Source organism: Variovorax sp. Varisp53, from assembly GCF_059491555.1.
The window spans coordinates 2,863,072-2,919,787 of the sequence record NZ_CP168512.1 but is presented as its reverse complement, the minus strand read 5'-3'; the positions used below and the strand labels follow the sequence as shown (position 1 = coordinate 2,919,787).

The window sequence follows — 56,716 nt, the reverse complement described above, 5'->3', positions numbered from 1 at the left end:
CCTTCGGCATCGCCGGTCGCGGTCTTGACGCCAAGACGGGCCGTGGCCTCGTAGGTCTTGTCGGCATCAAGGTGAAGTTGGCTGAATTTGGTGGCCGCGCCAAAGCACAGCGGCAGGACTCCCGTGGCAAGCGGATCGAGCGTGCCGGTATGGCCCGCCTTTTCGGCACGCAGCAACCACTTGGCCTTCTGCAAGGCCTGGTTGCTGGAGAGTCCCAGCGGCTTGTCGAGCAACAACACCCCATGCACAGGGCGCCGCTGCACCCGTGTGCGTGGCGCGTTCATGGCTAGTCGTCTTTCGAACGCGAAGCGACGGCCTGCGCGATGAGCGCGTTCATGTCGGCCGCACGCTCGGTGGTGCGGTCGAACAGGAAGTGCAGCGTGGGCACGGTGTGGATATGCAGGCGCTTGAACAGGCCGTTGCGCAGGAATCCCGCGGCCTGGTTCAGCGCTTCGGTGGTCTCGTCCACGTCGCCCGTGAGCAGGCTGAAGAAGACCTTCGCATGCGCATAGTCCGGCGTGACCTCGACCGCCTGGATCGTGACCATGCCCACGCGCGGGTCCTTCAACTCGCGCGCGATCAGCTCCGTCAGATCGCGCTGGATCTGGTCGGCGACCTTGAAGGCGCGGTTGGGAGTGGCTGCTTTTCTTTTGGGCATTTGATCAATCACTAGCGTCGCGAGATCGAACTCAGTGCAAGGCGCGCCGTCGCAGACAGTACTTCAGTACGGCAAGACGGCTGCAACGCGGCAATGAGTTCGATATCGTGGCGCGCGTTACAACGTACGCGCGATCTCCTTGATTTCGAAGAATTCGAGCTGATCGCCCTCTTTGATGTCGTTGTAGTTCTTGAGCTTGATACCGCACTCAAAACCTTCGCGGACTTCGCGGACGTCGTCCTTCATGCGCTTGATCGAGTCGACTTCGCCGGTGTAGATCACCACGTTGTCGCGCAGCAGGCGGAAATGCGCACTGCGGTTGACCGAGCCCGAGGTGATGTACGAACCCGCGACCGTACCGATCTTCGAGGCCACGAACACCGTGCGGATCTCAGCCGAGCCGATGATTTCCTCGCGGCGCTCCGGCGCCAGCATGCCCGACATCGCGACCTTGATCTCGTCCACGGCGTCGTAAATGATGCTGTAGTAGTTCAGCTGCACGCCGTTGCCTTCGGCCAGCTTGCGCGCACCGGCATCGGCACGCACGTTGAAGCCGATCACGATCGCCTTGGAGGCGATGGCGAGGTTGATGTCGCTTTCGCTGATACCACCCACGCCCGCGTACACCACCTGCACCTTGACCTCGTCCGTCGCCAGCTTGAGCAGCGATTGCGCCAGCGCTTCCTGCGAGCCCTGCACGTCGGCCTTGATGATGATGCGCAGCGTCTGCACTTCGCCGGCCGACAGGTCGGTGAACATGTTCTGCAGGTTCGCGGCTTGCGCCTTCGCCAGCTTGGTGTTGCGGAACTTGCCGGCACGGTAGGTGGCGATTTCGCGCGCACGGCGCTCGTCGCTCATCACCATGAACTCGTCGCCAGCCTGTGGCACTTCGGTCAGGCCCTGGATTTCGACCGGGATCGACGGGCCCGCGGCCTTGGTCGACTTGCCGTCTTCGTCCAGCATGGCGCGCACGCGGCCATAGGTCGAGCCAGCCAGCACCACGTCGCCGGTCTTGAGCGTGCCGGACTGAACCAGCACGGTGGCGACCGGGCCGCGGCCCTTGTCGAGCTGGGCCTCGATGACCAGGCCCTTGGCGGCGGCATCCACCGGCGCCTTGAGTTCCAGCACTTCGGCCTGCAGCAGCACCTGCTCGAGCAGGTCGTCGATGCCCTGGCCCGTCTTGGCGGACACCGGCACGAACGGCACGTCGCCGCCGTACTCTTCGGGCACGACTTCTTCGGCCACCAGTTCCTGCTTCACGCGGTCCGGGCTGGCATCGGGCTTGTCGATCTTGTTGATCGCAACCACGATCGGCACACCTGCCGCCTTTGCGTGCTTGATGGCTTCCTTGGTCTGGGGCATGACGCCGTCGTCGGCCGCCACCACCAGGATCACGATGTCGGTGGCCTGCGCACCGCGGGCACGCATGGCCGTGAAGGCCTCGTGACCTGGGGTGTCGAGGAAGGACACCATGCCGCGTTCGGTTTGCACGTGGTACGCGCCGATGTGCTGCGTGATGCCGCCGGCTTCGCCCGCTGCAACCTTGGCGCGGCGGATGTAGTCGAGCAGCGAGGTCTTGCCGTGGTCGACGTGGCCCATGACGGTCACGACCGGTGCGCGCGGCAGGGCTTCGGCGGTTTGCGCCGACACGTCCTCGTCGGTGAAGGCTTCCGGATCGTCCAGCGCGGCAACCACGGCGTTGTGACCCATGTCCTCCACGATGATCATCGCGGTGTCCTGGTCGAGCGACTGGTTGATGGTCGCCATCATGCCGAGCTTCATCAGCTGCTTGATGACTTCCTGCGCCTTGACGGCCATCTTGTGCGCGAGCTCGGCCACGGTGATGGTTTCGGGCACGTGCACTTCGAGCACGCGTGCCTCGACCGGTGCGGCCGGTACGTGCTGCTCGTCATGACCGCCACGGTCGTTGCCGCGACGCCCACGCGGGCCTCCGCGCCAATTGCCGCGACCGACACCGCCGCTGGCATCGCCGCGGGTCTTGATTTCCTTCTTCTTGGCGGGATCGCCAGCCCAGCTCGACGAGAGCTTCGCGGACTTGACTTCCTTGCCGGCACCGGCGGCACCGGGTGCTGCTGCGGCGCCGGGCGCGGCAGGCGCGCCGGGGCGCGCTGCAGGCGCAGCCGGCTTGTGCAGCGTGCCCTTGACCGCGGCCTTCTCGGGCTGCGGCTTCTCGGGCGCCTTGTGCGGCACCAGCACGCGGGCCGGTGCGTTCATCATGGCGCGGATGGCTTCAGCTTCGGCGAGGGCCTTGCGGCGCCGCTCGTCGAGGTCCTTGGCGCGCGCAGCTTCCTCGTCGGCACGGGCCTTCGATTCGGCCGCAGCCTTGGCCTTCGCGTCTTCCTTGGCCTGCATCGCAGCGGTCTGCGCGGCGAGCTTGGTGTCGGCAGCCTGCTGCGCCGCGGCGGCGGCAGCAACATCAGCCGCTGTCGCTGCGGGCGCTGGCGCCACGGCCGGCGCGGCGGCCGACCTGGCGGCGGCGTTCACTGCTGCAGCTTCCGCGATGGCGGCAGCCTTCTTTTCGGCGGCGATGCGTGCGGCTTCCTGCTCGGCTTGTTCGGCGCGTTCGGCTTTTTCAGCCTGTTCGCGTTCACGCGCTTCGGTTTCTTCACGCAGGCGGCGCTTTTCGGCCAGCTCTTCTTCCTGGCGGCGGATCAGCTCGGCCTGGCGGCGCGCTTCTTCCTCGCGGCGGGCCAGTTCGGCTTCATCGACGCGGGGTGCGGCCGGCGGGGCTGCCGGGGCTTCGGCAGCTTGCTGCGCGTGTTCGGGGGTGGCCGGATGACCATCCTCGCGCTGGATGAAGGTGCGCTTCTTGCGCACCTCCACCTGGATGGTGCGGGCGCGGCCGGTGGCGTCGGCCTGCTTAATCTCGCTGGTCGACTTCTTGGTCAGCGTGATCTTCTTGCGCTCGGGCTCGACGGTGCCGTGGCTGGCCTTCAGATGGCCGAGCAGGCGCTGCTTGTCAGCCTCGGTGAGTGCATCGGTGGCGGCCGCTTTGGGCACGCCTGCGCTCTTGAGCTGGTCAAGCAAGGTTTCGGGAGTCTTCTTGAGCTCGTTCGCGAACTCGGCGACAGTGGTACTGGACATATTGGTTTCGTGCCTCCATGACCGTCACTCTTGGCCAGCGAACCAGTGTTCGCGGGCTTTCAAGATGAGGGCTTTGGCGTCATCGGCGCTCTGGCCGGTGATCTCGGTGAGTTCATCGACCGCGAGGTCGGCAAGGTCGTCACGGGTGTTCACACCCGCTTCGGTCAGCTTGGGAATCAGCTCGGGGTCCAGGCCTTCGAGATCGTGCAGGTCTTGCGACACTGCCGATTGGGGCTCGACACCCTCTTCCTTGGCGATTTCCATGGTCAGCAGCGCATCCTTGGCACGCGAGCGCAGCTCATTGATGGTGTCTTCGTCGAAGGCCTCGATCTCCAGCATTTCGGAGATCGGCACGTAGGCCACCTCTTCGAGGCTGTTGAAGCCTTCGGAAATGAGGATGTCGGCAATTTCTTCGTCGACGTCGAGCTTTTCCATGAAGAGCTTGCGGCTGGCGTCGGTTTCGCTTGCCTGCTTCTGGGCCGACTCGTTGGCGTCCATGATGTTGATCTTCCAACCGGTGAGGTCGGAAGCCAGGCGCACGTTCTGGCCACCGCGGCCGATGGCGATCGCGAGGTTTTCCTCGTCGACCACCACGTCCATGGCGTGCTTTTCTTCGTCCACCACGATGGACGACACGTTGGCCGGGGCCAGCGCACCGATCACGAACTGGGCCGGATCTTCGCTCCACAGCACGATGTCCACGCGCTCGCCGGCGAGCTCGTTGGTCACGGCGTTGACGCGCGTGCCGCGCACACCGACGCAGGTGCCGATCGGGTCGACACGCTTGTCGTGCGAGAGCACGGCGATCTTGGCGCGCGAACCGGGGTCGCGGGCACAGCTCTTGATTTCGAGCAGGCCTTGTTCGATCTCGGGCACTTCCTGGCGGAACAGCTCGATCATGAACTCGGGAGCCGAGCGCGAAAGAATGATGGGCGCGCCGCGCAGCGTCAGGTCGACTTCCATGATCATGGCGCGCACGCGGTCGCCATTGCGCAGGTTTTCCTTGGCGATCATCTCGCTGCGGCGCAGGCGGCCTTCGACGCGGCCGGCCTCGACGATGATGTCGCCCTTGTCCAGGCGCTTGACGGTGCCCACGAAGATCTTGTCGCCGCGCGACATGAAGTCGTTGAGCAGCATCTCGCGCTCGGCGTCGCGGATCTTCTGCAGGATGACCTGCTTGGCGGCCATGGCGCCGATGCGGCCGATCGGCACCGAGTCCACCGCTTCCTCGATGTACTCGCCGACTTCGATGTCCGACATTTCTTCCTTGGCTTCGAACAGGAGGATTTCCTGGTCGGGCAGCTGCAGGCCGGCCTCGTCGGGCACGACATGCCAACGGCGGAAGGTCTCGTAGTCGCCGCTGTCGCGATCGACCGCGACGCGGATGTCCACGTCGCCCTGATGGAGCTTCTTGGTGGCTTGCGCCAGTGCGGATTCGACCGCGCCGAAGACGACGTCACGTTCGACGTTCTTCTCGCGCGAGATCGCATCCACCAACATCAACATTTCGCGATTCATGCCACCACTCCTCTGGTCAGTCCGGAACCTGCGTTCCGTCGTCAATATCCGAAAAACCCGGTTGGGTTTTGGCCTTGCGGCCCTTGAAATCCACAATGGGCGCGAGCCGCGCGTCGCGCAGCTCGTCCAGCACGAAGCCCAGCGCCTGCAGCGTTGCGGGCGCGCGCTTCTTGCTCACTTTTTGACCTGGCTTGGGCTCCGGCGCATCGCTCCAGACGATTTGCCAGCCCTGGGCGCCAGCGGCACCCTCTACCTGTGCGATCCGCTCCAGCGTGCCGCGAAACTTCTTGCGGTTGGCCGACACCTGGCCCGCCGCTGCCGCGCCCATGGGCGCCTTGAGCGTGATGTCGATCACCTCGCCCACGAAACGCTCGAAATCCTGCTCATTGCGCAGCGGACGGTCAATACCCGGCGAGGACACCTCGAGCCGCTTGTAATCGACACCATCGACCTCAAGCGCGAATTGCAATTGGCGCGTCACCTTCTCGCAGTCCTCGACCGTCACGAAGGGCTCGGGCACACCGGCAGCCACAGCTTCGGAGGTGGGGGCCGTCCAGGGCAAATCAATCGTCACGCGCAGCAATCCCCCGGCCGAGCGCTCGATCTCGACCAGGTCATAGCCGAGACCGGCCACAGTTTGTTCCACTATTTGCTGCAATGCCACGTGTTCGAATGCGCCTTTTGAATAACTGGGTTCATGCCACCCGCCCGCCACGGATGCCAAATCGCCATGAGCTCAGCCATGAATGCTCAGCCCAGAATGCATAGACCAAAAAAAACGGGCGGTTGGTACCCGCCCGTTTGGTCGTGAGCCTCGAATTATATGCTATTTGTGCAATATATGAAGGGGCTTTGCCCCTCAATCGGCTATTGCGCGACGCGATTTAGACCAAACCAACGCAAACAGGACCGCACCGAGTGCCAGTGCCGCCGCCGCGACGAGCAGCGGCAGCTGAAAAGACCCCGTCCGCTGGGCCAGCGGCGCCGCAAACAGCGGCCCGATGATCTGCCCCACCCCATAGGAAGCCGTTGCGTAGCCGATCAACCCGGCCGCCGCATTGCCTCGCAGACGACGGGCATCCCGCATGGCGAAAAGCGTGATGGCGGTGAACGGCATGCCCAACAGCAGGCTGCCGAGCGCGAACCCGGCGATGCTCGGCCACGCCACCGACAGAACGACACCCAGCGCCTGCAGCGCGTAGGCGCCAGCCAGCAGCAACCGGTTGTCCCAATGCGTTGGCGCGCGGGCTCCGATCAACGCCCCCGGAATGATGGCCAGCCCGAACAGCGGCCAGAAGAAATCGGGCCAGGGCGACCCCGGCAGCGCCTGCCGGGCGATCACCGGCAGGAAGGTGGCGGTGATGATGTAGCCAAAACCGGCCAGGCCATAGAGCGCGACCAGCCAGATCGCGTCGCTGCGGTTGGCCGCCGATCCGGCTGCGCGGGCCGCGGCAGCAGGTGCCGGTGCGCCCCCGCCGCCGACCGGCGTCCGCTCGCCGTCGTCGAAAACCCGCCAGATCACCGCGACCAGCACGATTGCCAGGACGCCCAGGCCGATCCACCCCGCCTCGGAACCCCAGCGCCCCAGCGCCCCGCCGAGCAGGCCGGTCATGGCGATGCCGATGCCCGGCCCGGTGTAGATCACCCCGGCCAGCGTTGGCGCGTTCGTTTCCGACAGGCGGCGCAACCCCCAGCCCGAGGCAAAGACAAAAACCCAGGCGCTCATCACGCCCGCCGCTGTCCGCAGCACGCCCCAGCTCGTGAAACTGTGAAGCAACCCCATGCCGATCAGCAGGGCCGCCGTGGCCGCCAACCCGCCGCGCACCATGCTCGAAGCCTTGATGCCGATGGCTGCGCAGCTCAGCGCGCCGAGGAAGTAGCCCAGGTAGTTGAGCGACGCCAGCACCCCGCCCGCCGCCAGCTCCAGCTTTCCCTCGTGCAGCATGATGGGCAGCATGGGCGTGAAGGCGAAGCGCCCCAGGCCCATCGCCACCGCAAGGGTGACCATGCAGGCCAGCGCCGCGCGCCAGGCGCCGCGCCGGTCGCGTCCGGTTTCCGACATTTACTGCAATCTCCGTTTATTCCAGCAGCGCGGCGGCTACCAGCTTTTTTGTGTACGGGTGATCGGGCGCGTCGAGCACTCGCTCGACCGGCCCGGTTTCGAGAATGGCACCGTCCTTCATCACGATGACGTGGTGCGCCATGGCACGGATTACCTCGACGTCGTGCGTGATCAGCAGGTAGCTCAGCCCGCGCTCGCGCTGCAGGCGCTGAAGCAGGCTCAGCACCTGCTTCTGGATCGTCACGTCGAGCGCGCTGGTCGGCTCGTCGAGCACCAGCAGTTGCGGATCGACGATCAGCGCACGGGCGATCGCGAGGCGCTGCCGTTGTCCGCCCGAGAACTCGTGCGGATAGCGATCGAGCAGCGAGGGGAACTGGGCCTCCGTCAGCCCGACGTCGGCCAGTGCGGCGAGCGCGCGGGCGCGGCGCGCTCCGACGTCGAGTTCGGGTGCATGCACGCGCAACCCCTCGCCCACGATCTGCTCCACCGTCATGCGCGGCGACAGCGACGAGAACGGGTCCTGGAACACCACCTGCATGACGCGGCGCAAGCCGAGATCGGAGGCGCGATCGACCGCCCAGCTCTTGCCCGCGACCTCCAGTGCACCCTGGTGCTTCAAAAGCCCCAGCGCCGCCAGCGCAAGCGTCGACTTGCCTGAACCCGATTCGCCCACCACGCCCAGCGTCTCGCCCGGCACGATGCGGAAATCCGCGCCCTGCACCGCCACGAACTCGCCCTTCCGGAACCAGCCGGCGATGCCGGGCCTCGGCACGGGGTAGATCACGCGCAAGGCCTTCGCCTCGATCACGGGCGATGCGTCGGCACGCGCGGCAACGGCCGCCACATTGCGCTGCGGATGGCTGTCGATCAGCTTGCGCGTATAGGGATGCTGCGGGGCATCGAACACCGGCGCCACGGCGCCATGCTCGACGACGTGGCCGTTTTCCATGACCACCACGCGGTCGGCGAAACGGCGCACCAGGTTCAGGTCGTGCGTGATGAGCAGCACGGCCATGCCGTACTTGCGCTGCAGGTCGGCCAGCAGCTCCAGGATCTGCGCGCGCACCGTGACGTCGAGCGCGGTGGTCGGTTCGTCGGCCAGCAGCAGGCGCGGCTTGCAGGCGAGCGCCATCGCGATCATCGCGCGCTGGCGCTGGCCGCCCGAGAGTTGGTGCGGAAACGCCCTCGCCCGCCGCGCCGGCTCGGGAATGCCGGTATCGGCCAGCAACTGGACGGCGGCCGCCTGCGCGGCGCGAGCCGACAGACCCTCATGCAGTTCGAGCACCTCCGCGATCTGGTCGCCGACGCTGTAGAGCGCATTCAGCGCGGTCATCGGCTCCTGGAAGATCATTGCGATCTCCTTGCCGCGGATGCTGCGCAGTTGGCGCTCCGGAATCGACAGCAGGTCACGCACGCCCTGCGGCGCTGCGCCACCGAAGAGCCTTGCGACGCCTGTGACATCGGCGTTCTGCACCAGCCGCAGCAGCGACAGCGCCGTGACCGTCTTGCCCGAGCCCGACTCGCCGACCAGCGCGAGCTTTTCGCCGGCGGCCATCTGGAAGTCGATGCCGTGCACGACCTCCTTGCCGCCGAACGCGACACGCAGGCCTTTCACGTCCAGCAGGGCCTGCTTGAGTTGCGGATCGTTCGTCATTTGTCGGCCTTGCGCGGATCGAGTGCGTCGCGCAGCGCGTCGCCCATGAATGTCAGCAGCATCAGGGTGACGACGAGCACGCCGAAGGTCGATATCGAGATCCACCAGGCATCGATGTTGGCCTTGCCCTGGCTGAGCAGCTCGCCGAGTGACGGCGTGCCCGGCGGTACGCCCAAGCCCAGGAAGTCGAGCGAGGTCAGCGCCAGGATGGCCGCGCTCATGCGAAACGGCAGGAAAGTGACGACCGGCACCATGCTGTTGGGCAGGATGTGGCGCCACATGATCTGCAGGTTGCCTACGCCAAGAGCGCGCGCGGCACGCACGTAGTCCATCTGGCGGTTGCGCAGGAACTCCGCGCGCACGTAGTCGGCCAAGCCCATCCAGCCGAACAGGCTCAGCAGGATGAGCAGCAGTGCCACGCTGGGAGCGAAGATCGCGCTGAAGATGATCAGCAGGTACAACTCCGGCATGGAGCCCCAGATTTCGATGAAGCGCTGGAACGCGAGGTCGGTCTTGCCGGCGAAGTAACCCTGCACGGCACCGGCGACCACGCCCAGCACCGTGCCGATGGCGGTGAGCGCCAGGCCGAACAGCACGCTCACGCGGAAACCATAGATGAGCTGCGCCAGCAAGTCGCGGCCACGGTCGTCGGTGCCGAGCAGATTGTCGACCGTCGGGGCGGCCGGGCTCGGCGACTTGGCGAAGTAGTTGAGCGTTTTGGGGCCGTAGGGATTGGGTGCGTAGATCGCCCAGTTGTCGCCCTTCGTGATGCGCTCGCGAATGAAGGGGTCAAGGTAGTCGGTTGGCGTTTCGAAGTCACCGCCGAAAGTCTTCTCGGAGTAGTCGCGCAGCACCGGGAAATATGTGTGCCCTTCATAGCGCAGGACAAGCGGCTTGTCCGTCGACAGCACCTCGGCGAACAGGCTCAGCACCACCAGCGTCACGAAGACCACCAAGCTCCAGAAGCCGAGGCGATCACGCTTGAAACGCATCCACGCACGACGACCAGGCGAGAGGTGGGCCGTTGTGGCCACCGGCGTTGCCTTCGTCTGCGTGCCACCGGCCGCACTCACGGGCACAACGCCCTCAGTCGAATTTGACACGCGGGTCCACCCAAACGTAGCAAAGATCGGAAATCAACTTGGTCACCAGGCCGATCAGCGTGAAGAGATAGAGGGTGCCGAGCACGACGGGATAGTCGCGTCGGATCACGCTCTCGTAGCCCAGCAAACCCAGGCCGTCTAGCGAGAACAGCGTCTCAATCAGCAGCGAGCCGGCGAAGAACGCACCGATGAACGCCGAAGGCAGCCCGGTGATGATCGGAATCAGCGCATTGCGGAACACATGCTTCCAGAGCACCTGCTTCTCGCCCAGCCCCTTGGCACGCGCCGTCAACACGTACTGCTTGCGGATCTCCTCGAGGAAGGCGTTCTTGGTGAGCATGGCCGTAACCGCGAAGCTGCCGAGCACCATCGCCGTGACAGGCAGCGTGATGTGCCAGAGATAGTCGACGATGCGCGCACCCCAACCCAGGTCGTCCCAGTTGGCCGAGGTCAGGCCTCGCAGCGGGAACCACTGCAGCTGCCCGCCGAACACCACCAGCAGCGCCACACCCAGCACGAAGCCCGGGATGGCGTAGCCGACGAGCACGATCAGCGTGCTGATCAGGTCGAAGCGCGTTCCCGCCTTTACCGCCTTCGCGACACCCAGTGGCACCGCCACGCCATAACTGATGAAGAAAGTCCAGAGACCCAGGCTGATCGAGACGGGCAGTTTCTCGAGGATCAGCGTCCAGACGTCCTTGTTCTGGAAGAAGCTCTTGCCCAGGTCGAAGCGCGCGAACTGGCCTAGCATCTGAAACAGCCGTTCGTGCGGCGGCTTGTCGAAGCCATACAGCGCCTTGATCTGCTCGAGCCGCTTCGGGTCGACGCCCTGGTTGCCGCGATAGCTGCTACCGCCGGACTCGAAGCCGCCGCCACCGCCGCCCCGCCCCACCGTCTTGGCTTCAGCCAGGTACTGTTCCACCGGGCCGCCGGGCACGAACTGGATCACGAGGAAAGTCACCAGCAGCACGCCGAGGAGGGTCGGGATGAACAGCAGCAGACGCTTGAGGACATAGGAGAGCACGGTCTGTTTCCTCTCTTCTATTTCTGGCGCGCCGGCTTGGCCCACCATGTGCCCATGACCCAGTCCTCGCCGTTGGCGTACGGCGGCATGGGCGATTTGAACGCAAGCCGCCAGTCGTCATAGACGATGCGGTGCGAGTTCAGCGTCCATTGGGGAATCAGGTAGTGGCTGTGCATGATCACGCGGTCGAGCGCACGGCAGGCGGGTATCAGGTCGGCCTTGGTGTCGGCATCGACGATGTCCTTGAGCAAGGCATCGACCGCCGGCGTCGACACGCCCATGTAGTTGCCCGAGCTCTCCGTCTTGGCCGCCTTGCTGCCGAAGATCTCGAGCAACTGCTGCCCGGGGTTGTTCGTGCCCGGGAAATTGATGGTCGTGATATCGAAGTCGAAGCGGTCGAGGCGCTCCTGGTAGAGAGCGAAGTCGACGGTCGCGAAGTTCAGGGTGATGCCGAGCTTCTCGAGGTTGCGGATCCAAGGCGACACGGTTCGCACGCCGCCTTCCTTGCTGTCGAGGTATTCCAACGTCATGGCCTCGCCCTTGGCGTTGCGCAAGGCGCCGTCGCGGTATTCCCAGCCGGCCTGCTTGAGCAGGTCGCGCGCGCGGCGCAGGTTGTTGCGCAGCGACTGGCCCTCGCCCTCGGTGATGGGCGGCGTGAACATTGGACCAAAGCTCGCGTCGGGGATTTTGCCGCGCCAACGTTCGAGCAGCGCCTTCTCCTCGGGCGACGGCAAGCCCTGCGCCTCGCAATCCGTATTTCCAAACAGGTCCTTCACGCGCGGATAGCCGTTGTAGAACATCTGCCGGTTCATCCACTCGTAGTCGAGCGCCAGGCCCAGCGCCTCGCGCACGCGCGGGTCACTCAGCCTGTCGCGGCGGCTGTTGAGCACGAAGCTCTGAAAACCCGCCGGTTTCTTGTGCGGGAACTCGTGCTTGACGAGCTCACCCGTGGTGAAGCGCTTGCCGTTCACCCGCCGCGCCCAGTCGCCGGCCGAGTAGAAACTCATCATGTCGAACTCGCCCGCCTTCAGGGCTTCGAGCCGGGCCGTGTTGTCCTTGTAGATCTTGACAGTGATCCGGTCGAAATTGTGCAAGCCACGGTTCACGGCCAGCTCGCGGCCCCAGTAGCCGGGGTCGCGCACGTAGGTGATGTCCTTGCCGAAGCGCACAGGGCCGATCTTGTAGGCGCCGCTACCGATGGGAATATCCATCACGACTTGATCGAAGGGCTTGGGCTTGCCGTTCTCTACACCCCAGGCACGGCTGAAGATGGGCAGGCTGCCCACGATCAGCGGCAACTCGCGGTTGACCGTCTTGAAGCGAAAACGGATGGTGCGCGCATCCAGCACGTCGGCACCGTCGACTTCCTGCAGCAGCGTCTTGTAGCCCGGCGAGGTGAAAGGGCCGATGAGCGTGTCGTAGCTGTGCTTCACGTCGGCCGCCTCGACCGGCATGCCATTGTGGAATTTCGCCTCGGGTCGCAGGCGGAAGGTGACGCTGCGGCGATCGGAGGCTACCGCGACGTCCTCGGCCAGCAGGCCGTAGCCCGACCCGGTTTCGTCCATCGAACCGGCCAACAGAGACTCGAACAGCATGCTGTCGAGGTAGGCCGGCGGCGCCCCCTTGATGGTGAAAGGGTTGTACTTGTCGAAAGTCGAGTAGCGCTGGTTGCTCACCAGCCGCAACTCGCCGCCTTTCGGGGCGTCCACGTTGACGTAGTCGAAGGCCTTGAAGCCTGGGGCGTACTTCAGGTCATCCCAGAGCGCATAACCATGCGCGGCCCACGCGGGAACCGCACACACCATCAACCACCAGACCCGGAGAAACCGCATGCGAGAATTCTGCCCAAGATTTTCACGAGGCAACTTCATGGGCTTTCTTTCCGGCAAAAAACTGTTGATCACCGGCGTGTTGAGCAATCGCTCCATTGCATATGGCATTGCCAAGGCCTGCCATGAGCAGGGCGCGGAGCTCGCCTTCAGCTATGTCGGCGAGCGATTCAAGGACCGTATCACCGAATATGCCGCAGACTTCGGCTCGAAGCTGATTTTCGATTGCGACGTGGGCGACGACGCGCAGATCGACAAGCTCTTCGCCGACCTCGCACAGGCCTGGCCGAAGTTCGACGGCTTCGTGCACAGCATCGGCTTCGCGCCGCGCGAGTCCATCGCGGGCGACTTCCTCGACGGGCTCTCGCGCGAAGGTTTCAAGATCGCGCACGACATCAGCGCCTACAGTTTCCCGGCCATGGCCAAGTCGGCCCTGCCCTACCTCAACGACAAGTCGTCCCTGCTCACGCTGACCTACCTGGGCGCCGAGCGCGCACTGCCAAACTACAACACCATGGGTTTGGCCAAGGCCTCGCTCGAAGCCTCGGTGCGCTACACGGCCGCCTCGCTCGGCCCGAAGGGCATGCGCGTCAACGGCATCAGCGCGGGCCCCATCAAGACGCTGGCGGCCAGCGGCATCAAGGGCTTCGGCAAGATGCTGGCGGCCGTGGCCGACGCCTCGCCGATCCGCCGCAACGTGACCATCGAGGAAGTCGGCAACGTGGCCGCCTTCCTCCTGAGCGACCTGGCCAGCGGCGTGACCGCCGAGATCACCTATGTGGACGGCGGCTTCAGCAACGTCGTCGGCGGGATGGCCGAATAGTCTTGCGCCAAACCCCGGCACGGCTGCCAAACGGCCGTGCTGCGCAACCCATTTCACACATCGTGCTGAATCGACGCTCCTTGCTGCTTGCCGCCTTCGGCGTGATCGCCGCGCCCTCCGCGTTCGCGCGCGAGGCAGCGCCCTCGCTGATGCTGGCCGACGTCTACCGCCCCGGCATGTCGCTGAACGACTACTGGGTCAGCGAGAAGTACGACGGCGTGCGCGGCTACTGGGACGGCAAGCAGCTCTGGACGCGCGGCGGCGAGCGGATCATGGCGCCGGCATGGTTCATCGCCCCGCTGCCCAGGCAGCCGCTCGACGGCGAGCTGTGGGCTGGACGCGGCCGCTTCGCCCATGCGGTGTCGACAGTGCGCAGCCAGACACCCAACGACGTCGCATGGCACGAGATGCGCTTCATGGTGTTCGACCTGCCCGCCCAGGGCGGCGACTTCACGACGCGGCTGGCCGCGCTGCGCAACCTGCTTCCCATCACCGACGCACCCTGGGTGGTGCCGGTGCCACAGCAGCGCGCGACCACACATGCAGAACTGCAGGCGCTGCTCGACAAGACGGTCAAGATGGGCGGAGAGGGGTTGATGCTCCACCGTGGCAGCTCCCAGTACCGCGGCGAGCGCAACAGCGACCTGCTGAAGGTCAAGCCCTACGAGGATGCCGAGGCCCGCGTGATCGAGCACCTCCCCGGCAAAGGCAAGCACAGCGCCCGGCTCGGCGCACTGGTGGTCGAGACGCCCGACGGCAAACGCTTCAGGCTCGGCACCGGACTGACCGATGCCGAACGGGAGAACCCACCCGCCATCGGCAGTTGGGTGACTTACCGCTACAACGGCACCACCGCCAAGGGCCTGCCCCGCTTCGCGCGCTTCATGCGCGTTCGCGAAGGCTGACCACCCTCGAACGGCTTCGGCAGCGGCCTACTTCGCTTCCTTGACGCAGTCCGCGTAGTAGCGCTTCTTGCCAGTCTCGTCGATGCGCGCCACGAGGCCGTGGATGTCGGTCTCGAAGCCCGGGCACTGCGTATTGAACTCGCGCGAGAACTTGAGGTAGTCGACGATCTTCTTGTTGAACACTTCGCCCGGAATCAGCAGCGGAATGCCCGGCGGGTACGGCGTGATCAGGCTGGTGGTGATGCGGCCTTCGAGCTCGTCGATCTCCACGCGCTCGGTCTTGCGGTGCGCGATGTGGGCGAAGGCGTCGCTGGGCTTCATGGCCGGCGTCAGGTCGCTCAGGTACATCTCGGTCGTGAGGCGCGCCACGTCGAAACGCGCGTACAGCTGGTGGATGTGCTGGCACAGGTCGCGCAGGCCGAGGCGTTCGTAGCCCGGGTGCTGCTGGCAGAACTCGGGCAGGATGCGCCACATCGGCTGGTTGCGCGCGTAGTCGTCCTTGAACTGCTGCAACGCCGTGAGCAATGTGTTCCAGCGGCCCTTGGTGATGCCGATGGTGAACATGATGAAGAAGCTGTAGAGGCCCGTCTTCTCCACGATCACACCGTGCTCGGCGAGGAACTTGGTCACCACGCTCGCGGGAATGCCGGTCTCGGCGAAGTTGCCTTCGAGGTCCAGGCCCGGCGTGACGATGGTCGACTTGATCGGGTCGAGCATGTTGAAGCCGTCGGCCAATTCGCCGAAGCCGTGCCAGTTGCGCGGCGACTTCTTGCTCTTGGGCTTGCCGTTCTTCTCGCCCTGCATGATCCAGTCCTCGGCGCGACCAATGCCCTCGTCGACGAGCTTCTCGGGGCCCCAGACCTTGAACCACCACTCGTCCTTGCCGAACTCTTCTTCCACCTTGCGCATGGCGCGGCGGAAGTCCAGCGCTTCGAGAATGCTCTCTTCCACCAGCGCAGTGCCGCCGGGCGGCTCCATCATGGCGGCGGCCACGTCGCAGCTCGCGATGATGGCGTATTGCGGGCTGGTCGACGAGTGCATCAGGTAGGCCTCGTTGAACAGGTCGCGGTCGAGCTGGCGGTTTTGCGAGTCCTGCACCAGCACGTGGCTGGCCTGGCTGATGCCGGCCAGCAGCTTGTGGGTGGACTGCGTGGCGAACACCAGCGATTCCTTCGGCCGCACGCGGCGCTTGCCCATCGCGTGGTAGGCGCCATAGAACGGGTGGAATGCGGCGTGCGGCAGCCACGCTTCGTCGAAGTGCAGCGTGTCGACGTAGCCATCGAGCATGTTCTTGATGGTCTCGGTGTTGTAGATCACACCGTCGTAGGTCGATTGCGTGAGCGTCATCACGCGCGGCTTGACCTTGTCGGCGTCCACGTCGGCCAGCAGCGGATTGGCCTTGATCTTGGCCTTGATGGCGCTCTGCTCGAACTCGCTCTTCGGAATGGGGCCGATGATGCCGAAGTGGTTGCGCGTAGGCTTCATGAACACCGGAATCGCGCCGGTCATGATGATCGCGTGCAGGATCGACTTGTGGCAGTTGCGGTCGACCACCACCACGTCGCCCGGGGCCACCGTGTGGTGCCACACCATCTTGTTGCTGGTGCTGGTGCCGTTGGTCACGAAGAAGCAGTGGTCGGCATTGAAGATGCGCGCCGCATTGCGCTCGCTGGCCGCTACCGGGCCGGTGTGGTCGAGCAGCTGGCCCAGTTCTTCCACCGCGTTGCAGACGTCGGCGCGCAGCATGTTCTCGCCGAAGAACTGGTGAAACATCTGGCCCACCGGGCTCTTCAGGAACGCCACGCCGCCCGAGTGGCCCGGGCAGTGCCACGAGTAAGAGCCGTCTTCCGCGTAGTCGATCAGTGCCTTGAAGAACGGCGGCTGCACGCTCTCGAGGTAGCTCTTGGCCTCGCGGATGATGTGGCGCGCCACGAATTCGGGCGTGTCCTCGAACATGTGGATGAAGCCGTGCAGCTCGCGCAGGATGTCGTTCGGGATGTGGCGCGATGTCTTGGTCTCGCCGTAGATGTAGATCGGCACGTCGGCGTTCTTGCGCCGCACTTCGCCGATGAAGTTGCGCAGGTTCAGCACGGCCGGATCGAGGTCGGGGCCGATGGTGAATTCCTCGTCGTCGATCGACAGGATGAAGGCGCTGGCCCGGCTTTGCTGCTGTGCGAACTGGCTCAGGTCGCCGTAGCTCGTGACGCCCAGCACCTCGAAGCCCTCCGTCTCGATGGCCTGCGCGAGCGCGCGGATGCCGAGGCCCGAGGTGTTCTCGGAGCGGAAGTCCTCGTCGATGATGACGATGGGAAAGCGGAATTTCATGAGCGGGGCTCCGGACAGGCAGACAGACAGGCAATGAGGCGAGGCGCGAAGTGTACGGAATTCGGATGACGGATCCGGTCAGCTTCCTGCAAGCCATTCGGGCCCGTCGGGCAAGGCCCATTTCTCCGGCTGCGGCGCAGTACCCCTACCCGAGGCAAGCGCTTGAGGCATATGCCTCAGAATGGCGCGCATCGAACAAGGAAAAGAGGAGTTGAAATGGCGAATTCCACCGTCTGGTGGCTGATTGCGGGGGCCGCCATCGTGGTCGAGTTGCTCTCGGGCACGGTCTACCTTTTGCTGCTGGCCGCAGGCTTTGCAGCCGCGGCGATCTCGGCGCACCTGGGCTTCGGCACGGTCACCCAGCTGATCGTAGCCTCGGTGATCGGCGTGGGGGCCGTGCTCACCTGGTACTCGATCCAGCGCAAGCGCCCTCCTGCCCCGCCCACCGAAGCCAACCGTGACGTGAACCTCGACATCGGCGAGAGCGTTCACGTCGATGCGTGGAACGCCGACGGCACGGCGACCGTGCGCTACCGGGGCGCGCAATGGACGGTAGTCCAGCGCGCGGGCCGCACGCCCTCGAGCGGCGAGCACCGCGTGGTCGAGGTGGTCGGCAGCCGGCTGGTCGTCGACAAGGTCTAGTCACAGTCCATAGAACTCAGAAAAAGGAAGCGCACCATGGAATTTTCGGTCCCTCTCATCATCCTGGTCATCGCGATCATCTTCATCAGCCAGTCGGTCAAGTTCGTGCCGCAGCAGAACGCCTGGGTGCGCGAGCGCCTGGGCAAGTACCACGGCACCATGACGCCCGGCCCGAACTTCTTGATCCCGTTCATCGACCGGGTGGCCTACAAGCACAGCCTGAAGGAAATTCCGCTCGACGTGCCGAGCCAGATCTGCATCACGCGCGACAACACGCAGCTGCAGGTCGACGGCATCCTGTACTTCCAGGTGACCGACCCGATGCGCGCGAGCTACGGCTCGTCGAACTACATCGTGGCCGTGACGCAGCTCGCACAGACTTCGCTGCGCAGCGTGATCGGCAAGCTGGAGCTCGACAAGACCTTCGAGGAGCGCGACGTGATCAACGCCCAGGTGGTGGCCGCGATCGACGAGGCCGCGCTCAACTGGGGCGTGAAAGTGCTGCGCTACGAAATCAAGGACCTGACGCCGCCGAAGGAAATCTTGCTGGCCATGCAGGCGCAGATCACCGCCGAGCGCGGCAAGCGCGCGCTGATTGCGGCCTCCGAAGGCCGCCGCCAGGAGCAGATCAACATCGCCACCGGCGAACGCGAGGCCTTCATCGCCCGCTCCGAAGGCGAAAAGCAGGCGCAGATCAACAACGCACAGGGTGAAGCCGCTGCCATCACCGCGGTGGCCACCGCAACGGCGGATGCCATCGAGCGCGTGGCGGCTGCCATCCGCCAGCCCGGCGGCGAGCAGGCCGTGCAGCTCAAGGTGGCCGAGCGCGCCGTCGACGCCTACGGCAAGGTGGCGGCCGATTCCAAGACCACGCTGATCGTGCCGAGCAACATGACCGAGACCGCCGCGCTCATCGCTTCGGCGATGCGCATGGTCCAGGCAGGCAAGCCGTCGAATCCGGTCTGAACTGACTGCTACAATCGTAGGCTCAGGAGCGGTGGATGAGCGGTTTAAGTCGCACGCCTGGAAAGCGTGTGAGGGTTAATAGCCCTCCGCGGGTTCGAATCCCGCCTGCTCCGCCAGAGATTGATTGTTCGTAACCGTTCGCGAACATCAGACAACGCAAGAAGCCCAAGTCGCCACAAGCACTTGGGCTTTTTTGTCGTCCGGCTTACCAAGCAGTGCGTTGCTTTGCAACAACTGGATATCACCTGCCGGATCCTTTCATCTGGCGCTACGATCCGAATGTTTTAGTTTCAAAGCCTGCAAAGGAGCCTCGATGGCTGGACAACGAAAAAACGCGCCGCGCGGCAGGACCCCACTGGACCGCACCCTGGAAAAAAGCGAGCAGGTGGCTGCCGACGTGCAGCGGGCATCGGACAACCTCGCCGTGGTGAACACGGTACTCGAACAGGAGTTGCCCGAAGAAGTGCAGGTCGGCGAAGTGGCACAGGCCATCGAGCACACGAGCCAGCTGGAAGAAAAGCTGGCCAAGTCCGCCGAGAAGCTGGCCGAGGTCAATGCCGCACTGAGCGAGGAGATCGAGAAGCGCCTCGAAGCGGCTGCGGAGCGCGACGAAAGCCAGGCGCTGGCCAAGAAGCTCAAGGCAGAGATCCGCGCCGACGGCGACGACTGACCCCGGATTCGGCCACCGGCACTCCGTCCGTATCCTTTCTCCTACGCCGCGGCAACGCCAGGCACGCTACGCTATTCGTTCTCAAAGCGAAACCACGGCATGGCCCTCATCACGTTCCTCGTCGAGGACAACAAGACCATCAGGGATAACCTGGTCCCGGCACTCGAGGATTTGGTCAATGGCCGTGTGGTCGGCTTCGCCGAAACCGAGACAGAGGCCCTTGCATGGCTCGAGGTGCATCCCGACGACTGGCAGCTCCTGATCGTCGACCTCTTCCTGAAGGAAGGTTCCGGCCTCGGCGTTCTGGGCGGCTGCAGGACCCGCAAGCCCAGCCAGCGGGTGGTGGTGCTCAGCAACTACGTGACGGCCGACATACGCGCGCGTTGTATGGCTTTGGGTGCAGACGCGGTGTTCGACAAGTCGCGCGATCTCGACGCCTTCATCGAGTACTGCAACGCCAATCGCTCTTCGGGTCTTGCGCCGCTCTGAACCGCCCCTGAAGCAGCCATGAAAAAAGGGCCCGAAGGCCCTTTTCTCTTTTGCGGACAACCGTGAAGGTTGCCGCTGCCGAAGCGAATCAGCGCACCACGGCGATCTGCGTGCGTGCACCACCCTTGTAGGTGTACAGCGTCAGGGCGCCGTTCTTGATGTCGCCCTTTTCGTCGAAGGCGATCGGGCCGGTCACGCCCTTGTATTGCGTCTTGCCGACTTCAGGCAGGTACTTGGCCGGGTCGGACGAGCCGGCCTTGACCATGGCTTCGGCCAGCACGTTGACCGCGTCGTACACGTACGGTGCGTAGATCTGCACTTCGACGCCGTTCTTGGTCTTGAACTTGGTCTTGAAGTCTTCCAGCGGCTGCTTGAAGTCGCCGTCCACGCCGCCGGCTTCAGCGCACACCACCATCTCTTCGCCAATCGCATCGCCAGCCAGCTTCGGCAGTTCGCCGGTGCACAGGCCGTCGCCGCCCATGAACTTGACGTTCAGGCCGAGTTGCTTGACTTGCTTGAGCATCGGGCCGCCGACGGCGTCCATGCCGCCGAAGAACAGCACGTCGGGCTTGGCGGCCTTCAGCTTGGTCAGGATGGCGTTGAAGTCGGTCGACTTGTCGGTGGTGAACTCGTGGCCCACGATGGTGGCGCCAGCGGCCTTCGCCGACTTCTCGAACTCTTCGGCAACGCCTTGGCCGTAGGCTGTGCGGTCGTCGATCACGGCGATGTTCTTGCCCTTGAGCGTTTCGACAGCGTACTTGCCCAGCGTGCCGCCGAGCTGCGTGTCGTCGGCCACCACGCGGAACGTGGTCTTGAAGCCTTGGCGCGTGTACTTCGGATTGGTGGCCGAAGGCGAGATCTGCGGAATCCCGGCGTCGCTATAAAGCTTCGAAGCGGGAATGGTGGTGCCCGAGTTCAGGTGACCCACCACGCCGTTGACCTTCTCGTCGACCAGCTTCTGGGCGACAGCGGTGCCCTGCTTCGGATCGCCAGCGTCGTCTTCGGCGACCAGTTCGAACTTGGCGACCTTGTCGCCGATCTTGAGGCCCTTTGCATTCAGGTCTTCGATGGCCATCTTGGCGCCGAACTCGTTGTCCTTGCCAAGGTGGGCAATGGGACCGCTCGTGGGCGCAACGTGACCGATCTTGACGAGCAGGGTTTCTCCGGCAGGTGCAGCAGCCGGGGCCGCAGCCGTTGGCGCGGGCGCTGCAGCGGGAGCAGCAGCTTCTTCTTTCTTGCCGCAAGCCACAAGCGTGAGAGCAGCCAGTGCGACCGCAGTCCATTTCAATTGCATGAGAACCTCCAGAACTTGGATGAAAAGAATAAAAAACCGGTCGTGTGATCCGGGCGCACAGACCTCGCAAGTTTCGCGCCGCGGACCAGCGGCACCCTCACGCCCTTCCGACCTGCGGCGCAGTTTAGCCGAGGATTCAGGCGCCGGAAGCTGGCGTAGACCCTGTGTTTTCGCTGAGTTCCGCGGCCATTGCCTCGATCACCAGCGCACGCAGAACGGCTTCGATTTCATTGCGCAAACGCGGCACCATCGCGTCGAGCTGATGCTGAACGGCAGCTGACACGGTGTCGCTCAAACGCTCTTCCAGAGACAGGTCGACGCGCTGCAACACGCGGTGCAGCAACTGCTCTTCGAGGCTGACGATTTCCGCCTGCGAAAGCTGCACGGCCGGCGGCAATGCCATGACGCTCGCCGGGTCGGGTTGGAGCGCGGCCGCGGCCTGGGGCTCGGGACTCGCGGGCTCCGGCGGAACCTCGAGCACCGTGGTCAGCGTGGGAACGAACCGGGGCGGTGTGCGCAGCGTGCTGGCCATGTCAGGAACTCTTTGCGAAATCGTGCGGCTGGATGGTGTAGCCACGATCGGCATAGTGGCGCCAGCGCGAACGGCCGACCTGCCGATCGTTGGCCTCATCGCTCACGATGTCGATCATGCGTTCATAGCGCTCGAAGCCTGCAGGCACTTCGAGTCCGAGATTCACCAGCATTTCGCGGTGCGGCAGCGAAGCCGCGTCGGCACCCTCCGCCGAAAGAACGACGGGCGAACGCGCGACCACATGGGCCGGCGCATCGCCGCGGCAGTGCGCGACGAAGTCCACCGGCGACAGCTGCCAGAGCGCGGCGTCCACGGCATCGAGCGCACGCGCATCGCCGACGACCACCACGCGCAGGCCGCGTGCATTCACGGCCTTGCGAACCAGCCGGCAGGCGTAGTTCAGCTTGTCGGGCGCGTTGTAGTGAAAACCGATTTCCGTCACTTCGCGGACCTGGCCTTTTTGGCCGGAGCTGCGGGGGCTTTGGTTTTGCTGGCCTTGCCCGATCCGTCGCGGCCGTTCGCGCGGGTCGTCAGGTACGACACCAGCAGGCCCACCGGCCGGCCGGTCGAGCCCTTGGCCGCACCGCTCTTCCAGGCGGTGCCTGCGATGTCCAGGTGCGCCCAGGCGAAGTCGCCGGCAAAGCGCTGCAGGAACTTGGCGGCGGTGATGGCGCCGCCGGCGCGGCCGGCAATGTTGGCCACGTCGGCGAAGTTGCTCTTGAGGCCTTCGGCATAGTCGTCGTCCAGCGGCAGGCGCCAGCAGCGGTCCTGCGAGGCCTCGCCGGCGGCTTCGATCGCTGCGGCCAACGTTTCGTCGCTGGTGAACAGGCCGCTGCGCACACCGCCCAGGGCCACGACGCAGGCGCCCGTCAGGGTCGCGATGTCGATCACGGCCGCCGGATCGAAGCGCTTGGCGTAAGTCAATGCGTCGCAAAGGATGAGCCGGCCTTCGGCATCGGTGTTGAGCACCTCGATGGTCTGGCCGCTCATGCTCGTCACCACGTCGCCCGGCTTCACGGCGCGGCCGTCGTTCATGTTCTCGCACGAGGGAATGAGGCCGACGACGTTGATGGCGGGCTGGAGGTCGCCGAGTGCGCGGAAGGTGCCGAGCACACTGGCCGCGCCGCACATGTCGAACTTCATTTCGTCCATTTCGGCCGCGGGCTTCAGCGAGACGCCGCCGGTATCGAAGGTGATGCCCTTGCCGACAAGCACCACCGGCGCCTCGTCCTTGGGCGCGCCGTGGTAGCGCAGCACGATGAAGCGCAGCGGCTCCGCCGAGCCTTGCGCCACGGCCGCGAAGGCACCCATGCCGAGCTTCTCGACTTCTTTCGGGCCCAGCACTTCGCACTTGATGTTCGGCAGCTTGGCCAGCCCCTTGGCGGCCTCGGCCAGCATCGTGGGCGTGGCATGGTTGGCAGGCCGGTTGCCCCATTCCTTGGCCAGTTCGATGCCCTGGACGGTGGCCCGGGCGGCATCGAAGGCGCCGGTGACGGCGGCGGCATCGGCCACGCCGACGGTCAGCTGGCGGATGCTGCGGGGTTCGACCTTCGACTTGGTGGTCGTGTAGACGTAGCTCGCGTCGGCCGCCGCCGTGACGGCGCTGGCTACCGCCGCGCCGTCGGCAGGCTGCGCGAACACGATGGCCACACGCTTGGGCCCCTGGGCCTTGGCCGCGTTGACCGCCGCGATCACCCCGCTGCGCACCGAGGCGGGCTTGCCGTCGCCGATGGCCGCAAGCACCACGCGGGACGCGACCACGTCTTCCGGACGGTAAAGCCCCAGCTGCTTGCCAGCCTTGTCGGGCAGGTCGCCGGCCTTGCGGGCACTGGCGGCAAGCACCGACAACGGGTCTTTGGAGGTGAGCGGAGCGCTGCCCACGAGCACGATGAGGACGTCGGATTTCTCGGCTGCAGCCTGGGCGACGGTGAGGGTCTTGAGTTGAAAGTCCATAATCCTTTTTTTCCTCGAACGATGTTATTCCATTCTTCCCTACGCAAGGAGCTGTCCCGCAGCTTCGGAGCAACCCTCGTGGTCCTGGTCACCATCGTGATGACCATGATGCTCATCCGCACCCTGGGGCTCGCGTCCAAGGGCAGTGTGAACCCGCAGGAGGTGTTCCTGGTGATGACTTACACGGTGCTCGGCTACATGCCGACCATCCTGAGCCTGAGCCTGTTCATCGCCATCGTCGGCGCCCTCTCGCGCATGTACCGCGACAGCGAGATGGTGATCTGGTTTTCCAGCGGGCGCGGCCTGATCGACTTCGTCAAGCCGCTGTTCCGCTTCGCCTGGCCGGTGCTGATCCTGATCGCGGTGATGGCGCTGGTGGGCTGGCCGTGGGCCAACTCGCAGACCATCGGCATGCGCAAGCAGTACGAGCAGCGAAGCGACATCGAGCGCGTGGCGCCGGGTGAGTTCCGCGAATCCGCCGGCCGGGTGCGCGTGTTCTTCATCGACAAGGAGACGGCGGACAACTCCAAGGCCACCAACGTCTTCATCTGGTCGATCGAGCGCAACATGCAGATCACGACCTCGGCGCGCAGCGGCAGCATCGAGAACATCGGCAATTCGCGCTACCTCCTGCTCAACAACGGACAGCGGCTCGAGCAGCCCATTGCCCAGACCGGCCTGAAGATCAGCGAATTCAAGACCTATGGCACCCGGGCAGGCGGCAACAACGGCCTGACCAACGACGCAACGCCGCCGCGCGCGCGCAACACGCTGTCCCTGCTGACCGATCCGAGCGACCCGAGCCGCGGCGAGCTGGCCTGGCGCATCGGGATGCTGCTGACGGCCGTCAACTTCGTGCTGCTGGCGCTGAATGTGTCGAGCGCCAACCCGCGCGTCGGCCGCAGCGGCAACCTGCTGCTGGCACTGTTCGCTTTCGTCGTCTACTACAACATGCTCAACCTGGGGCAGAGCTGGATCAGTTCAGGCAAATACAGTCTGGGTGGCTTCATGGTGCTGTTGCATGGCGGCGTGCTGCTGATCAACCTGGCGTGGCTCGGCATACGCCAGAACAACTGGGGACGGCCGGGCAAGCCACGCCCGTCCGCCGCCGCGCTGTCCACCCCCAAGATCGAACCCACGTGAAAACGATAAGACGCCTGATCTACGTGGAGGTGCTGAAGGCCGTGGCGTTCGTGACGCTCGGCTTTCTGAGCCTCTTCTTCTTCTTCGACTTCGTCGACGAACTGCAGTCCATCGGCAAGCCGGACAGCCTCAACTACGGGCCGGCGCAGGCGCTGATCTACGTGACGCTGCTGATCCCGAGCCACCTCTACGAGCTGCTGCCGATCACGGTGCTGATCGGCTCCATCTTCGTGATGGCCCGGCTGGCGCAGAGCTCCGAATACACGATCCTTCGCACCAGCGGTCTGGGGCCCTGGCGTGCGCTGCGCACCCTGCTGCTGCTGGGCATCGGTTTCGTCATGCTGACCTTTGCCATCGGCGACTATGTCGCACCGGCTTCGGAGCGCACGGGCCAGCTGCTCAAGGCCAAATACCAGGGCGTCTATTCCCTGGCCGGCAACACGGGCGCCTGGCTCAAGGAAAAACGGGGCAATGTGTCGTTCGCGGTGAACGTGCTGTCGATCGACCGCAAGGGCGCGCTGAAGAGCCCGCGCATCTTCGAGTTCGACGACAACGGCTACATCAGCACCCAGATCGTCGCGGGCTCGGCCCGCATCGACAACGGGCACTGGATGCTCACCGACGTCGAAGAGCAGAAGTACGACACGCGCAGCTCGGCCGACCAGGCCCGCATTGCCACGACCAAGATTCCGCAGCTGAACTGGCCCACCACGCTGACCGCCGAAATGGTGTCGGTCGCGCTCCTGCGCCCCGATCGCATGGGCACGATCGACCTGTTCGACTACATCCGCCACCTCGACGCCAACGGCCAGACCGCGCAGCGCTACGAGATCGAGTTCTGGCGCAAGGTGTTCTATCCACTCTCGTGCCTGGTGATGGTGGTGCTCGCCCTGCCCTTCGCCTATCTGCACTTCCGGCAGGCCGGCATCACCACCTACGTGTTCGGCGGCGTGATGATCGGCATCAGCTTCTTCCTGCTGAACAACGTATTCGGCTATCTCGGCAACCTGAGCAACTGGTCGCCCTGGCTCACGGCGGCGGCGCCGGGAATGATCTATTCGGTGATGTCGTTGACGGCCTTCAGCTGGCTGGTGCTGCGACGATGACCCAGGGCATCGTCCTGCTGGCACATGGTTCGCGCGACGAGCGCTGGCGCCAACCCATCGAGGCCGTGGCCGAGCGCGTGTGCAGGAACGAACCCGACGCCCACGTGGCCTGCGCGTACATGGAGCTGGCAACGCCCGACCTGCCCACGGCGACAGCGGCGCTGATTGCCGGCGGTGCCACCGCCATCCGCGTGGTTCCGCTGTTCCTCGGCATGGGCAAGCACGCGCGCGAAGACCTGCCGCACCAGCTCGAGGCGCTGCGCCAGCGCTGGCCCGACGTTAGCTTCTCGCTCGCCCGCATTGTTGGCGAGGAGCCCGAACTGGTCGATCTCCTGGCCAGAATTGCGGCCAAATCCTGAACATCCGGCAATTTCGATAGATTCCGAAGGCATAATGAATTCCGCAATAAGACGGAATTTGATATGAATCTGCACCAGTTCAAGTTTGTTCAGGAAGCCGTGCGGCGCAACCTGAACCTCACGGAAGCGGCCAAGGCGCTCCACACCTCGCAGCCCGGCGTTTCCAAGGCCATCATCGAACTCGAGGAAGAACTGGGCGTTGAAATCTTCGCGCGCCACGGCAAACGCCTGAAGCGCGTGACCGAGCCAGGCCAGCACGTCATCGCCAGCATCGAACTCATCATGCGCGAGGTGGGCAACCTCAAGCGCATCGGCGAACAGTTCAGCGCGCAGGACAGCGGCACCCTCTCCATCGCCACCACCCACACCCAGGCGCGCTACGTACTGCCGGTGCCCGTGGCCAATCTGCGCGAGGCGTACCCCAAGGTCAACGTGAGCCTGCACCAGGGCTCGCCCGACCAAGTGGCGCGCATGGTGATCGACGAGATCGCGGAGATCGGCATCGCCACCGAATCGCTCGACGGCTACGCCGAGCTCGTGACCCTGCCCTGCTATGAATGGCAGCACGTGCTGGTGCTGCCCAAGGACCATCCACTGGCCGCCAAGGAGCGCATTTCGCTCGAAGACTTGGCGAGCGAGCCGATCATCACGTACCACCCCTCGTTCACCGGACGCACGCGCATCGACCATGCGTTCGCGCAGAAGAAGCTCACGCCGCGCATCGCGCTCGAGGCCATCGACTCCGACGTGATCAAGACCTACGTGCGCCTCGGTCTGGGCGTGGGCATCGTGGCCGAGATGGCCGTGCGCGACGAGTCGAACGCCGACCTCGTGGTGCGCCCGATGGGCCACGTGTTCGGCCAGAATATCGCGCGGGTCGCGTTCAAGCGCAGCGCCTACCTGCGCAACTTCGTCTTCAAGTTCGCCGAGCTGCTGTCCGACCGCCTTGACCGCAACCTCATCGCCAAGGCCCTGAGCGGCCATCAACAAGACTACGAACTATGAGCACAGCTCAATCCCCACGCACGCCCGACATCGTCACCAAGCTGCCGGCTGTAGGCACCACCATCTTCACCGTGATGTCGGCGCTGGCCGCCGAGAAGAATGCGGTCAACCTCGGCCAGGGTTTTCCGGATTTCAACTGCGATCCGAAGCTGCTCGAAGACGTGACGGCCGCCATGGCCGCGGGCCACAACCAATACCCGCCGATGCCCGGCATCCCGGCGCTGCGCGACGCCATCGCCGCGAAGATCTCGGCGCTGTACGGCCACGGCTACAGCGCGGCCACCGAGATCACCGTCACCGCCGGCGCCACGCAGGCCATCATCACGGCCATCCTCGCCGTGGTGCGCCCGGGCGACGAGGTGATCGTGCTCGAGCCCTGCTACGACAGCTACGTCCCCAACATCGAGCTGGCCGGCGGCAGCGTGGTGCGCGTGCCGCTCGTGCCCGGCACCTTCCGCCCCGACTTCGACAAGATCGCCGCCGCGCTCACGCCGCGCACGCGCGCCATCATCATCAACACGCCGCACAACCCGAGCGCCACGATCTGGACCGCCGCCGAGATGCGCCAGCTCGAGGAACTGCTCGCGCCCACCGACGTGTTCGTGATCAGCGACGAGGTCTACGAGCACATGGTCTACGACGGCGCGCGCCACGAAAGCGTGGCGCGCTTCCCGGGCCTGGCCGCGCGCAGCTTCATCGTCAGCAGCTTCGGCAAGACCTACCACGTCACCGGCTGGAAGGTCGGCTTCGTGGCCGCGCCGGCCCCGTTGATGGCCGAGTTCCGCAAGGTGCATCAGTTCAACGTGTTCACCGTGAACACGCCGATGCAGCATGCGCTCGCACAGTACATGGCCGAGCCGAAGCCGTACCTCGAACTGCCGGCCTTCTACCAGCGCAAGCGCGACCTGTTCGCCGCCGGCCTGGCCGAGAAGACACGCTTCAAGCTGCTGCGCAGCGAAGGCAGCTATTTCCAGTGCGTCGACATCTCGGCGGTGAGCGACCTGTCCGAAGCCGAGTTCTGCCTGTGGCTCACGCGCGAGATCGGCGTGGCGGCGATCCCGCTGTCGGCCTTCTACGGCAACGGCTTCGACCAGCGCGTGGTGCGCTTCTGCTTCGCCAAGAAAGACGAGACGCTGCTCACCGCGCTGGAGCGGCTTGCCAGGCTCTGAGGACGCCCCTTCCATCGCTTGCAGATACGCCGGGCAAAACGCCGACGCGCGCGGTAGGACTGTCCTGACCACCGAAGGGGTGGCTCTCCGGCGCCGCGCCACCGCGGGGATGACCAGCATCGGGGTTCGTTGCAACAACGTCCCAGGAGCAAACCATGTCCCTCTCGTTCATTCTGCTGATCGTCCTGATCCTGCTGCTGATCGGCGCGCTTCCAAGCTGGGGCTACAGCCGGTCCTGGGGCTACGGGCCCAGCGGTGGCCTCGGCCTCGTGCTTGTGATCGTTGTCATCCTCGTGCTCATGGGGCGCATATGACCGGGCGGCGGCACCTTGTGTCGCCTTCAGCGAAGAGCCCGCCCCTTTCGGCGGGCTTTTTCATGCCTGCAACTGGGCCCACGCCTTGTCGAGCCGCTTCACGCTCACCGGCTGCGGCGTGCGCAACTCCTGTGCGAAGAAGCTCACCCGCAGCTCCTCGAGCAGCCAGCGGAATTCGAGCATGCGCTCATCCACCACGCCCTTGCGCTCCGCCACCAGGCGCCAGTAGCGCTGCTCCTGAGGCTTGAGCTCGGCGAGCTTCGCGGCGTCGCGGGCCGGGTCCGCGCGCAGCTTGTCGAGCCGCAGCACGATGGCCTTGAGGTAGCGCGCGAAGTGCTGCAACTGCGTCCACGGTGCGTCGGCGATGAAGCGCTTGCCGACGAGACGCTGCAGTTGCTGTGCGGCATCCTGCACGGCATCGGGCTGGATCTTCGTGTCCTTGATCTTTCGCGCGGCCGCCGCGTATTCGACGAGGATGGCCGACGCCAGCCGGCCCACCTCGTTGGCGATCAGCGTGAGGCGGCCGCGCCCCTCTTCCAGCCGGCGCTTGAACGCGAACTCGTCGGTCGGCAGCGGCTCCTGAAGGAAGGCGCGGTCGATCGCCACGTCGATGATCTGCGCACGCAGTTCCTCGGAGGTGCCGAGCGGCATGAACGCGACCGACATCTTCTGCAGATCGGGGATGTTCTTCTCGAGGTACTTGAGCGCATCCTTCAGCTGCAGTGCGAACAGGCGGCGCAGGCCGGCCCGGTGTTTGGTAGCCGCCACGGCGGGCTCGTCGAACACCTCGATGGTCACGGCGTCGCCCTCGTCGCGCAGCGCCGGAAAACCGATCAGCGATTGCGAGCCGCGGCGCACTTCCATCAGTTCGGGCAGCTCGCCGAAAGTCCAGCCCGTGTAGCGCTGGCCGGCGGGTAGTGCGGCGGCCGCAGGCGCGTTGGCCGCCTTCGCGGGCGCCTTCGAGTCTTCGTCCGTCGCCGGCGTCTTCTCCGGCGACGCCTTCACATTCAGCCCCGCGAGCGCCTGGAACGCGCCTCGTGCCTGCGCACCGAGTTCGGCCTTCAGCGCACCAAGGTTGCGCCCCATGCCCAGCTGTCGCCCGTGCTCGTCGATCACGCGCAGGTTCATGAACAGGTGCGGCGGCAGCATGTCGAGCTTGAAGTCGGCGCGCTTCACGTCGATGCTGGTCATGTCGCGCACGCGCTTGAGCAGCACGTCGGTCAGCGAGCCTGTGCCGAACAGCTCGGGCGCCGACAGTTCTTCCGCCAGCTTCGAAGCCGACTCGGGCAGCGGCACCAGCCGCGAGCGCGGGCGCTGCGGCAGGCTCTTGAGCAGCGCCTGGATCTTGTCCTTGAGCATGCCCGTCACCAGCCACTCGCAACGTTCCTCGCTCACCTGGTTGAGCACGAACAGCGGCACGCTGACGGTGAGGCCGTCTTTCGCGTCACCGGGCTCGTGCAGGTAGGTCGCAGCACAGTCCACGCCACCCAGTCGCAGCGTGGCCGGGAAAGACTGCGTCGTGATGCCAGCCGCCTGGTGGCGCATCAGTTCATCGCGCGTCAGGAACAAGAGGCGTGGCTGCTCCTTCGAGGCATGGCGGTACCAGTTCTCGAAGGTGATGCCGCTGGCCACGTCGGCGGGCAACTGCGCGTCGTAGAAGGCGAAGATCAGCTCGTCGTCGACCAGCACGTCCTGCCGGCGCGACTTGTGCTCCAGCCCTTCGACCTCGCGCACCAGCTTGCGGTTGGCCGTGAGGAACGGGAACTTGCTCTCCCATTGCCCACCGACCAACGCCTCGCGGATGAAGATCTCGCGCGCCGCGACCGGATCGACCTTGGTGAAGTCGACGCGCCGCCCGCTGTACACGACCAGCCCATACAGCGTCGCGCGTTCCAGCGCCGACACCTGCGCGCCCTTCTTCTCCCAGTGCGGGTCGAGCAATTGCTTCTTCAGCAGATGCCCCGCCACCTGTTCGAGCCATTGAGGCTCGATGTTGGCGATGCCGCGCCCGAAGAGCCGCGTGGTTTCGACCAGTTCAGCCGCAACGATCCAGCGGCCGGGCTTCTTCTTCAGGTGCGCGCCCGGATGCTTGTAGAACTTGATGCCGCGCGCGCCGAGATACGCCTCGTCGTCTTCGAGCTTCCAGCCGACGTTGCCGAGCAGGCCCGCGAGCATCGACAGGTGCAGCGGCTCGTAGCCCGAAGGCTCGGCGTTGAGGCGCCACTTGTGCTCGGTCACCACCGTGAGCAGCTGCGAGTGGATGTCGCGCCACTCTCGCACGCGGCGGATGTTGATGAAGTTCTGCCGCAGCAGTTGCTCGTACTGGCGGTTGCTGAGCTTGTGGGTGTCTCCGTGGCCGCCGCGCGCGTCGGCGATCCATTTCCATAGCCGCAGGTAGCCGCTGAACTCGCTCTTCTCGTCGTCGAATTTCGAATGCGCCTGGTCGGCCTGCTGCTGTGCGTCCATCGGGCGGTCGCGCACATCCTGCACGCTGAGGGCCGAGGCGATGACCAGGACTTCTTCGAGCGCACCGCGCGATCGGGCTTCCAGGATCATCCGGCCGACGCGCGGGTCGAGCGGCAGCCGCGACAGCTCGGCACCGGTTTGCGTGAGTTCGTTGGCGTCGTCAACAGCGCCCAGCTCGTTGAGCAGCTGGTAGCCGTCGGCAATCGCGCGCGGCGATGGCGCTTCGAGGAACGGAAAGCGCGCCACGTCGCCTAAGCGCAGTGACTTCATCCGCAGGATCACGCCCGCGAGCGAGGAACGCAGGATTTCCGGATCGGTGAAGCGCGGCCTGCCTTCGAAATCCTTTTCGTCGTAGAGCCGGATGCAGATGCCGTTCGCCACCCGCCCGCATCGGCCCGCGCGCTGGTTGGCCGCCGCTTGGCTGATCGGCTCGACCAGCAACTGCTCGACCTTGCTGCGGAAGCTGTAGCGCTTCACGCGCGCCGTGCCGGTGTCGATCACGTAGCGGATGCCTGGCACGGTGAGCGAGGTCTCGGCCACGTTGGTGGCCAGCACGATGCGCCGGCCCGTGTGGCCATCGAAGATGCGGTCCTGCTCCGGGCCGGAGAGCCGCGCGAACAACGGCAGCACCTCGGCGTTGCGCAATAGCGGCTGGTGGCTCAGGTGGCGGCGCAGGTGGTCGGCCGCTTCGCGGATCTCGCGCTCGCCGGGCAGGAAAACGAGGATGTCGCCCGCGTTGTGCGGGTCGCGCCAGAGTTCGTCGACGCCATCAGCGATCGCATCGTTCAGGTCGTGCTCGCGCGACTCCTCGAACGGGCGGTAGCGCTGCTCCACCGGGAAGGTGCGGCCGGAGACATAGATGATCGGCGCCGGCCCGTTCCTGGACGCGAAGTGCTGCGCGAAGCGGTCGGCATCGATGGTGGCCGAGGTGACGATCACCTTCAGGTCGGGACGGCGCGGAAGAATCTCGCGCAGGTAGCCCAGCAGGAAGTCGATGTTCAGCGAGCGCTCGTGAGCCTCGTCGATGATGAGCGTGTCGTAGGCCTTCAGCAGCGGATCGGTCTGCGTCTCGGCCAGCAGGATGCCGTCGGTCATCAGCTTGACCGAGGCGTCGCGGCTCAGCCGGTCCTGGAAGCGCACCTTGAAGCCGACCACGTCGCCCAGCGGCGTCTTCAGCTCTTCGGCGATGCGCTTGGCGACCGAGCTCGCGGCAATGCGGCGCGGCTGCGTGTGGCCGATGAGCCGGCCCTTGCCTGGCTCGGCGTTGAGCTTGCCCCGACCCAGCGCGAGTGCGATCTTCGGCAGCTGCGTGGTCTTGCCCGAGCCCGTTTCGCCGCAGACGATAACGACCTGGAGCGCCGAGATGGCGGCCATGATTTCGTCGCGCCTGCCCGAGACAGGGAGCGATTCGGGAAATTCGATGCGAAGAGGTGTCGTGGTCGTCAAGGGAAGGCAGTCGTCGGGCTGGCGCGGCGGGCAAACCGTCGATTATCGGTGCGCACAGCAGTTGTTGCAGGGCGCCCACAGTGCCCCGCCCCATGGCAACACGTCGAGTAAATAGTCTTTACTCCACCGCACGCCCTCGCTACGATCGCGTCCATGTCCTGCCTTGCCCCCACCACCTTGCGCCGTCGCTGCGCAAGCCGTGCGCCCACCGCGCATGGACGGGCCAAGTTGCCTCGCCCGGCCTGAAGCCGCGCCCCCCGCGCGCTTCGAGCACAGAAGCGCCGCAACCGCTCCCACAGCGTCTGACTGCCGATTCCTTCGTGCGAAGGAGCGGCCGCTTTTCCGTACCTGTTCGATAAAAAAAGAAAAACACCATGTCCAAAGACATCCATTCCCGCCTGCACGCCGAGCTGTCCGAACGCACGCGCCATCTGCAAACCGTCGCCGAGACGCTGAAGACCGAACTCTTCGGCATCGACGACATCATCGACCGCGTGATCGATTCGCTGCGCGCATGGTATGTGCTGCCGCAGCTCATCAGCCGCCCTGTGGTCATCTGCCTCTGGGGCCTGACCGGCACCGGCAAGACGCAGCTCGTGCGCCGCCTGGCCCAGCACCTGGGCTTCTACGACCGCTTCATCGAAGTGCAGATGGACGGCTTCAGCCACGGCTCGGGCTATCACAGCCGCGGCTCCATCTCGGCCATGCTGGCCGAATCGGGCATTGCCGAAGGCACGCCCGGCATCCTGGTGCTCGACGAGTTCCAGCGCTTCCGCACGGTCGACGGCAGCGGCAACGACGCCAAGGTCGAGCGCTACCAGGACGTGTGGGCGCTGCTGTCCGACGGCCGCCTGCCGCCCGCGCTGTCGATGCTCGGCGAGATCGAATCGTCGCTCGCGCAGGCCGAATACGTGCAGGACCGCGACGGCCCGGCCGACAGGAAGAAGGACGACAAGAAGCGCAAGCTGCACCTCTCGCCCTGGGAGGCGCGCGAAGTGAAGCGCTGCCTGAAGCTCACCGAGACCCTGCTGCAGATCATGGCCTGGAAGCCCGCCGAGGTGCACGCACGCCTGCGCGCCTTCCGCGACATGCAACAGAGCTGGGAGACCGACTACAGCAAGCTGCTGGTGTTCGTCTCGGGCAATCTCGACGAGATGTACGCCGAGACGGCGCGCCGCGTCGAGGACTGCGACACAGACGCCGACATCTTCCACACGCTGACGAAGAAGCTCTCCGTCATCGATGTGAAGAAGGCGCTGGCCGAGCGTTTCCGCCCCGAACAGATCGCACGCCTGGGCAACAACCACGTGATCTACCCGTCGTTCAACCGTGCGACCTATGTGCGCCTGATCCTGTCGATCTGCGACCGCTATGTGGCCGAGATCCAGGAAAGCTCCGGCGTGCGCTTCGTGCTCGACGCGAGCGTGTACGAGCAGATCTACGCCAACGCCGTGTTCCCGGCGCAGGGCACGCGCCCGCTGTTCTCGTCGATCCACGCGATCCTGAGCGCCACGCTGGTCAATGCCGCGCTGTGGGCCCTCGAGCAAGGCGCCGACGGCGGCGAGCCGGTGTGGCTCACGCTGGACGCGGGCGCCTCCTGCATCGCGGCCAGGTACCGCAAGGCACGCCGCCAGTTCCCGGTGTCGCTGGAGCTGAACCGCCTCAAGCAGCGTTCGAGCGAGGACTTCCGCGCCCTGCTCGCCGTGCACGAGGCCGGCCACGGCGTGGCCTACGGCCTGCTGTTCGGCCGCGCACCGCAGGAGATCAAGATCAACGTGGCCTCGTTCGAGGGCGGCTACAACAGCTACGAGCAGCGCAAGACGTGGTCGAAGGAGAACCTGCGCGACCGCATCTGCGTGAGCCTCGCGGGCCGTGCCGCCGAGCAACTGGTGTTCGGCGAGCAGGCCTGCACCTCCGGCGCCGTGCAGGACTTCATGCAGGCCACGGCCTGCGCGGCACAGTACGTGCGCCACTTCGCGTTCGGCACGCGCCTGAGCCGCACCGACGTCGCGAACGACCCGGAGGACAACCGCAACACCGACGTCGATGCCACCAACCCCGAGATCGAGGCCCTGCTCGCGCAGGAGCATGCGCGCGCCCTCGCGCTGCTCGACGCGCACACGCCGGCGCTGGTGGCGGTGGTCGACGCGCTGATGCGCGAGGGCTCCATCGCGCCGGCCGAACTGGCGGCAATGCTGGGCCTGCCAACCGCTCCAACCGGAGAGCCGACCGATGCCTATGCGGCGCTGCTGGCGAGCTTCCGAGCCCGCCATGCCGACCTGCTGCCCCCGGCGCAACCAGAGGCCGCCGCGGCGGCCATCCCCGCCAGCGCGGCCCGCGTGCTGCGGGCAATCGCCTGAATCGCCCGAGTCAGGCAAACGACGCTCCATGAATGCACAATCACGCCCCATGTCCACCGTTTTCAACTTCACCTTCGTGCCCTGGTTCCGCTCGGTCGCGCCCTACATCCACACGCACCGCGGCAAGACTTTCGTGGTCGCCCTGGCGGGCGAGGCGATCGCGGCGGGCAAGCTGCAGAACATTGCGCAGGACCTGGCCCTGATCCAGAGCATGGGCGTGAAGATCGTGCTGGTGCACGGCTTCCGGCCGCAGGTCAATGAGCAGCTCGCGGCCAAGGGCCACGAAGCGAAGTACTCGCACGGCATCCGCATCACCGACGAAGTGGCGCTCGACTCCGCGCAGGAAGCCGCGGGACAGCTGCGCTACGAGATCGAGGCCGCCTTCAGCCAGGGCCTGCCGAACACGCCGATGGCGGGCTCGACGGTGCGGGTGATCTCGGGCAACTTCATCACCGCGCGGCCCGTAGGCGTAGTCGACGGGGTGGACTTCAAGCATTCGGGCCTGGTGCGCAAGGTCGACTCGGCCGGCATCCGCCGCACGCTCGATTTCGGTGCGATGGTGCTGATGTCGCCCTTCGGCTTCTCGCCCACCGGCGAGGCTTTCAACCTGACGATGGAAGAGGTGGCCACCAGCGTCGCCATCTCGATCCAGGCCGACAAGCTGATCTTCCTGACCGAGATCCCGGGCATCCGCATCGACAGCGAGTTGCCCGAGAGCGAGGACAACCCGATCGACACCGAGCTGCCGCTGGACGCCGCAGAAAAACTGCTCGCCTCGCTGCCACCGCCGCAGAAGCCGACGGACACGGCTTTCTACCTGCAGCACTGCGTGAAGGCCTGCAAGGCCGGCGTGGAGCGCAACCACATCCTGCCCTTCGCGCTCGACGGCTCGCTGCTGCTCGAGGTGTACGTGCACGATGGCGTCGGCACGATGGTGATCGACGAGAAGCTCGAGAGCCTGCGCGAAGCCTCGGTGGACGACATCGGCGGCATCCTGCAGCTGATCGAGCCCTTCGAGCGCGACGGCACGCTCGTGAAGCGCGACCGCACCGAGATCGAGCGCGACGTGGGCCACTACACGGTGATCGAGCACGATGGCGTGATCTTCGGCTGCGCGGCGCTCTACCCATACCCCGAGGCGCGCACCGCCGAAATGGCCGCGCTCACGGTGTCGCCGCAATCGCAGTCGCAGGGCGACGGCGAACGCATCCTCAAGCGCGTCGAACACCGCGCCAAGGCCATGGGCCTGGACAGCATCTTCGTGCTCACCACGCGCACCATGCACTGGTTCCTCAAGCGCGGCTTCCAGCAGGTCAACCCCGACTGGCTGCCCGAGGCGCGCAAGCGCAAGTACAACTGGGACCGCAAGAGCCAGGTGCTGGTCAAGAAGATCTGATCGACTGCTGAAATCCCCGAGAAGGAGACTGTCCCGATGACGCTCGCAACCGCCCTGCTCTTCGCCATCGTGGCCTTCGCCGCCATCGCCACGCCCGGCCCTACCGTCCTGCTGGCGCTGAGCAACGGCTCCCGCCACGGCGTACGGCGAGCCTTGCCGGGCATGCTCGGCGCGGTGCTGTCGGACTTCGTGCTGGTCGGCGCCGTGGCCCTCGGCCTTGGCGCGCTGCTGGCCGCGTCGGAGTTCTGGTTCTCGATGCTGAAGTGGGTCGGCGCGGTGTACCTGGCGTATCTCGGCCTGCGCATGCTGCGCTCCAGGGGCGGCAGCTTCCATCTGCCTGCCGCCGACGGCGCGCCGTCGACCACGGCGGGCGAGAGCAAGCGCATCTTCTTCAAGTCCTTCCTCGTGGCGGTAACCAACCCCAAGGGCTACATCTTCTGCTCGGCGCTGTTGCCGCAGTTCATCGATCCCTCGGCCGCGCAGGCGCCGCAGTACTTGGCCATTGCCCTGATCTTCGCGGGCCTGGACATGGCGGTGATGCTGGCCTACGCCTTCGTCGGCGCCCGCGCGATCCGGCTGCTGACCGTGTCGGCCACGCGCTGGATCGACCGCGCCTGCGGCGGCATGTTGCTGGCGCTGGCCGGCTCGCTCGCCTTCTACCGGCGCGGCGCGGCCTGACGACGACACCTGTCGCCGGCCAGTAGCCGCTTCGCCAGAAGCGGTAACAGGTGTCACCGATAATCCCGGGCATGAATCCCCTGCTTTCCCGGTTGCAACCCTATCCCTTCGAGCGGCTGAAGCAACTGTTCGCGGGCGTCACGCCCAATCCCGAGTTTTCCGCCATCAGCCTGGGCATCGGCGAACCCAAGCACGCCACGCCGGGCTTCATCAAGGACGCCTTGAGCGCGAGCCTCGGCGCGCTGGCCGCCTACCCCGCGACCGCCGGCGACGTGGCGCTGCGCACCGCCTTCACCGACTGGCTGAAAACCCGCTACAGCCTCGCCCTCGACCCGGCCACGCAGGTGCTGCCCGTCAACGGCTCGCGCGAGGCGCTGTTCTCGCTGGCCCAGACCGTCGTCGACCCGACCGCCTCGCCGCAGCCGGTGGTGATGTCGCCCAACCCGTTCTATCAAATCTACGAGGGTGCGGCCCTGCTCTCGGGCGCCGAGCCGTACTACGTGGCCAGCGTGCCCGCGCGCAATTTCGCAGTCGACTGGGACAGCGTGCCCGACGACGTCTGGGCCCGCACCCAACTGGTGTTCGTCTGCTCGCCGGGCAACCCGACAGGCGCCGTGATGTCGCCGGACGAGTGGAAGAAGCTCTTCGCGCTGTCCGACCGCCACGGCTTCGTGATCGCCGCCGACGAGTGCTACAGCGAAATCTACTTCCGCGACGAGCCCCCGCTCAGCGGCCTCGAAGCCTCGGTGAAGCTCGGCCGGCCCGACTTCAGGAACCTGATCGCGCTGACCTCGCTGTCCAAGCGCAGCAACGTGCCCGGCCTGCGCAGCGGCTTCGTGGCGGGCGACGCGTCCATCATCAAGAAGTTCCTGCTCTACCGCACCTACCACGGCAGCGCCATGAGCGGCACCGTGGCCGCGGCCAGCATCGCGGCCTGGGGCGACGAGTCCCATGTGGTCGATAACCGCGCGCAGTACCGCGCCAAGTTCGCTGCCGTCACGCCGCTGCTCGAACCCGTGCTCGACGTGCGCCTGCCCGACGCCAGTTTCTACCTCTGGGCCGGCGTGCCCGAAGTGTGGGCTGGCGACGACGAAGCCTTCGCCCGCGCGCTCTACGCTCAATACAATGTGACGGTTTTGCCGGGCAGCTATCTGGCGCGCCATACGACATACGGGGCGCACAGCGCCAACCCCCGGCCGGGGCCGCATCCGCATGGCGCTGGTGGCCGGAACCGCCGAGTGCGTCGAGGCCGCCGGACGCATCGTCCGCTTCTGCAACGAGGGCACGGACGCCCGCCGCTGATCCGCTTTCCCGCTCCCATTTTTCACCCGAGACTTTCTTCATGACCCAGCAACTGCAACAAATCATCGACGCCGCGTGGGAAGACCGCGCCAACATCTCGCCCTCCGCCTCGCCGGCCGAAGTGCGCGACGCCGTCGAGCACGTCATCACCGAACTCAACAACGGCAAGCTGCGCGTGGCCACCCGCGAAAGCGTCGGCAAGTGGACCGTGCACCAGTGGATCAAGAAGGCCGTGCTGCTGTCGTTTCGCCTGAAGGACAACGAGCAGATGCAGGCCGGCTCGCTCGGCTTCTACGACAAGGTGCCGACCAAGTTCTCGCACCTGTCGGCCAACGAGCTGAAGGAATCGGGCGTTCGCATCGTGCCTCCGGCCGTGGCCCGCCGCGGCAGCTACATCGCCAAGGGCGCGATCCTGATGCCCTCTTACGTGAACATCGGCGCCTACGTGGGCGAAAGCACCATGGTCGACACCTGGGCCACCGTGGGTTCGTGCGCGCAGATCGGCGCCAACGTGCACCTGTCGGGCGGCGTCGGCATCGGCGGCGTGCTCGAGCCGCTGCAGGCTGGCCCCACCATCATCGAAGACAACTGCTTCATCGGCGCGCGCTCCGAAGTGGTCGAAGGCGTGGTGGTCGAAGAAAACTCGGTGCTGTCGATGGGCGTGTTCATCGGCCAGAGCACTCCGATCTACGACCGCGCCACCGGCGAAACCCACTTCGGCCGTGTGCCCGCGGGCTCGGTCGTCGTGGCCGGTAGCCTGCCCAAAGACAACGGCCGCTACAGCATGTACGCCGCCATCATCGTGAAGAAGGTCGACGCCAAGACGCGTTCCACGACCTCGCTGAACGACCTGCTGCGCGACTGAACGGTCCCCAGGACCAACCCCTTTTCCCCTTAGAGAAAACAACAGCACCCGAGGAGAGAGACCGATGAACATGATGGAGCGGATTCTTCGTTTGATGGCCGAGCGCAAGGCCTCCGACATCTACCTCTCGGCCCACTCCCCGGTGCTGATCCGCATCAACGGCATCTGCGTGCCGATCAACGCGCAAGTGCTGCCAGCCACCGCGCCGCTCGCGCTGCTGTCCGAAGTGGTGCCCCCCGCCCGTATCCAGGAGCTGGAAAGCACGGGCGAACTCAACATGGCCGTCGCCCTTGAAGGCGCCGGCAACTACCGCATTAGCGCCATGCGCCAGCGTGGCACCTACGCGGTGGTGGTGCGGCACATCGCCTCGACGATTCCGAGCTTTGCCGACCTGAACCTGCCCGACATCCTCAAGACGCTCATCATGGACAAGCGCGGGCTGATCCTGATGGTGGGCGCCACCGGCGCCGGCAAGACCACCACGCTGGCCTCGATGCTCGACTACCGCAACGAGCACGCCAGCGGCCACATCCTGACGGTGGAGGAACCGATCGAGTTCACCTACACCAACAAGAAATCGGTGGTGAACCAACGCGATGTGGGCAGCGACACCACCTCGCTGCAGATGGCGCTGAAGAACGCGCTGCGCCAGGCGCCCGACGTGATCCAGATCGGCGAAATCCGCGACCGCGACACCATGACTGCCGCCATCGCCTACGCGCAGTCGGGCCACCTGTGCGTGGCCACGCTGCACGCCAACAACAGCTACCGCGCGCTGAACCGCATCCTGAGCTTCTTCCCGGTCGAGGTTCGGCCTACGCTCCTGGGCGACCTGGGCGGCGCGCTGCGCGCCATCGTGTCGCAGCGCCTGCTGCGCACGCCGACCGGCGGCCGCGTGCCGGCGCTCGAAGTCATGCTCAACACCGCGCTGGTGGCCGAGCTGATCGAAAAGGGTGACTTCTCGGGCGTCAAGGAAGCCATGGAAAAGTCGATGGCCGAAGGCTCGCAGACCTTCGAGGAAGACATCGCCCGCCTCATCACCGAAGAGCGCGTCACGCGCGAGGAAGGCCTGTCGCACGCCGATTCGCCCACCAACCTGATGTGGCGCCTGCAGAACCGCGCCGCGCCCAAGCAGCAGGTGGACGACCGCCACCTGACCGACCAGGTCGACGAACCCACCTTCACCGACATCACGCTCGACGTCAAATTCTGACTCTCCCCCAGGCTTCGCGCACTTCGTGTCGCGCGCCGGTTCCGCGGTGTTCCTGGAAGAGTCACCCTCCATTCCTGTGCCATGTCCCGTACGCTCCAGCTCGCCGAACAACTCATCTCGCGCCCCTCCGTCACCCCTGAAGACGCGGGCTGCCAACAGATCCTCGGCGAGCGGCTGGCGCCACTGGGCTTCACCCTGGAAACCATCGGGAGCGGGCCGGCCGACTTTCGGGTGACCAACCTCTGGGCGGTGCGCCGTCCCACCAACGCGGCTGCGACCAAGACGCTGGTATTCGCCGGCCACACCGACGTGGTGCCCACCGGCCCTGTCGAGCAATGGACCAGCCACCCTTTCACCCCCACGCATCGCGACGGCAAGCTCTACGGCCGTGGCGCCTGCGACATGAAGACCTCGGTGGCCGCCTTCGTGACCTCGATCGAGGAATTCCTGCAGGCCGTGCCCGACCCGCAGCTCACGCTCGCCCTGCTGCTCACCAGCGATGAAGAAGGCCCCGGCGTCGACGGCACCGTCATCGTCTGCAACGCGCTGGCCGCGCGCGGCGAAGTCATCGACTACTGCATCGTTGGCGAGCCCACGGCGGTGGAGCGCTGCGGCGACATGATCAAGAACGGCCGCCGCGGCACCATGAGCGGCAAGCTCACCGTCAAGGGTGTGCAGGGCCACATCGCCTATCCGCACCTGGCGAAGAACCCCGTGCATTCGGTGGCGCCCGCGCTGGCTGAGCTGGTGGCCATCAACACCGCGGGTGGCTGGGACACCGCGAGCAACCCCTACTTCCAGCCCACCAGCTGGCAGATCAGCAATTTCCATTCGGGCACCGGCGCAAGCAACGTGATTCCGGGCAGCGCGGTGATCGACTTCAACTTCCGCTTCTCGACCGAATCGACGCCCGAATCGCTGCAGCAGCGCGTGCACGCCGTGCTCGATGCGCACGGCATCGACTACACGCTGGCCTGGACCATCGGCGGACTGCCCTTCCTGACGACGCCCGGCGAATTGGTCGCGGCCGTGCAGGGCGCGATCCGCGCAGAGACCGGCATCGAAACCGAGCTGTCGACCAGCGGCGGCACCAGCGACGCGCGCTTCATCGCCAAGATCTGCAGGCAGGTGGTCGAACTCGGCCCGGTGAACGCCAGCATCCACAAGATCGACGAGCACATCGACGTGGCCGAGATCGAGACGCTGAAGAACATCTACCTGCGCACGCTGAAGCAGCTTGACGCTGCACTCGCGGCATGAGCACCGTCATCGAGCTGATCGAGTCGGGCGCCAGGCGGCTCGAGGAAGCCGGCGTGGCTTTTGGCCACGGCACCGCCAACGCCTTCGACGAAGCCGCCTGGCTCGTGCTGTGGCGCCTGAAGCTGCCGCTGGACGACCTCGACAGCGTCGCCGACACGCCCGTGTCGCCCGCAGAAGCCGGCAAGGTTTCCGCGCTGATCGACGAACGCATCGCCACGCGCAAGCCCGCCGCCTACCTCACGAAAGAGGCGTGGCTGCAGGGCGTGCCCTTCTACGTGGACGAACGCGCCATCGTGCCGCGCAGCTTCATCGCCGAGCTGATCGCCGACGGTTCCATCGACTACTGGCTCGGCGAGCACACGCAGCGCGTGCTCGACCTGTGCACCGGCAACGGCAGCCTCGCGGTGCTCGCGGCGCTGACGTACCCGGACGTGACCGTGGATGCGGCCGACCTGTCGGTCGAGGCGCTCGAAGTGGCCGCCATCAACGTCACGCGCCACGAGTTGGACGCGCGCGTCACGCTCATCGAATCGGACGGCCTGGCGAACGCGCCCGGCCCGTACGACCTCGTGCTGTGCAATCCACCCTACGTGAACAGCGCCAGCATGGCCGCCCTGCCCGCCGAATACCGTGCCGAGCCCGAGCTCGCACTGGCCGGCGGCACCGACGGCATGGATTTCGTGCGCCAGCTGTTCGCCGACGCGCCTTCCCGCATGAGCGAGCGCGCCGTGCTGGTGCTGGAAATCGGCAACGAGCGCGACTATTTCGAGGCCGCCTTTCCGCAGCTCGAGGTCGTCTGGCTCGAAACCTCGGCGGGCGAGGACCAGGTCTTGCTGGTCACACGGGATGCGCTGCTGAAATCGGACTTCCGGACGCAGAAGTAATACAAAACCATTTTTGGTTTTCCTTTTGCGCCCTCTGCGAAACCTTCGCGTCCTCTGCGTCCGGTAACCCGCATTCGCGGCCCCCTTCTGCCCACCCGGGATAATCCCGGCCTAGGCCCATTTTCATGATCACTCTCAAAAACGTCATTCTTCGCCGCAGCGCCAAGGTTCTGCTCGACGGCGCCACCGTCACCCTCAACCCCGGCGAGAAGGTCGGCCTGGTGGGGCGCAACGGCGCCGGCAAGTCGACCCTGTTCGCCTTGCTCAACGGCACGCTGCACGAAGACGGCGGCGACTTCTCGGTGCCCAAACACTGGCGCATGGCCCAGGTGGCGCAGAACATGCCCGAGACCGAGGAGTCGGCCACCGACTTCGTGGTGGGCGGCGACACCCGCCTGACCGAACTGCGCGAGTCGCTGGCCGCCATCGAGGCCGCCTACACCGAGAACCCCGACGACGCCGACATCGGCATGGAACTGGCCCACGCCTACACCGACCTGGCCGACGCCGGCGAGCACGACGCCGTGCCGCGCGCGCAGGCGCTCATCCTGGGCCTGGGCTTCAAGTCGCACGAGCTCGACGAGCCCGTCAACAGCTTCTCGGGCGGCTGGCGCATGCGCCTGCAGCTGGCCCGCGCCCTGATGTGCCCGAGCGACCTGCTGCTGCTCGACGAACCGACCAACCACCTGGACCTGGACGCCCTCGTCTGGCTCGAAGCCTGGCTGCAGAAGTACCCGGGCACCATGATCGTCATCAGCCACGACCGCGAGTTTCTCGACGCCGTGACCGACGTCACCCTGCACATCGCCAACGCCCAGCTCACGCGCTACGGCGGCAACTACAGCAAGTTCGAGGACATGCGCGCGCTGCAGATGGAGCAGCAGCAGGTGGCCTTCAGCAAGCAGCAGGACAAGATCGCCCACCTGCAGAAGTTCATCGACCGCTTCAAGGCCAAGGCCAGCAAGGCCAAGCAGGCGCAAAGCCGCGTCAAGGCGCTGGAGCGCATGGAAAAGGTGGCGCCGCTGCTGGCCGAGGCCGACTTCACCTTCGAGTTCAAGGAGCCGGGCAACATCCCCAATCCGATGCTGTCGATCAGCAACGCGAGCTTCGGGTACGAGATCGAGAACGAAGCGCCCAAGACCATTCTTCGCGGCGTGAGCCGCTCGGTGCTGGCGGGCCAGCGCATCGGCATCCTGGGCGCCAACGGCCAGGGCAAGTCGACGCTGGTGAAGACCATTGCGCGCGAAATGGGCGCGCTGGCCGGCCAGGTCACCGAGGGCAAGGGCCTGAACATCGGCTACTTCGCGCAGCAGGAACTCGACGTGCTGCGCCCGCAGGACACCCCGCTCGAGCACATGGTTCGCATGGCGCGCGAGCTCGGCAGCAGCGTGAAGGAAGCCACCGGCGAACAGGCCCTTCGCGGCTTCCTCGGCAGCTTCAACTTCAGCGGCGACATGGTCAAGCAGCCCGTGGGCACCATGAGCGGCGGCGAGAAGGCCCGCCTCGTGCTTGCGATGATGGTGTGGCAGCGCCCCAACCTGCTGCTGCTCGACGAGCCCACCAACCACCTGGACCTGGCCACCCGCGAGGCCCTGGCCGTGGCGCTCAACGAGTTCGAAGGCACGCTGATGCTGGTGAGCCACGACCGTGCATTGCTGCGCTCGGTGTGCGACGAGTTCTGGCTGGTGGGCCGCGGCGTGGTCGGCGACTTCGACGGCGACCTCGACGACTACCAGCGCTACCTGCTCGACGAGGCCAAGCGCCTGCGCGAAGAAGCCAAGATGGCGACGCGCGAGGCCGTCAGCATCGCCGCAGCTGCTGCTGCCGCCGCACCGGTGGCGGCGCCCGCCGCTGCGCAGCAACGCAAGCAGGACGCCCAGGAGCGCCAGCAGCGCAGCGACCAGGCCAAGCCGATCAAGCGCGAGATCGCGCAGATCGACGAGCGCATGGCCGCCGCCGGCACCGAGCGCACAGCGCTCGAAGCGCGCCTGGCTCGGCCGCTGCCTCCTGCCGAGATTGCCGAAGCCGGCAAGCGGCTGAAGGCGCTCAACGATGAAATCGGCCGCCTCGAAGAGCGCTGGCTGGCCCTGTCGGACCAGCTTGAAGCCCTGGCGGCCTGACCTGGAACCAGGCAAGGGGAATCACCGGATGCCGTCCGCCATCGACCTGGCCCGGGGTGACGAGAAACTCATCGCCGCCGTGCACCGCAGCCGCCGGCTCATCACCCGCAAGGCCCTGATGGCGGCCGCCGCCAGCGCCGTGCCCCTGCCCGGCATCGACTGGATGGCCGATGCCGCGCTGCTCTCGCGGCTGGTGCCGCAGATCAGCGCCGAGTTCGGCCTCTCGGTCACCCAGGTCGAAAAGCTCGCGCCGCACCAGCGCGAGCGCATCCAGAAGGCAGCGACCACCGTCGGCGCCCTGCTGGTCGGCCGGCTCGTCACGCGCGACCTGCTGATCCGGCTGGCCAGGCACGCGGGCGTGCGCCTTACCGCCAAGCAGGCAACCAAGTACGTGCCCATCGCCGGGCAGATCGTGTCGGCCGCGCTCGGCTATGCGGCACTGCGCGCGCTCGGCGAGCAGCACATCAAGGACTGCGTGCGCGTCAGCACGACCCTCGCTCTCGCGCCGCCCGAACCGCACGCGAACGCCTGAGCGCCTCGCGGTCGAACAGCACCTGCGCCGCCCAGCCTGCACACACCAGCCCGAAGCAACCGGCCCCCGCGATGGCGGGGCGTGCCGCCACCAGCCCGACGATCAGCCCCGCAAGGGACAGCAACGCCAGCAGCGCGCACAGCACGCGATCAAGCCAAAGGCCCGACAGGAAGCGTCTGAGCACGGCTTACTCATCGGCCGACGGTCGGCGCAAGGCCCGCGGCGCAGATTTGAGCGCCTCTTCCCGCATCTGCTGCTCGTAGGCAGCCAGCAGCGCAATGTAGTGGCGCGACATCACGTCGCTCACCCGCCCCAGGCCGATCTTGCTGATCGTCGGCTGCGGAATGCCGGTTCTCTGTTCGATCTGCTTCTGCGTGAGCCCCATGGCCCTCAGCGCCAGCACCAACTCGCGTGGCTTCATGGTCTTTCTCCCTTTTTCTCATATTTTAGAGTCCAGAAAGAATATTCATTTGAGCTTAAATCCCGCTCAATGGAGACCATTGCCACACGCGCCTTGGCCGCGCGCAAATTCGCCAAGATGACGCAGAAGCAGGCAGAGGCAGCTTCCGGCGTCAAGCAGTCCAGCATTTCCAAGATCGAGCGGGGAGACACCAGCCGGTCGATGAGCGTGCTCGCGCTGGCGCGCGCCTACCGTGCCGATCCCAACTGGCTGGACACCGGCGACGGACCGGCTCCATGGGACGAAGACCAGATCCGCCAGGCCCGCGACAGGGCCAACGAACCGCCTGGCCCCTATCGCGTGACACGCACTCCGCCGTCGATCCCGTCGTTCAATCCCCGCACTCCCGGCACCGTGCCGCTCATCGCATGGGCGGACGCCGCCAACTGGGACAGCCTGGAAGTTTCGCAACAGCCCAGTGCCGAGCGCTGGATTCCCTGCATCGCCCATCACAGCCTTCATACCTATGCGCTGCGCGTGCGCGGCGACAGCATGACCGCGCCCAGCGGCCATCTGAAGAGCTATCCGGCGGAGTCGATCGTGTTCGTCGATACACAGTTGAAGACACCCGATGACGGCGAACGCATCATCGCGAAACTCGACGACAGCGGCGAGATCACCTTCAAGGTGTTCAAGGAAGACGACGGGCGCCGCTGGCTGTTGCCGTTGAACCCGACGCACGAGCCGGTACGCCAAGCCTTCACCGTGCTCGGCACCGTCATCGGCAAGTGGGAAGACGAAGACTGAGGCCGTTGAAACGGGATTCCATCAAGGTCAGCTTCTATGCAGGTTCACAGGCGATAGTCATGGCTCTCCCTGTGGCCTGCATTCTCTGATCCTCCCTCCTCCAGCAGGTCACCTTCCAGCCCGCCTTCGTGCGGGCTGTTTTTTTGTTGTTCCAGGTCCGCGCGCTTTGCGTTACCTCGCCGGACAACTTTGAACGCCGCAAATAAAAAAGGCCGCTGGAAGGCGGCCTTGATCAACGTGTTTTCAGAGGAGAAGGGTTCTGGTAGGACGTACTGGATTCGAACCAGTGACCAACGGATTAAAAGTCCGCTGCTCTACCAACTGAGCTAACGTCCCGGAACCATTTTTTCTTCTAGCCGGTATCGAATCCGGCAAAGCCTAAGATTATAGCGTGACGTTTGAGGCAATTTGGTCGAGAACCCAACCCGCTGCACATTGACCGAAGGTCGCGGTGACGCTGACCACCGATCCGTAGCCATGGCAGTTGAGCGAGCCGTCGCCTTCGATGGCGCATGACGCATCGGGCGGCGCCACGCTTTCGCGGCTGAAGACGCAGGCGATGCCGATCTTGCGGCCTTCGCGCGGCGCGCCGTGTTCCTTGCGCAGGCGCTGACGCAATTGCGCCAGCAAGGGGTCGTGCGTGACGAGCGACAGGTCGTCGATGTCGACCTTGTGCGCCTGCCGCTTGCCGCCCGCCGCGCCCACCGTGACGAACGCAGCGCGCGATGATGAAGAAGATGCACGCGCCCACGCCGCCATGGCCACCTTGGCCTTCACCTGGTCGCAGGCATCGATGACGGCCGTTACCGGCCCGTTCGCGGCCAGCGCCGCATCGAGCAGCGATGTCCAGTTGCCGGGCTCGACGAAATCGTCGATCGCCTGCACCTTGCATCCGGGGTTGATCTGCGCGATGCGGTCACGCATGGCTTCGACCTTGGCCTGTCCCACGGTGGCATCGAGCGCATGGATCTGGCGGTTGATGTTCGACTCCGACACGTGGTCGAGGTCGATCATCGTCAGCCGCCCCACCCCGCTGCGCGCCAGCGCCTCGACCGCCCACGAACCCACGCCGCCGATGCCGACGACCAGCACATGCGCGTTGCGGATGCGCGCGGCACCGGCAACGCCGTACAGCCGCTCAAGCCCGCCGAAGCGGCGCGCAAGATCGGGCGCCGCGGTGTCGATGAGGACATCCGCGGCGGCGGGAGGAGTGGTGAAAGCGTCGATGACGATGGCACTCAAGCGCAAGGCTCCGCCGGCATCAACGCAGGCGCGAGAGGCGCTCGCGGCCGGCCTGCGCGGCTTCGGACTGCGGATAGGCCTTGGTCAGGTCTTCCAGCGTGCGGCGCGCGGCGCGCGTGTCCTTCAGCTCGATCTGGCAGTTCGCGATCGACAGCACGGCCTCGGGGGCTTTGGCATGGTCGGGCGCGAGCGAGAGCATGGAGCGGAAGTTCGCAATGGCCTCGTTGTAGTTGCGCGTGGCGTACTGCGCATTGCCGAGCCAGAACAACGCAGAAGCGTTGTAGCCGCTTTGCGGGTAGCGCTTGACGAATTCGGCGAACGCGGTCTGCGCCTGCGCGAACTGGCCCGAGCGGAACACGCCGAGGGCGGCGTCGAAGTCGGCCTTTTCCTTGGGATCGGCGGTGAACTCGCGGCCGTCCACCGATACCTTCGAGGGCTCGCTCTGCTTGAGCTTGTCGTCGATGGTGGTCTGGCGCGACTGCATCTCGCTCAGCGTGCGCGTGAGCTGCTCGTTCTGGCCGGTCATGCGGGCGAGGTCGCCACGCATCTGCTCGATCTGGTTCTGCAGGTCGAGCAGGCTGCGGCGCAACTGGCCGTTCTCGTCGGTCAGCCGCTGGTCGGTCTGCTGGCGCATGGCCTCGACGCGCTGGCGCAGGTCGAGGATGGCGCGGCGTGCCTCGTCATCCTCGAACAGTGCGGCCTGCGACCCCATCGAGACGCAAAGCAGGGCTGCGGCCAGCGCCGCGCCTCGCATGAGAGCGCGCGGCATCACCGGGTGTAGCGGAGTTCGGCGCGGCGGTTCTGTGCCCATACTTCCTCACCCGAGCCCGGGACGGCAGGCTTTTCCTTGCCGAAGCTCACGGCCTCGATCTGGCCGTCGCTCACGCCCAGCAGGGTCAGCGCGCGGCGGACGGCCTCGGCACGCTTCTGGCCGAGCGCCAGGTTGTACTCGCGGCCACCGCGCTCGTCGGTGTGGCCTTCGATCGAGACGCGGCGCTGCGGATTGGCCTTGAGGAACCTGGCGTGGCCGTCGATCAGCGACTGGAATTCGGGCTTGACGGTGTAGCTGTCATAGTCGAAATAGACGATGCGCGCCACGCCAACCGGACCCTGCATGGTGCCGGCGTTCTGATCGGCATTGACTGGCGTCACGGTGCTGGCGCCGCCGCCCTGCTGGCCCGCGGTGCCGCGCCCGTCGGTCACGGGCGTGTCGTTGAGCTTGGTGCCCGACGAGCAACCGGCGATGAGGGCCACGATGGCCAGCGAATAAATCGTACGTTTCAACATTTTTTCAAACTCCTCAAATAAACCTTGGTCATTGCTTTTGAAACGGACCCCAGTCCGGTTCCCTGATGTCTCCCGCCTGTCCCGCAAGCCGTGCCTTTATTTTTCCATCTAGCGTGGTCGTCATGAGCGCTTCGCGGCCTTGCAGGTGCGTTGCGTAGACGATCAGCTTGCTGTTCGGGGCAAAGCTTGGACTTTCGTCCGCGGAGGTGTCGGTGATCGCGCTGACGTTGCCGGTTGCCAACTCCATCACATGGAGTTTGAAGGCACCGCCCACGCGGGAGATGTAGGCCAACCACCGGCCATCGCCGCTGACAGACGGAGAGATGTTGTAGGTGCCGCTGAAGGTCACCCGTGTCGGGTTGCCGCCGCTGGCGCTCATCTTGTAGATCTGGGGCGCACCGCCGCGGTCGCTCACGAAATAGATGGTGCCGCCGTCGGCCGAGTACACAGGCTCGGTGTCGATGCTTGCGCTTTGCGTCAGGCGACGCGGTTCGCCGCCGCTGGCCGGGATGGAGAACAGCTGCGAGCCGCCGTCGCGGCTGAGCGTGACGGCGAGCGAATTGCCGTCGGGCGCCCAGGCCGGTGCGCTGTTGGAGCCCTTGAAGTTCGCCAGCAGCCGGCGCTGGCCGCTGGCCACGTTGTGCACGTACACGACGGGCTTGCGCGATTCGAAGGAAACGTATGCCAGCTGTTGGCCATTGGACGACCAGCAGGGCGAGATGATGGGTTCGGGGCTGGCGAGCGCGGCTTGTGCGTTCTCGCCGTCGGCATCGGCCACCCACAGCGAGTAGCGGCTGCCGCCCTTGGTGACGTAGGCGATGCGGGTCGAGAAGATGCCCTTCTCGCCGGTCAGCTTCTCGTAGACGTAGTCGGCAATGCGATGCGAGGCAAGGCGCAGGTCGCCTTGCGGCACTGTGTAGCTCTGGCCACCGAGGTCCTGCCCCTTCACCACATCCCACAGGCGGAACTTCACGTCGAAGCGGCCGTCGCCCAGCCGGGTGACGCTGCCCACCACGAGCGAGTCGGCGGTGCGCTGCCGCCACAGCGACAGGTCGGGACGGGAGGCTTCGTCCAGCGCCTGGCCCGAGGCATCGACGCCGCGGAACTGGCCGCTGCGTTCCAGGTCGGCCTGGACGATGTCCGAGATCTTCTGGGGCGAGCCTTCCTGGCCCTTGAAAGGAACGAGCGCGATCGGCAGCTGCGTGAGCCCGACGCCCGACACCTCGACCCGGAACTGGGCCAGTGCAGGAATCATGGGGGTGGCAGCGAGGGCCGCAATGAGTGTGCGGCGTGCAAAAAGTGATGAAGAAGGAGTTGGAATTGGAGTTGGCAACGGCTTGTTCATGCGATTCGGAGAGGTTTCCGGGTAAAAAGTTCTCCCCGGCTTTATCGGGCCACATGTTACACACTGGCTTGGGGCGGCCGTCACAAAACGTTTATCGAGCGGCGCGGTCCTACAGAAGCACCGGCGGCAGGCCCTGAATGAGGGCCCCGTAGAATCCGCCGCCATGCAAGCATCCCCCGGCGGCGAGAACGCACGCCCTCCCCTGATGCGCCGTCTGGCGCGACTCATGACCTGGTTTGGCGGCTCGCGCCAATGGTGGGCCCTCGGACTGAGCGGGGCGATGCTGGCTGCAATCACCGAGCCACTGATGGCCGCGCTATTGAAGCCGCTGCTCGATCGCGGCTTCACGCGCGGCGAGATGCCGTTGTGGTTCGTGCCTGCCGCCGTGCTGCTGCTGTTCGCGGTGCGCGGCATCGCCCAGTTCATCTCCCAGTACGCGCTGTCGCGCATCGCCAATGAAGGCATGCAGAAGCTGCGACGGGTGCTGTTCGAGCACCTGCTCGGCGCCGAACTCGCGCTGTTCGCGCGCCAATCGGCCAGCACCCTGTCGAACACGGTGGTCTACGAAGTGCAGACCGGCGCAATGCTGCTGGTGCAGGCGCTGCTCGGCCTTTCGCGCGACGGCTTCACGCTGATCGCGCTGCTTGGCTATCTGGTTTACCTGAACTGGAAGCTCACCCTGATCGTCGCATTCCTCGTGCCCAGCATCTCCTGGATCATGAAGGTGTTCTCCAAACGGCTGTACCGCCTCACCCAGCAAGGCCAGCAGGCCACCGACGAACTGGCCTACGTGGTCGAGGAGAACGTGCTCGCCCACCGCGTGGTGCGCCTGCACGGCGCGGAAGGCGCGCAGGGCCACCGCTTCGAACAGCTGAGCCAGCGCCTGAACCGCCTGGCCGTGAAGTCGACCATCGCGCAGGCGGCCACCACGCCGCTCACACAGATGATGGCGTCGCTCGCGCTGTCGGTGGTGGTGATGATCGCGCTCTGGCAAAGCGGCAAGCAGGGCTTCACGGTGGGCGGCTTCGTTGCCTACATCACGGCCATGCTGATGCTGATTGCGCCGATCCGGCGCCTCGCCGAAGTGGCCGGCCCGATCACGCGCGGCCTCGCCGCCCTGGAGCGCGGGCTGGTCCTGATCGACGACGTGGCACCGGAGTCGCAGGGCACATTCCAGGTCGAACACGCCGAAGGACGCATCGAGCTGCGCAACGTGCAGGTCAGCTACCGAGGCGAAGACGAACAACGCGCGCTCGACGGCGTGAGCCTGACCATCGAGCCCGGCCAGGTGGTCGCATTCGTCGGCCCCTCGGGTTCAGGCAAGACCACGCTGGTCAACCTGCTGCCCCGCTTCGTGCAGCCCAGCGGCGGCCAGGTGCTGCTCGACGGGCACGACACCAGCGAATGGCAACTGAAGAGCCTGCGCGCCCAGTTCGCCATGGTGAGCCAGGATGTCGTGATGCTCAACGAGACGCTGGCCGCCAACGTGGCGCTGGGCGCCGAGATCGACCGCGAGCGCGTGCTGCAGTGCATAGCGGCGGCCAACCTCAGTGCGCATGTCGAAAGCCTGCCCCAGGGCATGGACACGGTTCTCGGCCACAACGCCACGCAGCTGTCGGGCGGCCAGCGCCAGCGCCTCGCCATTGCCCGCGCGCTGTACAAGAACGCCCCCGTGCTGCTGCTCGACGAAGCCACCTCGGCTCTCGACACCGAGTCCGAGCGGCTGGTGCAGGATGCCCTGCAGCGCCTGATGCAGAACCGCACGACGCTGATCGTGGCCCACCGCCTCTCGACCATCCAGCACGCAGATCGGATCATCGTGATGGAGCAAGGCCGCATCGCGGAGCAAGGCAGCCACGCACAACTCATGGCGATGGACGGACTCTATGCGCGGCTGCAGACACTGGCCGTGCGCAGCGCCACGCCGGGGCAGGATCCGACGCTCTGAGCCGCTCTCAGAGCAGCACGATGTCGTACTGCCCCTGCCCGATCGCGGGCTCGGCCTGCAGCGAAATCGGCTTGCCGATGAAGTCGCTCAGCCCCGCCAGGTGCTGGCTTTCCTCATCGAGGAACAGCTCGATCACCTGAGGCGACGACACGATGCGGAACTCGCGCGGCGTGAACTGCCGCGCCTCGCGCAGGATTTCGCGCATCACGTCGTAGGCCACGCTGCGCGCGGTCTTCACGATGCCCTGCCCGCCACAGGCCACGCAGGGCTCGCACAGCATGTGCGCCAGCGATTCGCGGGTGCGCTTGCGTGTCATCTCGACCAGTCCGAGCTGCGAGAAACCGCCGGCCGTGGTCTTCACCCGGTCGCGCGCTAACTGCTTGCGGAATTCCGCCAGCACCTGCTCGCGATGGTCGTCGCGCCCCATGTCGATGAAGTCGACGATGATGATCCCGCCCAGATTGCGCAGCCGCAACTGCCGCGCGATGGCCTGTGCCGCTTCGAGGTTCGTCTTGAAGATGGTGTCGTCGAAGTTGCGCGCACCGACGAAGCCGCCGGTGTTCACGTCCACCGTGGTCAGCGCCTCGGTCTGGTCGACCACCAGGTAGCCACCCGACTTGAGCTCGACGCGCCGGCCCAGCGCCTTCGCGATTTCCTCGTCGACCGAATACAGATCGAAGATCGGCCGCTCGCCCCTGTAGTGCTGCAGCTTGCCAGCTGCCTTGGGCATGAACTCGAGGCCGAACTTCAACAGCACCTCGAACTGCTCGCGCGAATCGATGCGGATGGTCTGCGTGTCCTCGCTGGTCATGTCGCGCAGCACGCGCTGCAGCAGGCTCAGATCCTGGTGCAGCAGCGACATCGCCGGCATGCGCATCGATGCCTCTCGGATGCGCGACCAGGTCTTGCGCAGGTAGGCGATGTCTTCGGCCAGTTCGGGGTCGCTGGAATCTTCGCCGTTGGTGCGCAGGATGAAGCCGCCCGTGTTGGCCGGCACCACGCCGCCGCTGTCGGCAGCCGCGGCCGCCTCGATCAGCGCGAGCATGCGGTTGCGCAGCGATTCGCGCTGGTCCGACGGAATCTTCTGCGAAACCCCGATATGGTTGTCCTGCGGCAGGAACACCAGCAGCCGCCCGGCAATGCTGATCTGCGTCGACAGCCGCGCGCCCTTGGTGCCGATGGGGTCCTTGATGACCTGCACCAGCAGCGACTGGCCTTCGAACACCTGCTTCTCGATCGGCACCATCGGGCCGCCGTTGCGATGGTCGCGCTCGGGCGCCGGTGCGCTGGGCCGCGAGCCCGGCGTGAACGGCGAGACGATGTCGGCCACGTGCAGGAAGGCGGTGCGCTCCAAGCCGATGTCGATGAAGGCCGACTGCATGCCCGGCAGCACGCGCGACACCTTGCCGAGGTAGATGTTGCCGACGAGTCCGCGCTCCAGCGTGCGCTCGACGTGCAGCTCCTGCACCGCACCGTGCTCGACCAGCGCCACGCGGGTCTCCTGCGGAGACCAGTTGATCAGTATGTCCTGCATGGAATTCTCAAGTATTGAAACCGGCGCTTCGAAGCAGCTGCGCGGTCTCGAACATGGGGAGGCCCATGATGCCCGAATAGGACCCGCTGATGTGCTCGATGAACGCGGCCGCCGCACCCTGAATGGCATAAGCGCCGGCCTTGCCGAGCGGCTCGCCGCTGTCGGCGTAGCGGGCGATCTGCGCATCGGTGATGTCGGCGAAACGCACGCGCGACACGCTGAGCGCCGCATGGCGCTGCGTGCCGTGCTGCAGCGCCACGGCCGTCAGCACGCGGTGCGTGCTGCCTGAGAGCATCCGCAACATGCGCGCGGCATCCTTCTCGTCTTCGGGCTTGCCGAGGATGGCGCGGCCGAGCGTAACCGTGGTGTCCGCGCAGAGCACCGGCGCCTCGGCCAGTCCGCGGCTCCGGAGCCGGGCCACGGCGGCATCGAGCTTCAGCGCCGTGACGCGCTGCACATAAGTCGCCGGGGCCTCATTGGGCAGCACGGCTTCGAGCGATTCGGCGTCTTCGCCGGCATCGGCCAGCAGCAGTGCATGGCGAACGCCGAGCTGGCCGAGCAGCTGGGCGCGGCGGGGGCTTTGTGAAGCGAGGTAGACGAAATCCGACAAGGCTCAGTGCTCCTGAAGGGCCGAGCGGCGGCCGCCCGGGTCCGAAAAGAATGTGAAGGACTGCAAGGCCACCGATGAGGCATCGAGCCGCGCGGCCCGCCCGTCGGCGCTGGTCATTCGCGGTGGTAAGGATGGCCTGCGTTGACCGACCACGCCCGATACAACTGCTCGACCAGCAGCACCCGCGCCATCGCGTGCGGCAGCGTCAGGTCGGACAGCCGGATGCGCTCGTGGGCCGCAGCCTTGAAGGCCGGGTCGAGGCCGTCGGGCCCGCCGATGACCAGGGCCACGTCATCGCCCTCGCCTTGCCAGGCCTGCAGCCGCGCGGCAAGCGCCTTGGTGGTCAGTGCCGTGCCGCGTTCGTCGAGCGCGACGATGCGCATGCCGCGCGCCGAGCTTTTGGCAATGGCGCCCTCGATGCGTTCGCGCTCGGCGGCATACAGCGTTTCCAGCGACTTGGAGCCGCGCGGCTCGGTCTTGACGGCGCGCAGCTCGAGCTTGAGTTCGGGCGGGAAGCGCTTGGCGTAGTCGTCCCAGGCAGTCTGAGCCCAATCGGGCATGCGTTGCCCGACGGCGACCACCAGCAGCTTCATGCGCGGCGGGCTGGCGCCTTCTTGGCAGCCGCCGCCTTCTTCGCAGCGGGCTTCTTGGCGGCGGGCTTGCCGACGACCTTGACCGGCACGCGCGCGGTGGTTGTCTTCTTGGCAGGCACCTTCTTGGCAGGCGCCTTCTTCGCAGCCGTTTTCCTGGCCGGGGCCTTCGCGGCCTTGGCTTCCTGCTCGGCTGCGCGGATCGCGGTCTTGGAGGCGCTCGAGCGGCGCAGCGTGGGCTCCTTGCCGGCGGCCTTCTTCTTGCCTTCGGGTTCGTCCTTGACCGACGAGCTGGTCGCCATGGCAGGCTTGGCACCGCCGAGCTTGGCGCGCACCGGCTTGTCGCCCCAGATCTCTTCGAGGTGGTAGTACTGGCGGATGGCGGGCTGCATGATGTGCGCCACGGCCGCGCCGCAGTCCACGATGATCCACTCGCCGTTGTCCTCGCCCTCGATGCGCGGCTTGCCGAAACCGGCTTCGCGCACCGCATCGCGCACGCTGGCGGCCAGCGCCTTGGTCTGGCGATTGGAGGTGCCCGACGCGACGATCACGCGCTCGAACAGCGGCGAAAGATGTTCTGTGTCGAATACCTGGATGTCCTGCGCCTTGACGTCTTCGAGACCATCGATGATGGCTCGCTGGAGTTTCTGGGTGTCTTTCTTGGCGGCGGCTTCAGTGGTCATCAGGCAGAGCGGTAGAGGTGGTGTTGGTCAATATAGCGTGCAACCGTGGGCGGAACCAGCGAGGAAATGTCCACGCCAAGCGCTGCGCGCCGCCGGATCTCGGTGGCACTGGTATCCATGGGTGGCAGTTCGAGCGCCTCGAAACGAGCGCCAACCGGAAGGCCGGGCAGCATTTTCGGATCAAAACGAGCAGTGTCGCCCGTCGATAATGCGCGATACGCTACAGAAACAATAGCAATGCCGAGTATATCCTGCCAGCCATGCCAGGTCGGCAACGCGCTCGCCTGGTCGGCGCCCATGATCAGGACCAGCTGTGCGCCGGGCTGCTCCCGCTGCAGCTCGTTCAGCGTATCGAGGGTGTAGGTCGGGCCGTCGCGCAGCACTTCGCGGCTGTCGACGACGACGGTGCCCTTCAGGCCGGAGAAGGCCAGGCGCGTCATCGCGAGGCGGTCTTCCTTCGGCGTCAGCGCCCTGCTCTTGTGCCAGGCCTGCCCGGTGGGAATGACGTGCAGTTCGGCAAGGCCGAGTTGCGCCAGCGCGGCTTCGGCAAGCGCCACATGGGCGTTGTGCGGCGGGTCGAATGCGCCGCCGAAAACGCCGATGCGGGGAGCCTTGCCGGAAGGGTTCACAACCAGTCGCGCCGCACGATGAAGTCGCTGTACAGCGCGGCTTCGGGGCTGCCCGGTTCGGGCTGCTGCTGGTAGGCCCAGCTTGCCAGCGGCGGCATCGAGAGCAGGATCGATTCGGTGCGCCCGCCCGACTGGAGGCCGAAGTGCGTGCCGCGGTCCCACACGAGGTTGAACTCCACGTACCGGCCGCGCCGGTAGAGCTGGAAGTTGCGCTCGCGCTCCGAATAAGGCGTGGCGCGGCGGCGCTCGACGATCGGCAGATAGGCCGGCAGGAAGCCGTTGCCTACCGAGCGGATCATCGCGAAGCCGTTCTCGAAACCGCCCTCGGAAAAATCGTCGAAGAAGATGCCGCCGATGCCGCGCTGCTCGTTGCGGTGCTTCAGGAAGAAATACTCGTCGCACCACGTCTTGAAGCGCGGGTACTTGTCGTCGCCGAAGGGCGCGAGCGCATCGCGGCACGCGGTATGGAAG

Annotated in this window: 52 protein-coding genes, 2 tRNA genes and 1 pseudogene (2 of these 55 running past the window's edge); 25 read left to right on the top strand and 30 right to left on the bottom strand. The window is 65.9% G+C overall.

Annotated features, from left to right (window positions below):
• The 10 genes from truB to ACEOAB_RS13655 form a co-directional block, all read right to left on the bottom strand.
• Positions 1-284: the beginning of a tRNA pseudouridine(55) synthase TruB gene (truB, locus tag ACEOAB_RS13700; RefSeq protein ID WP_413748845.1), read on the bottom strand. Its footprint begins 673 nt before the window's first position; 284 of the gene's 957 nt are visible here — the first part of the coding sequence; its start codon is at positions 282-284; its stop codon lies off the left edge, out of view.
• A gap of 2 nt (positions 285-286) precedes the next feature.
• Positions 287-658, bottom strand: coding sequence for a 30S ribosome-binding factor RbfA (rbfA, locus tag ACEOAB_RS13695; protein ID WP_413748846.1), 372 nt, complete (start codon positions 656-658; stop codon positions 287-289).
• 117 nt (positions 659-775) lie between these two features.
• Positions 776-3,763 carry a translation initiation factor IF-2 gene (gene infB / locus ACEOAB_RS13690; RefSeq protein WP_495653780.1) on the bottom strand — a complete coding sequence of 996 codons (2,988 nt, stop codon included), beginning with the start codon at positions 3,761-3,763 and terminating at the stop codon, positions 776-778.
• Positions 3,764-3,787: 24 nt separating this feature from the next.
• The gene (gene nusA / locus ACEOAB_RS13685; protein ID WP_056596656.1) at positions 3,788-5,281 is read right to left on the bottom strand and encodes a transcription termination factor NusA; all 1,494 of its coding nucleotides are present in this window, start codon (positions 5,279-5,281) and stop codon (positions 3,788-3,790) included.
• 16 nt (positions 5,282-5,297) lie between these two features.
• Positions 5,298-5,945 carry a ribosome maturation factor RimP gene (gene rimP / locus ACEOAB_RS13680; protein ID WP_056596653.1) on the bottom strand — a complete coding sequence of 216 codons (648 nt, stop codon included), beginning with the start codon at positions 5,943-5,945 and terminating at the stop codon, positions 5,298-5,300.
• A gap of 195 nt (positions 5,946-6,140) precedes the next feature.
• Positions 6,141-7,343 (bottom strand): YbfB/YjiJ family MFS transporter, encoded by a 1,203-nt coding sequence (locus ACEOAB_RS13675; RefSeq protein ID WP_495653779.1) that lies wholly within the window; start codon positions 7,341-7,343, stop codon positions 6,141-6,143.
• Between the two features lie 16 nt (positions 7,344-7,359).
• Positions 7,360-8,997, bottom strand: a complete 1,638-nt coding sequence (locus tag ACEOAB_RS13670) for an ABC transporter ATP-binding protein (RefSeq protein WP_413747565.1) — start codon at positions 8,995-8,997, stop codon at positions 7,360-7,362.
• Complete coding sequence (locus tag ACEOAB_RS13665) at positions 8,994-10,031, bottom strand: ABC transporter permease (protein ID WP_413747564.1); 1,038 nt, start codon at positions 10,029-10,031, stop codon at positions 8,994-8,996. The genes ACEOAB_RS13670 and ACEOAB_RS13665 overlap by 4 nt, the downstream gene beginning before the upstream one ends.
• A 52-nt stretch (positions 10,032-10,083) precedes the next feature.
• Positions 10,084-11,124, bottom strand: coding sequence for a microcin C ABC transporter permease YejB (locus ACEOAB_RS13660; protein WP_413747563.1), 1,041 nt, complete (start codon positions 11,122-11,124; stop codon positions 10,084-10,086).
• A gap of 17 nt (positions 11,125-11,141) precedes the next feature.
• Positions 11,142-12,956 (bottom strand): extracellular solute-binding protein, encoded by a 1,815-nt coding sequence (locus ACEOAB_RS13655; RefSeq protein WP_056596643.1) that lies wholly within the window; start codon positions 12,954-12,956, stop codon positions 11,142-11,144.
• Positions 12,957-12,993: 37 nt separating this feature from the next.
• Here ACEOAB_RS13655 and fabI point away from each other — a divergent pair, with 37 nt between their 5' ends.
• Both fabI and ACEOAB_RS13645 read left to right on the top strand, forming a co-directional pair.
• A complete protein-coding gene (gene fabI, locus ACEOAB_RS13650; protein ID WP_056596641.1) occupies positions 12,994-13,776 on the top strand; it encodes an enoyl-ACP reductase FabI in 783 nt (260 codons plus the stop codon).
• 62 nt (positions 13,777-13,838) lie between these two features.
• The gene (locus tag ACEOAB_RS13645) at positions 13,839-14,681 is read left to right on the top strand and encodes a DNA ligase (RefSeq protein WP_413747562.1); all 843 of its coding nucleotides are present in this window, start codon (positions 13,839-13,841) and stop codon (positions 14,679-14,681) included.
• Between the two features lie 27 nt (positions 14,682-14,708).
• Here the strand turns inward: ACEOAB_RS13645 and ACEOAB_RS13640 are convergent, their stop codons facing one another.
• On the bottom strand, positions 14,709-17,006 hold the full coding sequence (locus ACEOAB_RS13640) for an Orn/Lys/Arg family decarboxylase (protein WP_413747561.1): 2,298 nt from the start codon (positions 17,004-17,006) through the stop codon (positions 14,709-14,711).
• A 216-nt stretch (positions 17,007-17,222) separates the two neighbouring features.
• Between ACEOAB_RS13640 and ACEOAB_RS13635 the strand changes: the two genes are divergently transcribed.
• The 5 genes from ACEOAB_RS13635 to ACEOAB_RS13615 all read left to right on the top strand — a co-directional run bounded on the left by ACEOAB_RS13635 (position 17,223) and on the right by ACEOAB_RS13615 (position 19,773).
• Positions 17,223-17,648 (top strand): NfeD family protein, encoded by a 426-nt coding sequence (locus tag ACEOAB_RS13635; protein ID WP_413747560.1) that lies wholly within the window; start codon positions 17,223-17,225, stop codon positions 17,646-17,648.
• Positions 17,649-17,684: 36 nt separating this feature from the next.
• Positions 17,685-18,614: an SPFH domain-containing protein gene (locus tag ACEOAB_RS13630; protein WP_413747559.1), complete on the top strand. Its 930-nt coding sequence runs from the start codon at positions 17,685-17,687 to the stop codon at positions 18,612-18,614.
• Positions 18,615-18,639: 25 nt separating this feature from the next.
• Positions 18,640-18,730, top strand: a tRNA-Ser gene (locus ACEOAB_RS13625).
• A 197-nt stretch (positions 18,731-18,927) separates the two neighbouring features.
• A complete protein-coding gene (locus ACEOAB_RS13620) occupies positions 18,928-19,284 on the top strand; it encodes a hypothetical protein (RefSeq protein WP_007832285.1) in 357 nt (118 codons plus the stop codon).
• A gap of 99 nt (positions 19,285-19,383) precedes the next feature.
• On the top strand, positions 19,384-19,773 hold the full coding sequence (locus ACEOAB_RS13615; RefSeq protein WP_056596629.1) for a response regulator: 390 nt from the start codon (positions 19,384-19,386) through the stop codon (positions 19,771-19,773).
• An 88-nt stretch (positions 19,774-19,861) separates the two neighbouring features.
• On the opposite strand, the gene ACEOAB_RS13610 is transcribed toward ACEOAB_RS13615, so the two are convergent.
• From ACEOAB_RS13610 to ACEOAB_RS13595, 4 genes are all read right to left on the bottom strand, one after another.
• Entirely contained in the window at positions 19,862-21,067 is a 1,206-nt protein-coding gene (locus ACEOAB_RS13610; RefSeq protein WP_056596621.1) for a branched-chain amino acid ABC transporter substrate-binding protein, read from the bottom strand.
• Between the two features lie 136 nt (positions 21,068-21,203).
• Positions 21,204-21,599: a hypothetical protein gene (locus tag ACEOAB_RS13605; protein ID WP_056596618.1), complete on the bottom strand. Its 396-nt coding sequence runs from the start codon at positions 21,597-21,599 to the stop codon at positions 21,204-21,206.
• A gap of 1 nt (position 21,600) precedes the next feature.
• Positions 21,601-22,041 (bottom strand): DNA polymerase III subunit chi, encoded by a 441-nt coding sequence (locus ACEOAB_RS13600; RefSeq protein ID WP_056518352.1) that lies wholly within the window; start codon positions 22,039-22,041, stop codon positions 21,601-21,603.
• Positions 22,038-23,552, bottom strand: a complete 1,515-nt coding sequence (locus ACEOAB_RS13595; RefSeq protein WP_413747558.1) for a leucyl aminopeptidase — start codon at positions 23,550-23,552, stop codon at positions 22,038-22,040. The genes ACEOAB_RS13600 and ACEOAB_RS13595 overlap by 4 nt, the downstream gene beginning before the upstream one ends.
• A 21-nt stretch (positions 23,553-23,573) precedes the next feature.
• Between ACEOAB_RS13595 and lptF the strand changes: the two genes are divergently transcribed.
• The 6 genes from lptF (at position 23,574) to ACEOAB_RS13565 (ending at position 28,648) form a co-directional block, all read left to right on the top strand.
• Entirely contained in the window at positions 23,574-24,695 is a 1,122-nt protein-coding gene (gene lptF, locus ACEOAB_RS13590; protein ID WP_056596609.1) for an LPS export ABC transporter permease LptF, read from the top strand.
• Complete coding sequence (gene lptG / locus ACEOAB_RS13585; RefSeq protein WP_056596605.1) at positions 24,692-25,801, top strand: LPS export ABC transporter permease LptG; 1,110 nt, start codon at positions 24,692-24,694, stop codon at positions 25,799-25,801. The genes lptF and lptG overlap by 4 nt, the downstream gene beginning before the upstream one ends.
• Positions 25,798-26,160: a sirohydrochlorin chelatase gene (locus ACEOAB_RS13580; protein WP_413747557.1), complete on the top strand. Its 363-nt coding sequence runs from the start codon at positions 25,798-25,800 to the stop codon at positions 26,158-26,160. Before lptG ends, ACEOAB_RS13580 begins: the two co-directional genes overlap by 4 nt.
• Before the next feature lie 63 nt (positions 26,161-26,223).
• Complete coding sequence (locus ACEOAB_RS13575; protein WP_007832298.1) at positions 26,224-27,165, top strand: CysB family HTH-type transcriptional regulator; 942 nt, start codon at positions 26,224-26,226, stop codon at positions 27,163-27,165.
• Entirely contained in the window at positions 27,162-28,334 is a 1,173-nt protein-coding gene (locus ACEOAB_RS13570) for a pyridoxal phosphate-dependent aminotransferase (RefSeq protein WP_413747556.1), read from the top strand. The genes ACEOAB_RS13575 and ACEOAB_RS13570 overlap by 4 nt, the downstream gene beginning before the upstream one ends.
• A 155-nt stretch (positions 28,335-28,489) precedes the next feature.
• Positions 28,490-28,648 carry a DUF3309 family protein gene (locus ACEOAB_RS13565; RefSeq protein WP_082572211.1) on the top strand — a complete coding sequence of 53 codons (159 nt, stop codon included), beginning with the start codon at positions 28,490-28,492 and terminating at the stop codon, positions 28,646-28,648.
• 60 nt (positions 28,649-28,708) lie between these two features.
• Here ACEOAB_RS13565 and hrpA read toward each other — a convergent pair whose 3' ends face one another.
• Positions 28,709-32,488, bottom strand: coding sequence for an ATP-dependent RNA helicase HrpA (gene hrpA, locus ACEOAB_RS13560; RefSeq protein ID WP_495653836.1), 3,780 nt, complete (start codon positions 32,486-32,488; stop codon positions 28,709-28,711).
• A gap of 446 nt (positions 32,489-32,934) precedes the next feature.
• On the opposite strand from hrpA, the gene ACEOAB_RS13555 reads away from it, so the two are divergent.
• From ACEOAB_RS13555 to ACEOAB_RS13510, 10 genes and pseudogenes are all read left to right on the top strand, one after another.
• Positions 32,935-34,920 (top strand): AAA family ATPase, encoded by a 1,986-nt coding sequence (locus ACEOAB_RS13555; protein WP_413747555.1) that lies wholly within the window; start codon positions 32,935-32,937, stop codon positions 34,918-34,920.
• Between the two features lie 49 nt (positions 34,921-34,969).
• Complete coding sequence (gene argA / locus ACEOAB_RS13550) at positions 34,970-36,316, top strand: amino-acid N-acetyltransferase (protein ID WP_007832305.1); 1,347 nt, start codon at positions 34,970-34,972, stop codon at positions 36,314-36,316.
• A 36-nt stretch (positions 36,317-36,352) separates the two neighbouring features.
• Positions 36,353-36,994 (top strand): LysE family translocator, encoded by a 642-nt coding sequence (locus tag ACEOAB_RS13545; RefSeq protein WP_413747554.1) that lies wholly within the window; start codon positions 36,353-36,355, stop codon positions 36,992-36,994.
• Between the two features lie 71 nt (positions 36,995-37,065).
• A pseudogene (gene dapC, locus ACEOAB_RS13540) lies at positions 37,066-38,296 on the top strand (succinyldiaminopimelate transaminase).
• Between the two features lie 40 nt (positions 38,297-38,336).
• Complete coding sequence (gene dapD / locus ACEOAB_RS13535) at positions 38,337-39,161, top strand: 2,3,4,5-tetrahydropyridine-2,6-dicarboxylate N-succinyltransferase (protein ID WP_413747552.1); 825 nt, start codon at positions 38,337-38,339, stop codon at positions 39,159-39,161.
• 64 nt (positions 39,162-39,225) lie between these two features.
• Positions 39,226-40,374 (top strand): PilT/PilU family type 4a pilus ATPase, encoded by a 1,149-nt coding sequence (locus ACEOAB_RS13530; RefSeq protein WP_007832312.1) that lies wholly within the window; start codon positions 39,226-39,228, stop codon positions 40,372-40,374.
• Between the two features lie 81 nt (positions 40,375-40,455).
• Entirely contained in the window at positions 40,456-41,634 is a 1,179-nt protein-coding gene (gene dapE / locus ACEOAB_RS13525; RefSeq protein ID WP_056598864.1) for a succinyl-diaminopimelate desuccinylase, read from the top strand.
• Positions 41,631-42,518: a 50S ribosomal protein L3 N(5)-glutamine methyltransferase gene (gene prmB / locus ACEOAB_RS13520; protein ID WP_056598867.1), complete on the top strand. Its 888-nt coding sequence runs from the start codon at positions 41,631-41,633 to the stop codon at positions 42,516-42,518. The genes dapE and prmB overlap by 4 nt, the downstream gene beginning before the upstream one ends.
• Before the next feature lie 125 nt (positions 42,519-42,643).
• On the top strand, positions 42,644-44,638 hold the full coding sequence (locus ACEOAB_RS13515; RefSeq protein WP_413747551.1) for an ABC-F family ATP-binding cassette domain-containing protein: 1,995 nt from the start codon (positions 42,644-42,646) through the stop codon (positions 44,636-44,638).
• 28 nt (positions 44,639-44,666) lie between these two features.
• Positions 44,667-45,170, top strand: a complete 504-nt coding sequence (locus ACEOAB_RS13510; protein WP_413747550.1) for a hypothetical protein — start codon at positions 44,667-44,669, stop codon at positions 45,168-45,170.
• Here ACEOAB_RS13510 and ACEOAB_RS13505 read toward each other — a convergent pair.
• Both ACEOAB_RS13505 and ACEOAB_RS13500 read right to left on the bottom strand, forming a co-directional pair.
• The gene (locus ACEOAB_RS13505) at positions 45,121-45,354 is read right to left on the bottom strand and encodes a hypothetical protein (protein WP_413747549.1); all 234 of its coding nucleotides are present in this window, start codon (positions 45,352-45,354) and stop codon (positions 45,121-45,123) included. The genes ACEOAB_RS13510 and ACEOAB_RS13505 overlap by 50 nt on opposite strands.
• Positions 45,355-45,357: 3 nt before the next feature.
• The gene (locus ACEOAB_RS13500; protein ID WP_413747548.1) at positions 45,358-45,591 is read right to left on the bottom strand and encodes a helix-turn-helix domain-containing protein; all 234 of its coding nucleotides are present in this window, start codon (positions 45,589-45,591) and stop codon (positions 45,358-45,360) included.
• A 69-nt stretch (positions 45,592-45,660) separates the two neighbouring features.
• On the opposite strand from ACEOAB_RS13500, the gene ACEOAB_RS13495 reads away from it, so the two are divergent.
• Positions 45,661-46,377 carry a helix-turn-helix domain-containing protein gene (locus ACEOAB_RS13495; RefSeq protein ID WP_082572391.1) on the top strand — a complete coding sequence of 239 codons (717 nt, stop codon included), beginning with the start codon at positions 45,661-45,663 and terminating at the stop codon, positions 46,375-46,377.
• Between the two features lie 44 nt (positions 46,378-46,421).
• On the opposite strand, the gene ACEOAB_RS13490 is transcribed toward ACEOAB_RS13495, so the two are convergent.
• From ACEOAB_RS13490 to tolB, 6 genes are all read right to left on the bottom strand, one after another.
• Positions 46,422-46,613 (bottom strand): hypothetical protein, encoded by a 192-nt coding sequence (locus tag ACEOAB_RS13490; RefSeq protein WP_157610303.1) that lies wholly within the window; start codon positions 46,611-46,613, stop codon positions 46,422-46,424.
• A 24-nt stretch (positions 46,614-46,637) separates the two neighbouring features.
• Positions 46,638-46,713 (bottom strand) — tRNA-Lys (locus ACEOAB_RS13485).
• Between the two features lie 48 nt (positions 46,714-46,761).
• Entirely contained in the window at positions 46,762-47,619 is an 858-nt protein-coding gene (locus ACEOAB_RS13480; protein ID WP_056598879.1) for a tRNA threonylcarbamoyladenosine dehydratase, read from the bottom strand.
• A gap of 19 nt (positions 47,620-47,638) precedes the next feature.
• Entirely contained in the window at positions 47,639-48,388 is a 750-nt protein-coding gene (gene ybgF / locus ACEOAB_RS13475) for a tol-pal system protein YbgF (protein ID WP_056598881.1), read from the bottom strand.
• Entirely contained in the window at positions 48,388-48,906 is a 519-nt protein-coding gene (pal, locus tag ACEOAB_RS13470) for a peptidoglycan-associated lipoprotein Pal (RefSeq protein WP_056598884.1), read from the bottom strand. Before pal ends, ybgF begins: the two co-directional genes overlap by 1 nt.
• Before the next feature lie 28 nt (positions 48,907-48,934).
• Positions 48,935-50,251, bottom strand: coding sequence for a Tol-Pal system beta propeller repeat protein TolB (tolB, locus tag ACEOAB_RS13465; RefSeq protein WP_082572393.1), 1,317 nt, complete (start codon positions 50,249-50,251; stop codon positions 48,935-48,937).
• A gap of 163 nt (positions 50,252-50,414) precedes the next feature.
• Here tolB and msbA point away from each other — a divergent pair, with 163 nt between their 5' ends.
• Positions 50,415-52,199, top strand: coding sequence for a lipid A export permease/ATP-binding protein MsbA (gene msbA / locus ACEOAB_RS13460; protein WP_413747546.1), 1,785 nt, complete (start codon positions 50,415-50,417; stop codon positions 52,197-52,199).
• A gap of 7 nt (positions 52,200-52,206) precedes the next feature.
• Here msbA and rng read toward each other — a convergent pair whose 3' ends face one another.
• The 6 genes from rng to hemF all read right to left on the bottom strand — a co-directional run.
• A complete protein-coding gene (rng, locus tag ACEOAB_RS13455; RefSeq protein WP_056598893.1) occupies positions 52,207-53,733 on the bottom strand; it encodes a ribonuclease G in 1,527 nt (508 codons plus the stop codon).
• 7 nt (positions 53,734-53,740) lie between these two features.
• Complete coding sequence (locus ACEOAB_RS13450; protein ID WP_056598895.1) at positions 53,741-54,343, bottom strand: Maf family protein; 603 nt, start codon at positions 54,341-54,343, stop codon at positions 53,741-53,743.
• Between the two features lie 113 nt (positions 54,344-54,456).
• Positions 54,457-54,936 carry a 23S rRNA (pseudouridine(1915)-N(3))-methyltransferase RlmH gene (gene rlmH, locus ACEOAB_RS13445; protein WP_056598898.1) on the bottom strand — a complete coding sequence of 160 codons (480 nt, stop codon included), beginning with the start codon at positions 54,934-54,936 and terminating at the stop codon, positions 54,457-54,459.
• On the bottom strand, positions 54,933-55,616 hold the full coding sequence (rsfS, locus tag ACEOAB_RS13440; protein WP_413747545.1) for a ribosome silencing factor: 684 nt from the start codon (positions 55,614-55,616) through the stop codon (positions 54,933-54,935). Before rsfS ends, rlmH begins: the two co-directional genes overlap by 4 nt.
• The gene (nadD, locus tag ACEOAB_RS13435) at positions 55,616-56,245 is read right to left on the bottom strand and encodes a nicotinate (nicotinamide) nucleotide adenylyltransferase (RefSeq protein ID WP_056598903.1); all 630 of its coding nucleotides are present in this window, start codon (positions 56,243-56,245) and stop codon (positions 55,616-55,618) included. The genes rsfS and nadD overlap by 1 nt, the downstream gene beginning before the upstream one ends.
• On the bottom strand, positions 56,242-56,716 hold the 3' portion of the coding sequence (gene hemF / locus ACEOAB_RS13430) for an oxygen-dependent coproporphyrinogen oxidase (protein ID WP_413747544.1). The gene runs 443 nt beyond the window's last position; only the last 475 of its 918 coding nucleotides appear in the window; its start codon lies off the right edge, out of view; the stop codon is at positions 56,242-56,244. Before hemF ends, nadD begins: the two co-directional genes overlap by 4 nt.

What these genes read in the sequence shown, in the direction of transcription:
- rbfA (WP_413748846.1), bottom strand. Translation starts at nt 658, where the DNA reads ATGCCCAAAAGAAAAGCAGCCACTCCCAACCGCGCCTTCAAGGTCGCC.
- infB (WP_495653780.1), bottom strand. Translation starts at nt 3,763, where the DNA reads ATGTCCAGTACCACTGTCGCCGAGTTCGCGAACGAGCTCAAGAAGACT.
- nusA (WP_056596656.1), bottom strand. Translation starts at nt 5,281, where the DNA reads ATGAATCGCGAAATGTTGATGTTGGTGGATGCGATCTCGCGCGAGAAG.
- ACEOAB_RS13675 (WP_495653779.1), bottom strand. Translation starts at nt 7,343, where the DNA reads ATGTCGGAAACCGGACGCGACCGGCGCGGCGCCTGGCGCGCGGCGCTG.
- ACEOAB_RS13670 (WP_413747565.1), bottom strand. Translation starts at nt 8,997, where the DNA reads ATGACGAACGATCCGCAACTCAAGCAGGCCCTGCTGGACGTGAAAGGC.
- ACEOAB_RS13655 (WP_056596643.1), bottom strand. Translation starts at nt 12,956, where the DNA reads ATGCGGTTTCTCCGGGTCTGGTGGTTGATGGTGTGTGCGGTTCCCGCG.
- fabI (WP_056596641.1), top strand. Translation starts at nt 12,994, where the DNA reads ATGGGCTTTCTTTCCGGCAAAAAACTGTTGATCACCGGCGTGTTGAGC.
- ACEOAB_RS13640 (WP_413747561.1), bottom strand. Translation starts at nt 17,006, where the DNA reads ATGAAATTCCGCTTTCCCATCGTCATCATCGACGAGGACTTCCGCTCC.
- ACEOAB_RS13635 (WP_413747560.1), top strand. Translation starts at nt 17,223, where the DNA reads ATGGCGAATTCCACCGTCTGGTGGCTGATTGCGGGGGCCGCCATCGTG.
- ACEOAB_RS13630 (WP_413747559.1), top strand. Translation starts at nt 17,685, where the DNA reads ATGGAATTTTCGGTCCCTCTCATCATCCTGGTCATCGCGATCATCTTC.
- ACEOAB_RS13620 (WP_007832285.1), top strand. Translation starts at nt 18,928, where the DNA reads ATGGCTGGACAACGAAAAAACGCGCCGCGCGGCAGGACCCCACTGGAC.
- ACEOAB_RS13615 (WP_056596629.1), top strand. Translation starts at nt 19,384, where the DNA reads ATGGCCCTCATCACGTTCCTCGTCGAGGACAACAAGACCATCAGGGAT.
- ACEOAB_RS13610 (WP_056596621.1), bottom strand. Translation starts at nt 21,067, where the DNA reads ATGCAATTGAAATGGACTGCGGTCGCACTGGCTGCTCTCACGCTTGTG.
- ACEOAB_RS13605 (WP_056596618.1), bottom strand. Translation starts at nt 21,599, where the DNA reads ATGGCCAGCACGCTGCGCACACCGCCCCGGTTCGTTCCCACGCTGACC.
- ACEOAB_RS13595 (WP_413747558.1), bottom strand. Translation starts at nt 23,552, where the DNA reads ATGGACTTTCAACTCAAGACCCTCACCGTCGCCCAGGCTGCAGCCGAG.
- lptF (WP_056596609.1), top strand. Translation starts at nt 23,574, where the DNA reads ATGTTATTCCATTCTTCCCTACGCAAGGAGCTGTCCCGCAGCTTCGGA.
- ACEOAB_RS13580 (WP_413747557.1), top strand. Translation starts at nt 25,798, where the DNA reads ATGACCCAGGGCATCGTCCTGCTGGCACATGGTTCGCGCGACGAGCGC.
- ACEOAB_RS13575 (WP_007832298.1), top strand. Translation starts at nt 26,224, where the DNA reads ATGAATCTGCACCAGTTCAAGTTTGTTCAGGAAGCCGTGCGGCGCAAC.
- ACEOAB_RS13570 (WP_413747556.1), top strand. Translation starts at nt 27,162, where the DNA reads ATGAGCACAGCTCAATCCCCACGCACGCCCGACATCGTCACCAAGCTG.
- ACEOAB_RS13565 (WP_082572211.1), top strand. Translation starts at nt 28,490, where the DNA reads ATGTCCCTCTCGTTCATTCTGCTGATCGTCCTGATCCTGCTGCTGATC.
- hrpA (WP_495653836.1), bottom strand. Translation starts at nt 32,488, where the DNA reads ATGGCCGCCATCTCGGCGCTCCAGGTCGTTATCGTCTGCGGCGAAACG.
- ACEOAB_RS13555 (WP_413747555.1), top strand. Translation starts at nt 32,935, where the DNA reads ATGTCCAAAGACATCCATTCCCGCCTGCACGCCGAGCTGTCCGAACGC.
- argA (WP_007832305.1), top strand. Translation starts at nt 34,970, where the DNA reads ATGTCCACCGTTTTCAACTTCACCTTCGTGCCCTGGTTCCGCTCGGTC.
- ACEOAB_RS13545 (WP_413747554.1), top strand. Translation starts at nt 36,353, where the DNA reads ATGACGCTCGCAACCGCCCTGCTCTTCGCCATCGTGGCCTTCGCCGCC.
- dapD (WP_413747552.1), top strand. Translation starts at nt 38,337, where the DNA reads ATGACCCAGCAACTGCAACAAATCATCGACGCCGCGTGGGAAGACCGC.
- ACEOAB_RS13530 (WP_007832312.1), top strand. Translation starts at nt 39,226, where the DNA reads ATGAACATGATGGAGCGGATTCTTCGTTTGATGGCCGAGCGCAAGGCC.
- dapE (WP_056598864.1), top strand. Translation starts at nt 40,456, where the DNA reads ATGTCCCGTACGCTCCAGCTCGCCGAACAACTCATCTCGCGCCCCTCC.
- prmB (WP_056598867.1), top strand. Translation starts at nt 41,631, where the DNA reads ATGAGCACCGTCATCGAGCTGATCGAGTCGGGCGCCAGGCGGCTCGAG.
- ACEOAB_RS13515 (WP_413747551.1), top strand. Translation starts at nt 42,644, where the DNA reads ATGATCACTCTCAAAAACGTCATTCTTCGCCGCAGCGCCAAGGTTCTG.
- ACEOAB_RS13510 (WP_413747550.1), top strand. Translation starts at nt 44,667, where the DNA reads ATGCCGTCCGCCATCGACCTGGCCCGGGGTGACGAGAAACTCATCGCC.
- ACEOAB_RS13500 (WP_413747548.1), bottom strand. Translation starts at nt 45,591, where the DNA reads ATGAAGCCACGCGAGTTGGTGCTGGCGCTGAGGGCCATGGGGCTCACG.
- ACEOAB_RS13495 (WP_082572391.1), top strand. Translation starts at nt 45,661, where the DNA reads ATGGAGACCATTGCCACACGCGCCTTGGCCGCGCGCAAATTCGCCAAG.
- ybgF (WP_056598881.1), bottom strand. Translation starts at nt 48,388, where the DNA reads ATGCCGCGCGCTCTCATGCGAGGCGCGGCGCTGGCCGCAGCCCTGCTT.
- pal (WP_056598884.1), bottom strand. Translation starts at nt 48,906, where the DNA reads ATGTTGAAACGTACGATTTATTCGCTGGCCATCGTGGCCCTCATCGCC.
- tolB (WP_082572393.1), bottom strand. Translation starts at nt 50,251, where the DNA reads ATGAACAAGCCGTTGCCAACTCCAATTCCAACTCCTTCTTCATCACTT.
- msbA (WP_413747546.1), top strand. Translation starts at nt 50,415, where the DNA reads ATGCAAGCATCCCCCGGCGGCGAGAACGCACGCCCTCCCCTGATGCGC.
- rng (WP_056598893.1), bottom strand. Translation starts at nt 53,733, where the DNA reads ATGCAGGACATACTGATCAACTGGTCTCCGCAGGAGACCCGCGTGGCG.
- rlmH (WP_056598898.1), bottom strand. Translation starts at nt 54,936, where the DNA reads ATGAAGCTGCTGGTGGTCGCCGTCGGGCAACGCATGCCCGATTGGGCT.
- rsfS (WP_413747545.1), bottom strand. Translation starts at nt 55,616, where the DNA reads ATGACCACTGAAGCCGCCGCCAAGAAAGACACCCAGAAACTCCAGCGA.